At 46.2% G+C, this 46151-nt stretch carries 46 protein-coding genes and 8 tRNA genes; 15 read left to right on the top strand and 39 right to left on the bottom strand.

Annotated elements, in window-relative coordinates:
* Positions 1–185 precede the first annotated feature (185 nt).
* Both GPL15_RS04805 and GPL15_RS04810 read right to left on the bottom strand, forming a co-directional pair.
* Complete coding sequence (locus tag GPL15_RS04805; RefSeq protein ID WP_215696533.1) at positions 186–1364, bottom strand: iron-containing alcohol dehydrogenase; 1179 nt, start codon at positions 1362–1364, stop codon at positions 186–188.
* 210 nt (positions 1365–1574) lie between these two features.
* The gene (locus tag GPL15_RS04810; RefSeq protein WP_215696535.1) at positions 1575–1958 is read right to left on the bottom strand and encodes a hypothetical protein; all 384 of its coding nucleotides are present in this window, start codon (positions 1956–1958) and stop codon (positions 1575–1577) included.
* Positions 1959–2218: 260 nt separating this feature from the next.
* On the opposite strand from GPL15_RS04810, the gene GPL15_RS04815 reads away from it, so the two are divergent.
* Entirely contained in the window at positions 2219–3310 is a 1092-nt protein-coding gene (locus GPL15_RS04815) for a M23 family metallopeptidase (protein WP_215696537.1), read from the top strand.
* A 1-nt stretch (position 3311) separates the two neighbouring features.
* Here the strand turns inward: GPL15_RS04815 and GPL15_RS04820 are convergent, their stop codons facing one another.
* The 6 genes from GPL15_RS04820 to GPL15_RS04845 form a co-directional block, all read right to left on the bottom strand.
* Entirely contained in the window at positions 3312–4520 is a 1209-nt protein-coding gene (locus tag GPL15_RS04820; protein ID WP_252198099.1) for a trypsin-like peptidase domain-containing protein, read from the bottom strand.
* 178 nt (positions 4521–4698) lie between these two features.
* Positions 4699–5082 (bottom strand): type II toxin-antitoxin system PemK/MazF family toxin, encoded by a 384-nt coding sequence (locus GPL15_RS04825; RefSeq protein WP_215696541.1) that lies wholly within the window; start codon positions 5080–5082, stop codon positions 4699–4701.
* Positions 5083–5369: 287 nt separating this feature from the next.
* A complete protein-coding gene (iolC, locus tag GPL15_RS04830; RefSeq protein WP_215696543.1) occupies positions 5370–6404 on the bottom strand; it encodes a 5-dehydro-2-deoxygluconokinase in 1035 nt (344 codons plus the stop codon).
* A gap of 68 nt (positions 6405–6472) precedes the next feature.
* Positions 6473–7786 carry an SLC13 family permease gene (locus tag GPL15_RS04835; RefSeq protein ID WP_215696545.1) on the bottom strand — a complete coding sequence of 438 codons (1314 nt, stop codon included), beginning with the start codon at positions 7784–7786 and terminating at the stop codon, positions 6473–6475.
* 18 nt (positions 7787–7804) lie between these two features.
* On the bottom strand, positions 7805–8653 hold the full coding sequence (locus GPL15_RS04840) for a ketose-bisphosphate aldolase (RefSeq protein ID WP_252198100.1): 849 nt from the start codon (positions 8651–8653) through the stop codon (positions 7805–7807).
* 296 nt (positions 8654–8949) lie between these two features.
* A complete protein-coding gene (locus GPL15_RS04845) occupies positions 8950–10113 on the bottom strand; it encodes an iron-containing alcohol dehydrogenase (protein ID WP_215696547.1) in 1164 nt (387 codons plus the stop codon).
* 202 nt (positions 10114–10315) lie between these two features.
* Here GPL15_RS04845 and GPL15_RS04850 point away from each other — a divergent pair, with 202 nt between their 5' ends.
* Entirely contained in the window at positions 10316–11098 is a 783-nt protein-coding gene (locus GPL15_RS04850) for a DeoR/GlpR family DNA-binding transcription regulator (protein ID WP_215696549.1), read from the top strand.
* Positions 11099–11188: 90 nt separating this feature from the next.
* Here the strand turns inward: GPL15_RS04850 and GPL15_RS04855 are convergent, their stop codons facing one another.
* Genes GPL15_RS04855 through GPL15_RS04870 form a run of 4 tightly spaced genes read right to left on the bottom strand, consistent with a single transcriptional unit; the run spans position 11189 to position 15847 of the window.
* Positions 11189–12643 (bottom strand): 4Fe-4S dicluster domain-containing protein, encoded by a 1455-nt coding sequence (locus GPL15_RS04855; RefSeq protein ID WP_215696551.1) that lies wholly within the window; start codon positions 12641–12643, stop codon positions 11189–11191.
* Positions 12644–12692: 49 nt separating this feature from the next.
* Positions 12693–13871, bottom strand: a complete 1179-nt coding sequence (locus GPL15_RS04860; protein ID WP_215696553.1) for a SpoIIE family protein phosphatase — start codon at positions 13869–13871, stop codon at positions 12693–12695.
* Positions 13872–15605, bottom strand: a complete 1734-nt coding sequence (locus GPL15_RS04865; protein WP_215696555.1) for a [Fe-Fe] hydrogenase large subunit C-terminal domain-containing protein — start codon at positions 15603–15605, stop codon at positions 13872–13874. It abuts the gene before it with no gap.
* Positions 15606–15607: 2 nt separating this feature from the next.
* A complete protein-coding gene (locus GPL15_RS04870; protein WP_215696557.1) occupies positions 15608–15847 on the bottom strand; it encodes an NAD(P)H-dependent oxidoreductase subunit E in 240 nt (79 codons plus the stop codon).
* A 385-nt stretch (positions 15848–16232) separates the two neighbouring features.
* Between GPL15_RS04870 and GPL15_RS04875 the strand changes: the two genes are divergently transcribed.
* The 4 genes from GPL15_RS04875 (at position 16233) to GPL15_RS04890 (ending at position 19120) form a co-directional block, all read left to right on the top strand.
* Positions 16233–17333, top strand: coding sequence for an ABC transporter substrate-binding protein (locus GPL15_RS04875; RefSeq protein ID WP_215696559.1), 1101 nt, complete (start codon positions 16233–16235; stop codon positions 17331–17333).
* 24 nt (positions 17334–17357) lie between these two features.
* Positions 17358–18104: an ABC transporter permease subunit gene (locus tag GPL15_RS04880; RefSeq protein WP_215696561.1), complete on the top strand. Its 747-nt coding sequence runs from the start codon at positions 17358–17360 to the stop codon at positions 18102–18104.
* Positions 18105–18267: 163 nt separating this feature from the next.
* The gene (locus tag GPL15_RS04885; protein WP_215696563.1) at positions 18268–18861 is read left to right on the top strand and encodes an ATP-binding cassette domain-containing protein; all 594 of its coding nucleotides are present in this window, start codon (positions 18268–18270) and stop codon (positions 18859–18861) included.
* Positions 18854–19120 (top strand): hypothetical protein, encoded by a 267-nt coding sequence (locus tag GPL15_RS04890; protein WP_215696565.1) that lies wholly within the window; start codon positions 18854–18856, stop codon positions 19118–19120. Before GPL15_RS04885 ends, GPL15_RS04890 begins: the two co-directional genes overlap by 8 nt.
* A gap of 350 nt (positions 19121–19470) precedes the next feature.
* Here GPL15_RS04890 and GPL15_RS04895 read toward each other — a convergent pair whose 3' ends face one another.
* Complete coding sequence (locus GPL15_RS04895) at positions 19471–21012, bottom strand: flotillin family protein (protein ID WP_252198101.1); 1542 nt, start codon at positions 21010–21012, stop codon at positions 19471–19473.
* Positions 21013–21179: 167 nt separating this feature from the next.
* Between GPL15_RS04895 and GPL15_RS04900 the strand changes: the two genes are divergently transcribed.
* A tRNA-Ala gene (locus tag GPL15_RS04900) sits at positions 21180–21252 on the top strand.
* Between the two features lie 754 nt (positions 21253–22006).
* On the opposite strand, the gene GPL15_RS04905 is transcribed toward GPL15_RS04900, so the two are convergent.
* Genes GPL15_RS04905 through GPL15_RS04925 form a run of 5 tightly spaced genes read right to left on the bottom strand, consistent with a single transcriptional unit; the run spans position 22007 to position 24578 of the window.
* A complete protein-coding gene (locus GPL15_RS04905; RefSeq protein WP_215696569.1) occupies positions 22007–22264 on the bottom strand; it encodes a hypothetical protein in 258 nt (85 codons plus the stop codon).
* A 15-nt stretch (positions 22265–22279) separates the two neighbouring features.
* Positions 22280–22591, bottom strand: coding sequence for a YbjQ family protein (locus tag GPL15_RS04910; protein ID WP_215696571.1), 312 nt, complete (start codon positions 22589–22591; stop codon positions 22280–22282).
* Between the two features lie 12 nt (positions 22592–22603).
* The gene (locus GPL15_RS04915; RefSeq protein WP_215696572.1) at positions 22604–23737 is read right to left on the bottom strand and encodes a Gfo/Idh/MocA family oxidoreductase; all 1134 of its coding nucleotides are present in this window, start codon (positions 23735–23737) and stop codon (positions 22604–22606) included.
* A 39-nt stretch (positions 23738–23776) separates the two neighbouring features.
* Entirely contained in the window at positions 23777–24136 is a 360-nt protein-coding gene (locus GPL15_RS04920) for a YccF domain-containing protein (protein ID WP_215696574.1), read from the bottom strand.
* A 16-nt stretch (positions 24137–24152) separates the two neighbouring features.
* Positions 24153–24578 carry a hypothetical protein gene (locus tag GPL15_RS04925; RefSeq protein WP_215696576.1) on the bottom strand — a complete coding sequence of 142 codons (426 nt, stop codon included), beginning with the start codon at positions 24576–24578 and terminating at the stop codon, positions 24153–24155.
* 369 nt (positions 24579–24947) lie between these two features.
* On the opposite strand from GPL15_RS04925, the gene GPL15_RS04930 reads away from it, so the two are divergent.
* Entirely contained in the window at positions 24948–25889 is a 942-nt protein-coding gene (locus tag GPL15_RS04930) for a DUF4397 domain-containing protein (protein ID WP_215696578.1), read from the top strand.
* A 29-nt stretch (positions 25890–25918) separates the two neighbouring features.
* Here GPL15_RS04930 and GPL15_RS04935 read toward each other — a convergent pair whose 3' ends face one another.
* Positions 25919–26428, bottom strand: a complete 510-nt coding sequence (locus GPL15_RS04935; RefSeq protein ID WP_252198102.1) for a sporulation initiation factor Spo0A C-terminal domain-containing protein — start codon at positions 26426–26428, stop codon at positions 25919–25921.
* Positions 26429–26553: 125 nt separating this feature from the next.
* On the opposite strand from GPL15_RS04935, the gene GPL15_RS04940 reads away from it, so the two are divergent.
* Positions 26554–27270, top strand: a complete 717-nt coding sequence (locus GPL15_RS04940) for a helix-turn-helix domain-containing protein (RefSeq protein WP_215696580.1) — start codon at positions 26554–26556, stop codon at positions 27268–27270.
* 23 nt (positions 27271–27293) lie between these two features.
* On the opposite strand, the gene GPL15_RS04945 is transcribed toward GPL15_RS04940, so the two are convergent.
* A complete protein-coding gene (locus tag GPL15_RS04945) occupies positions 27294–27563 on the bottom strand; it encodes a hypothetical protein (protein WP_215696582.1) in 270 nt (89 codons plus the stop codon).
* 254 nt (positions 27564–27817) lie between these two features.
* Here GPL15_RS04945 and GPL15_RS04950 point away from each other — a divergent pair.
* The 5 genes from GPL15_RS04950 (at position 27818) to GPL15_RS04970 (ending at position 28341) form a co-directional block, all read left to right on the top strand.
* Positions 27818–27891: transfer RNA gene (locus tag GPL15_RS04950), tRNA-Arg, on the top strand.
* Between the two features lie 26 nt (positions 27892–27917).
* Positions 27918–27991, top strand: a tRNA-His gene (locus GPL15_RS04955).
* Positions 27992–28027: 36 nt separating this feature from the next.
* Positions 28028–28100 (top strand) — tRNA-Gln (locus tag GPL15_RS04960).
* Positions 28101–28184: 84 nt separating this feature from the next.
* Positions 28185–28257: transfer RNA gene (locus GPL15_RS04965), tRNA-Lys, on the top strand.
* A gap of 3 nt (positions 28258–28260) precedes the next feature.
* Positions 28261–28341: transfer RNA gene (locus tag GPL15_RS04970), tRNA-Leu, on the top strand.
* A gap of 119 nt (positions 28342–28460) precedes the next feature.
* Here GPL15_RS04970 and GPL15_RS04975 read toward each other — a convergent pair.
* The 7 genes from GPL15_RS04975 to GPL15_RS05005 form a co-directional block, all read right to left on the bottom strand.
* Positions 28461–29225, bottom strand: coding sequence for a GntR family transcriptional regulator (locus GPL15_RS04975; RefSeq protein WP_215696584.1), 765 nt, complete (start codon positions 29223–29225; stop codon positions 28461–28463).
* A gap of 265 nt (positions 29226–29490) precedes the next feature.
* On the bottom strand, positions 29491–30306 hold the full coding sequence (locus GPL15_RS04980) for a PfkB family carbohydrate kinase (RefSeq protein WP_215696586.1): 816 nt from the start codon (positions 30304–30306) through the stop codon (positions 29491–29493).
* Between the two features lie 9 nt (positions 30307–30315).
* Positions 30316–31164 carry a carbohydrate ABC transporter permease gene (locus GPL15_RS04985; protein ID WP_215696588.1) on the bottom strand — a complete coding sequence of 283 codons (849 nt, stop codon included), beginning with the start codon at positions 31162–31164 and terminating at the stop codon, positions 30316–30318.
* Positions 31164–32048: a sugar ABC transporter permease gene (locus GPL15_RS04990; protein ID WP_252198104.1), complete on the bottom strand. Its 885-nt coding sequence runs from the start codon at positions 32046–32048 to the stop codon at positions 31164–31166. Before GPL15_RS04990 ends, GPL15_RS04985 begins: the two co-directional genes overlap by 1 nt.
* A 24-nt stretch (positions 32049–32072) precedes the next feature.
* Positions 32073–33434: an extracellular solute-binding protein gene (locus GPL15_RS04995; protein ID WP_215696592.1), complete on the bottom strand. Its 1362-nt coding sequence runs from the start codon at positions 33432–33434 to the stop codon at positions 32073–32075.
* A 153-nt stretch (positions 33435–33587) separates the two neighbouring features.
* Entirely contained in the window at positions 33588–34565 is a 978-nt protein-coding gene (locus GPL15_RS05000; RefSeq protein ID WP_215696594.1) for an SIS domain-containing protein, read from the bottom strand.
* A gap of 123 nt (positions 34566–34688) precedes the next feature.
* Positions 34689–34847, bottom strand: coding sequence for a hypothetical protein (locus GPL15_RS05005; RefSeq protein WP_215696596.1), 159 nt, complete (start codon positions 34845–34847; stop codon positions 34689–34691).
* 229 nt (positions 34848–35076) lie between these two features.
* Between GPL15_RS05005 and GPL15_RS05010 the strand changes: the two genes are divergently transcribed.
* Positions 35077–35307, top strand: a complete 231-nt coding sequence (locus tag GPL15_RS05010; RefSeq protein WP_215696597.1) for a helix-turn-helix transcriptional regulator — start codon at positions 35077–35079, stop codon at positions 35305–35307.
* 28 nt (positions 35308–35335) lie between these two features.
* Here the strand turns inward: GPL15_RS05010 and GPL15_RS05015 are convergent.
* The 12 genes from GPL15_RS05015 to GPL15_RS05070 all read right to left on the bottom strand — a co-directional run bounded on the left by GPL15_RS05015 (position 35336) and on the right by GPL15_RS05070 (position 45838).
* Positions 35336–35406, bottom strand: a tRNA-Gly gene (locus GPL15_RS05015).
* 22 nt (positions 35407–35428) lie between these two features.
* Positions 35429–35503 (bottom strand) — tRNA-Pro (locus GPL15_RS05020).
* A gap of 117 nt (positions 35504–35620) precedes the next feature.
* Entirely contained in the window at positions 35621–36109 is a 489-nt protein-coding gene (locus GPL15_RS05025) for a metallophosphoesterase (protein ID WP_215696599.1), read from the bottom strand.
* A complete protein-coding gene (rdgB, locus tag GPL15_RS05030) occupies positions 36090–36716 on the bottom strand; it encodes an RdgB/HAM1 family non-canonical purine NTP pyrophosphatase (protein WP_215696601.1) in 627 nt (208 codons plus the stop codon). The genes GPL15_RS05025 and rdgB overlap by 20 nt, the downstream gene beginning before the upstream one ends.
* A gap of 33 nt (positions 36717–36749) precedes the next feature.
* Positions 36750–38411 carry a lectin like domain-containing protein gene (locus GPL15_RS05035; RefSeq protein ID WP_252198105.1) on the bottom strand — a complete coding sequence of 554 codons (1662 nt, stop codon included), beginning with the start codon at positions 38409–38411 and terminating at the stop codon, positions 36750–36752.
* Positions 38395–39567 (bottom strand): class I SAM-dependent RNA methyltransferase, encoded by a 1173-nt coding sequence (locus tag GPL15_RS05040; protein WP_215696603.1) that lies wholly within the window; start codon positions 39565–39567, stop codon positions 38395–38397. The genes GPL15_RS05035 and GPL15_RS05040 overlap by 17 nt, the downstream gene beginning before the upstream one ends.
* Entirely contained in the window at positions 39564–40106 is a 543-nt protein-coding gene (gene yfcE, locus GPL15_RS05045; protein ID WP_215696605.1) for a phosphodiesterase, read from the bottom strand. The genes GPL15_RS05040 and yfcE overlap by 4 nt, the downstream gene beginning before the upstream one ends.
* Positions 40107–40206: 100 nt before the next feature.
* Positions 40207–40518: a rhodanese-like domain-containing protein gene (locus GPL15_RS05050; RefSeq protein ID WP_215696607.1), complete on the bottom strand. Its 312-nt coding sequence runs from the start codon at positions 40516–40518 to the stop codon at positions 40207–40209.
* A gap of 384 nt (positions 40519–40902) precedes the next feature.
* Positions 40903–41145 (bottom strand): hypothetical protein, encoded by a 243-nt coding sequence (locus GPL15_RS05055; protein WP_215696609.1) that lies wholly within the window; start codon positions 41143–41145, stop codon positions 40903–40905.
* A 251-nt stretch (positions 41146–41396) separates the two neighbouring features.
* Positions 41397–43685, bottom strand: coding sequence for a DUF4962 domain-containing protein (locus GPL15_RS05060; protein ID WP_215696611.1), 2289 nt, complete (start codon positions 43683–43685; stop codon positions 41397–41399).
* 126 nt (positions 43686–43811) lie between these two features.
* The gene (locus GPL15_RS05065) at positions 43812–44531 is read right to left on the bottom strand and encodes a retron system putative HNH endonuclease (RefSeq protein WP_215696613.1); all 720 of its coding nucleotides are present in this window, start codon (positions 44529–44531) and stop codon (positions 43812–43814) included.
* Positions 44528–45838 carry an AAA family ATPase gene (locus GPL15_RS05070; protein ID WP_215696615.1) on the bottom strand — a complete coding sequence of 437 codons (1311 nt, stop codon included), beginning with the start codon at positions 45836–45838 and terminating at the stop codon, positions 44528–44530. The genes GPL15_RS05065 and GPL15_RS05070 overlap by 4 nt, the downstream gene beginning before the upstream one ends.
* Positions 45839–46151 lie beyond the last annotated feature (313 nt).

Consider the following 46151-nt stretch of genomic DNA (forward strand, 5'->3'; position numbering starts at 1 on the left):
GCATCGGACCGTCTTTTTTCGTCCCTGGAGCCTTAGTTTCACTTACGGTTGGAAGCCGGTTTTCATCGCCAACGGATTCCCCTCCGCCCGGTGTCAAACCTCCAAGCGGGTCTCCGCCCCCATCCGTCCCCATTCCCTGGATTTACAGCGTAACTTCCTCAACTAAATAAAGCTCCCCCATTATTTTACATAGCCCGTCTATAGACTTCGAGAATCTCCTCTTTTCCAAATTCCTTAATCCCCGGCAGCGTCCTCTTGCCAAAGAACGTACATTTTTCCGCCAGTTCTTCCAGACGATCTTCTTCCACGCCCAGTTCTCCGATTCTGACAGGCATTCCTATGCTCTTGAAGAAATTCTCGAACGCATCGATACCGGCCATAGCCGTCTTCATCGGGTCTTCGAAGTTCATATCGATTCCCCAGACACGGACTGCCAGTTGGGCAAACCGGTTTACATTATAAGGGCATACGTATCTGGCCCAGGTGCAGAATAATGCGGACAGCCCTGCTCCGTGGGATATCTGGGGATACATGCCGGAAAGTTCATGTTCCATCTGATGTACCTGCATGTAGAAATCACGGCCGGTGCTTGTCAGATTGTTGTGGGAAAGGCTGCCGGCCCACATCAGTGTGGCGCGGGCTTCATAGTTGTCCGGTTCCTGATCCGCGATTTTTCCTGCTTCTGCAACGGTCTTTAACAGCCCTTCCGCAATCCGGTCGGTCAGCGGAGTATCCTGATCCGCGCCCAGATAGCGTTCCAGAGTATGCATCATGATATCAACACTGCCGCAGCCTGTCTGGTATTTGTTCACCGTATAGGTGAGCTCCGGGTTGCAGATTGCAAACAGCGGACGGTGGAGCTGGGAGCTGAGCCCGCGCTTCAGGCCTCCGTCCTCATTGGTGATGACGCAGGAATTGCTCATCTCACTGCCGGAAGCCGATAAAGTAAGCACATTGCCCTGGGGAAGCGATTTTTTCAGTTTTTCCTCTCCGGCAAAAAATTTCCATACATCGATATCCGGGTTGGCTGCGCCGTCTGCAATGCATTTTGCAGAATCGATTACGCTTCCGCCGCCTACCGCTAAAATAAAATCAACGCCTTCGTCCAGGCAGAGTTTTATGCCTTCTTTAGCCAGAGACAGTGTAGGATTAGGCTGAACACCGCCCAATGTCACATATTCGATTCCGGCTTCTTTCAGAGAATCCGTCACCTGATCTAATAAACCGGACCGCACCACGCTTCCTCCGCCGTAATGGATTAAAACCTTTTTAAATCCGTATCCTTTAATTAACTTTCCTGCCTTCTTCTGCGTGTCCCTGCCAAATACTACTCTGGTAGGCGTACAAAACTCAAAATTTCTCATCATGACCTCCTCAATGCCAACGTAATTTTAAAGAAATTAAACCTATTATATCAAAAAAGATCCGAGAAATCCACAATGCTTTTCATGTCGATCTCCCGAATCTTTGCTTGCTCATCTACCCATCAAAATGGCGCGGGCTCAAATGGGGCTGACCGCCCAAATCACCTCAAACTTCTCCAGCAGCATTCTGTTTCATTCAAATATCCAGGCTTATTTTAACCGGATTACATGCTGGCAGTATACATATACATTGCGGATTTTCTTCGCCTGCTGCCCCTCATCTCCAAGAATTATGGGCTGGGTCCCGGATGCGGTTACGTAGAATTTAATGGCAATGGCATCCTGTCCCACCATGATTTCATGGGTTTCCTGATATGGGAACGCGGTTTCTTCTACTTTTACATAGTTGCGCAGGGCCATGTCGATTTCCGGATTGATGTAACAGCGGACCACATTTTCCAATCCATTCATCTCGATAATCGCCTTAGCTTCATCAAACTTCAGGTTGGTAAAGCGGAATTCCCCATTTCCCAACACATAAGACAGAGTCTGACTATCCAATAACAGTAACGGTATGTTTTTATTATCTCCCATAGACCGATCCTCCTTCTAAAAATTCGATTCTCCTCTTTTTATCATTATATCATTTTTCTGATTTCAGTCAAGTAATTTGCAATATTTTCTGGTAATTAATATTATTGTTTGTTAATTGTCAAACATTTCTTTTTTTCTATTGCTCCCCACTTCTGTTATATGCATAAATCAGACATGGACAGCATATTTTTTATGTAGGAGAAGTATCTATTAATTTGACAGAATAAAATTGCCGGACACGGCAGAATTGAGAGGAAAAAATGAGCCGGAAAATCATTTACATAGAGTGTCTGCTGCTTCTTATGCTGACCGGATCCCTGTTATGGCACCGGGTTGCCCCTTATCCTTCGGACAGCGCCAATACGAATACAGCCACCTCTTCCGATGCCCCTAAATACATAAAATGGGTGGATTTTGACGTGACTTCAGACGCCATGAAAATGGCCCTTCAACTGGATATGAACAGTTATCAAAAAGAGGTTCATTTGGATTGGATCGATTTGCTGGCCTATCTTGGGGCCAAATACGGCGGGGATTTTTCCAAATACCGTTCCCAGGATATGAAAGATTTCGCGGAAAAACTCCAGAACGGCGAAAGCCTGGAGACGTTAACAAAGGATATGAAATACTTTTCTTATTATAAAGAAGCTTACGGCGCAGTGTTAGGCGGTATGGTCGGGCTTTATGAAATTCAGGTGCCCCCGTCTGAGGTTCCGGCTTCTATGTTAACGGAATCCGCCGATGGAGAGGAAAATGAATCCGAACAAGTATGGCTTACCAAATACGGGCTCAAGGCATTTTCCCCCATCGCCAAAAATTTTCCCTATACTGATTTTGACGACTTCGGAACTTCCCGTTCTTATGGCTACAGAAGGCAGCATCTGGGACATGATCTCATGGGGCAGGTGGGAACCCCTGTTATAGCAGTGGAATCCGGCTATGTGGAGGCAATCGGATGGAACCAGTATGGCGGCTGGCGGCTGGGCATCCGCAGTTTTGATAAGAAACGGTACTATTATTACGCCCATCTGCGCAAAAATTATCCCTATCACAAAAGCCTGAAAGAAGGAAGTATCGTAAAAGCCGGTGATGTGATCGGATATCTGGGCCGCACCGGGTACAGCAGTACGGAAAATACAAACAACATCGACGAACCCCATCTTCATTTCGGCCTTCAGTTGATTTTCGACGAATCACAGAAAGAAGGCAATAATGAAATCTGGGTCGACTGTTATGAGCTTGTTAAATTCCTGTCCATGAACCGGTCCGAAACCATAAAAAATCAGGAAACAAAAGAATATAACAGGGTCTATGATATGAAAGACCCTGTTATAAATACCTATTCACAATGATTTAATTGGAATTCTGCTGTCCTCCCAGCGTGATCTCAACCTCCCGTTCCTGGTATTTTCCATCCGCCAGGGACTGGACGGTCAAAGTCACTTTAGAACCTTTCTCATAATAAGTCAGCATGTTCTGAAGCTGGCCCAGGGTGGTAACCGACTGCCCGTCAAATTTCGTAATGATATCCTTTTCTCTCAAATCTGAACCTGCGGCCGCTCCGTCATCCAGAATCTTATATACAAAGATTCCAACCGGCATATCGTATGCCTGGGAGGCCTGGGCGTCAATGTTGGTTCCTTCAATTCCCAGCCAGCCCCGTTTCTCATCATCCACTTTCACCCTGGTCTGTTTCGTCATGAGCGGATCCAGAATTTCCATGGCTTTGGAAATGGGGATCGCATATCCCATGCCTTCCACTTCTGTGGACGCTGTCTTCGCCGCGTTTATACCGATCAGATTGCCGCCCAAATCCAATAATGCACCGCCGCTGTTGCCGGGATTGATAGCCGCGTCAGTCTGGATAAATGTATGTTCTGTCCCGTCTTCACCTTTCACTTTGCGGTCCAGAGCGCTGACATAACCGACCGTCGCTGACTGGCCTTCACCCAGTGCATTGCCGATTGCCACCACCTGCTGGCCCACTTTTAAACTGTCGGAATCCCCGATATTGGCCGCTTTAATCCTGCTCATGGTATCGGAAGGTATTTTATCCAGCGGTACGGCTATGACGGCCAAATCAGAAGCGGCGTCTGTGCCTTTTATAGCCGCCTCCACCGATGTCTCATCCACAAATGTCACTGTCATATTCTGGGCGCCGTCAACCACGTGGTTGTTGGTGGCAATCAGAAGTTCCTTGTCATTTTCACCGATGATAATACCTGAGCCGCTGCTTTCGGCTTCATAACTCTGGGGGCCGAAAAATGTCATCTGTTCCACGGTCATTTTATCCGTTATGGCAACCACGGACGGCATGGCCTGCTCCACAATTCCTGAAACGTCGGTCACTCCTATGGTCTGAATGGTTCCGCCCATTCCGCCTGTGTCTGTGTTCTGGGCGCTGACCGCCGCCGTTTTCTGAGGAACCGCCCGGCTCTCCTTCACTTCCAGAACTGAACTGCTCCATGCATTTAATCCTGCCATCACACCGCCTGATACCGTACCGAATAAAAGGGCTGCCGCAGTGATCCCTGCAGCTTTCTTCGCTAAATTTTTCATCATAATCATTGCACTCCTTTCTCACATCTATCTATCTGTTAAATCCTCATAACCTCTTTACACTAAATAATATAGCCAGAAATTATGAAGGAATTGTGATGAAAAAAAGGAGTATTTGTGTCTTAAATATCCGCTTGGGGCCTGCGCGTTTTACGCCCTGCGCCGTTCTTTCCCGGGCCATTTACGCCCTGCGCCGTTCCTGTTGTGCATCCGCTCCCCGGATTCCCATGCTGATACAAAGCGCCCTGTCCATCCGGGTCATCCACAAATCATTGAGATGTCCTATGTAACCGTGAAGCCTTTTTTGATCGATTGTCCTTACCTGCTCCATGAGAACGGTGGAATCGCAGGGCAGGCCGCTTGCCATCCTGGGAAGCGTTACATGTGTGGGAAGTTTGGCTTTGGTGCTCTTGCTGGTTAACGCTGCTACGATGACAGTGGGGCTGTGACGGTTTCCCATGTCATTTTGTATAATAAGAACCGGACGGACGCCGCCCTGTTCAGAACCTACGGTTGGGGATAAGTCTGCGTAATAGATGTCGCCTCTGTAAATGTTGTTTTCCATATTAATCTCCATTCCGGAGCGTTTTTTTGCGAAGGCACGCGCTGAGAATTTCAAATTTTCAGCTGCGATACAAATTTGTGGCTCCGGCACAAATTCGGGTGTAAAAAATAAGTCCTCAGGAATATTTTTTGCACATATCTCCGCTTTGTTTCTGTTAGTAAGATTATTGACAAGGAAAACGCGGTCTATACCGGAGGAATATTTTTTTAATTAAAATAACGGGTGTAAAGTAAAGGGTGAAGGCATTTTCGAAAATGCCTTCACCCTTTACTTTACACCCGTTACTTTTATGCTCTCGCCACCATCTCCCCATACTCTTCTTTCTCTTTCCGTATGAATTCCTTCACCTGTTCTACATCAGGCATATCGGCGGAACATCCGTGGCTGGCCACCAGCATGGCCGCCTCTGCGCTTCCCATCTCCAACGCATCCATAATATCCATACCTTCCAGCACACCGTACAGAAAACTTGCCGCATATCCGTCCCCGCCGCCAAAGGATTTCAACGCTTTGACCGGAAACGGTTTAATGGAATAGCTCTTTCCATCACATGTATATGCCGTAGATCCTTCTTTTCCATGTTTTATCACTACAATTTTCGCGTTCTGCTTCTGTGTCCAGTAATCTGCGGAAGTCTGGTCCGCGCCGTCCAGCCCTAAAAACCTCTCCGTCAGATCGTATTCCTCCCGGGATCCCATAATAATATCCGCGTCCTTTGCTGCAGATGAATAGTAAATGGCGATTTCATCCTCACTCTTCCAATTATAAGGCCGGTAATCTATATCGAATACGATTGGAGTATTGGTTTTCTTTGCAAGGGCCGCCGCTTTTAACGCAGCTTCTCTGGATGGGCTCTGGGCCAGGGCAGTACCTGAAATGAGAAGCATTTTCGCAGACGCAACATAGGCTTCATCGATGTCCGCAGGGTCCAGCGACAGATCCGCCGCCTGGTTTCTGTACATTAAAATGCTGCTTTCCGTGGGAGAGAGGATTTCGGTAAATGTTAAACCGATCTTTTCCCCATGTTCACACCGGAAAATATGAGAAGTATCGATTCCTTCATTATTAAAATAGTCAATGGCAAAATCTCCGAACTGGTCATCCGAAACTCGTGAAAAAAAGCCGCATTTCTTACCCAGCCGGGCCAGGCCCACTGCCGTATTGGCAGGCGAACCGCCTATGTATTTTTTGAAACTTTGGCTTTCGCCAAGGGTTTTAAAATAATCGATCGGATTAAAATCAATGGCAACACGCCCTAAAAGGATCATATCATAAATTCTTGTTTCATCAAATGTAATAATATTTTTAATTAAATCTGACATCTCTTTCCCTCCATTTTATAGACCATTATTGAATGCAAATGATATTCAGCCATCCATGCGCCGTATTATCAGCAAAGCCCCAGGCTGTACAGGATAATCGCCAGGACAAGCCCGCACAACGGGATAGCAGCGTTTGTAACAAACATATAGACATAACTGTCTTTCATCTCAGTTTTCGCAACGCTGTTTGCCAGCACAATTCCGGAAGAATGAGGCATCGCATCCAGACCCGAACATGCAATACAAGTGATTCTGTGCATGATCTGCGTATTTAATCCTGTCTGTATCATGTAATCCGCTAATGTATTCCAGAAAATCGTGATACCGCCGGACGCGGATCCGGTAATGGCGCAGATCACGTTAATTGCCACACAGGCGAACAGAATTGGGTTCATCTGCAGGCTTAAAATCCAGTTTGTAAAGGATTCAAATGCCGGCGAAGCAGTTACAACACCGCCAAAGCCCATGATTGCGGAAGTCACCATAAGGGAGTTAAAGCCATTTCCCATGCCGGAAGCGATTGCATTTTTAACATTGAATTTATCATGGAACAGCACGATCCCCACCAGGCAGGCAATCGCCATGGCCGTAACTACCGCGAAGTTCGAAGGATTTAATATCTTCATCAAAGCAAATGCCGCCACCACCAAAACAAGAATCGGCGCAAACGATTTTCCAACCGGCGGAAGCCCGGCGAGCATCTTTTCATCATTGATATCCACAATCACGTCGTCTGCCGCCGGAACAAAATGTTCTCCTTTTTCGGCACATTTTTTAATACAGTGTGTCAGGAACAGATAATCCAGAACAAAAACAAACAATCCGCCGATAATACCAATGACCGGCGCCGCATAGATCGTGGTTCCTAAGTATTCCGTAGGCACCAGGTTCGGTACGGATGGAGAACCCGGGAAAAATGTCATACATGTTGATCCTGCCATACAAATTGACATCGCCGGAAACAGTTTCTTAGGAATATCTGCTTCTTTAAACAACGCCATGCAAAACGGATACATGGTGAACATGATAACAAACACGCTGATTCCACCATATGCCAGAATCGCCGTTGTAATCAGTACGATCAGCACAATCCGTTTCTTTCCCAGTTTACCCACGATATAATTGGAAATGGATGCCGCCGCTCCTGATTCTTCCATAATTTTACCAAATGCCGCACCTAAAATCAGCATTAAAAACCATGTTCCCGCAAAATTTTTAAAGGCCGTAGCATAGGCTTCCGCAAGACCATTCCAAATTCCCATGCCGTTGCACACAATAACTACCAATGCTGCAGCGATTGTTACCAGACCCATATGCCATCCTTTATAGGTCAAATACATAAGCACCGCTAATCCAAGAAATACTCCGATTACCCCTATCATAACATTCTTCCTCCTGGTTTATAATTCGTTTAATGGTTTTTCATTGTTAAATACGTGGATGTGTTTCCGTACATTTTCATAAACTCCCCTGATTCCTGACGAGGATAAGCCAAAATAATCCCCATCCGGGTTCTTTTCCAGATATTTTCTGTCCGCCTCCGTCACCGCGTCAAAACTGGCGGTTGCAATATTGATCTTACGGATGCCATGATCTATGGTTTTGCGGAATTCTTCGAATGAAATCCCGCTTCCGCCATGCAGAACCAATGGCACCCGGATTCTCCGATGAATCTCTTCCAGCACGTCAAACCTGAGTTCCGGAGCGGATATGTAATGACCATGGGCATTGCCGATCGCCACCGCCAGGGCGTCCATTCCCACAGCCTTGAAAAATAATTCCGCATCGTCGGGATTCGTATAAGAAACATCCCGGTCGCCATTTCCTTCATTTCCCCCCACGGCTCCCAGCTCCGCTTCAAGAGAAGCTCCATACAGGTCTGAAACCTTTTTTACCTCTTTCGTTCTTCTGATGTTCTCTTCCAAAGAATATTCCGAACCATCGAACATGACTGAGGAAAATCCAAAATCCAGGGCTTGTTTTATCACCTCCATCGTCAGCCCGTGATCCAAATGGACCGCGACATTTACCTTGGCGTCTTTTGCCGCCTGAACCATCATGGGCGCCATGAGATTGAGCGGAGAAGCTTTAAGCCGCTTCTCTGCGATCTGAAGAATAACCGGGGTGTTTGTCATCTCCGCTGCCTGTACCGCTCCGGCAACCATCTCCATATTACCTACATTGAAACCGCCCACGGCTTTACCGGACCGGGATGCCTCCTCCAACAGTTCTTTCATCGTAACCAGCATATCTTCCACCTCACTTTTGATTATATATTGGATATATTCGAATTATCTTTTGGTTAATTCTTGATTATATATTAGTTCTATTATTATCAAATGTCAATACCTTAATATATTTTTGTTATTTATTTATAATTTTTTGTTCTTCTTTTGTACAAAAATGCCAGACAGCCAATAACAGGTATTGGCCCCTGGCAATGAGGGAATATTGGCAACAAAAAACGGTAAAACAGGATATAACCGCTTCCTGTTTTACCGCTGGTTCATTTCTCAAAAAAACGCATTTTCATTTTCCTGGCGCTTCAGGCATTTTCCTCCCACAAATTCGAGTAAATTTTCAGGATATCATCTTTACCCAAAACCTTTCTGGTATTGGCGGGGCTTCCGGACGCCAGCGCATCATCCGCCATTTTGTCCATGAGACGGTAAAATTCTGTCTGATCAATTCCATAACCTGAAAGCGTCGGTATCTCCAGTTCCCGGCAGAGAGCCACTGTCCGGGCCAGGAACTTTTCCGCTGCCGCCTGATCGGAATCACCGCTTCCGGCCGCGCCGCAGACCCTGCCAAGCTCCGCGAACCGGCCGTAAGCTCCATCCATCACATAGCTGAGGCAGGCTTTTAGCAGCATGGCATTGGAAATGCCATGGGCAACATGGAATAAAGCCCCAATCGGCCGGGACATGCCATGTACTACCGTAACGGAAGAATTGTTAAAAGCGACGCCCGCTTCAAATGCGGCCAATGACATCTCTTCTCTCGCTTTCCGGTTCGTACCGTCATGGTAGCAGACAGGCAGATTCTCAAATATTCTCTTAACAGCGGACAGCGCATATAAATCCGAAAGGGAACCGGCCCTCCTGGAAGTATACGCTTCTATGGCATGAGTCAAGGCATCAAGTCCTGTGGCCGCAGTGATCTTAGGCGGAGCTGTCATAGTAAAAACAGGGTCCACAATTGCCATATCCGGCATCAGTACACCGCCTTTCAACAGCATCTTAATATCCTTTTCCGTATCAGTGATGATCGTAAACTGGGTCGCCTCCGATCCCGTTCCCGCCGTTGTGGGAACCGCCGCCATTGGCGGAACCGCGCCTTTAATTTCTTTTCCCATATAATCGGAAATCTTCCCTCCGCAGCCCGCAACCGCTCCAATTGCTTTCATGGAATCTATAGGGCTTCCTCCGCCCACCGCAATTAAACAATCACACGCCTCTTCCCGGTATACGGATAAACCGCCCTCTATCATCCGGTCTGTTGGTTCACCATTAATATCCTGATACAAAGCATAGCTCACGTTGACTTCATCCAGGAGATCTGTAAGCCTTTTCACATTACCAAGCTGAACCATCACCTGGTCTGTAACAATAAGCGCCTTTTTTCCCAGATTTTGCAGAGCCGCCCGGCTCATTTCCAACGCGCCATCTCCCATAAATACTTGTTTCGGCATTACAAACTGACAAGCCATAGCACTGATACCTCCTCTTACTAATCACTTTTTGGTTATATTATGGTTAAATTATGATTATATCTTAACACATAATTTTACATTGTCAATATTATATATAAAAATTGATGTATTTTTGATTGTATTTTAAATATTTATTGCAGTTTATATTAAAATAATGCTATACTTTAGATAATATTTTTGCCAGAGTTGGAGGATGTTCATGAGAGTACAAAGAATTGATCAGATCGAAGAATATATTATAGAAAATAAAACAGTTACCTTGGAGGACCTGTGTGAAAAGTTCAATATTTCTAAAAATACAATCAGGCGCGATATAAACGAACTGGTAAAACGGGGAAATATTGAGAAAGTCTATGGCGGAGTGACCGCAGTGGAGAAAAAAAACGGAGAATATGCAGGTCTTATTTCTTATAATGAACGCAATATTAAAAACCATGAGATCAAAGACAGGATATCCCGGCTCGCGGCGTCCTATATCGCCAGCGGCGATTCCATTTTCATCGATACGGGAACCACCACCATCAATATCATTGATTACATCGAAGATAAGGAAAATGTAACCATCATAACCAACAGCATTGAAGTGGCCCACAAGGCTCTGTCTTACCCAATGCTGCGGCTGATTGTACTCCCCGGAGTTTTAAACCATAAAACCGCCTCTTTAGTGGGTTCCAGCTGCATCGAATCCCTGAAAAAATTCAATATCAGGAAATCTTTTATGGCTTGTACCTGTATTTCTTTAATCAACGGGGTTTCCAATGCCACTCACGAAGAGTATGAGGTAAAAAAAGAGGTTCTAAAAAGCAGCGGTGAAACTTATCTTTTAGCTGATCATACAAAGTTTAACCAGACCTCGCTCTGTACCTTCGGACAGCTTCAGGATTTTAATTATATACTGACAGACGTGACGCCTTCTGCCGATTATCTGGATGCATTCAAAAAATACGGAATTCATCTGGGAGTTGCCCCTGAGCAGGTCTGAAAGGGGCCCGGGAACCGGACGAACGATACAATGGAAAAAGGCTCCGGAAGAATCATCTTCCGGAGCCCCGCCATATAAAAGCCCCACGTCTTAATGTCTGTGCATGGAAAACTTATCCATCTCATAATTCCCCAGATTCTGATGCACCAGACGGTCGTCCGCAGCGCCGATCAACTGGTCTCTGGCCTTCTTGGCTTCCACTTCTGTCTTATGTTTGCTGGGGCCGCCCACGCAGCCGCCCACACAGGCCATGCCTTCCACAAAGTCGGCAGGCAGTTTTCCTACCTTCAGCATCATCAGCGCCTTTTTACATTCCGCAGCGCCGTTGCATTTCATAACTTCCGGCGTGATGTCTTCGTTCATCTCCTTGAAGCACTCCACAACCGCAGCGGTAACGCCGCCGGAATTTCCGAATCTCTTTCCGAATACGGAACCTTCCTGGTATGTATTGGCTTCCGGTTCCAGCTCAACCCCTTTGGCCCTCATCATAGCGCGGATTTCTCCAAATGTCATGGCATAGTCCGCGTTGCCCTGGATGTTTAAATCCAGAGTTTCACTCTTCTTCGCCATACATGGCCCGATGAATACGGTGATCACTTCCGGATCCTGTGCTTTCAGCATTCTGGAAACACCGCACATCGGAGACACAGTGGTTGACATGTTGTCCAAAAGCATTGGGAAATGCTGTTTGATCATATTTACAAATGCAGGACAGCAGGAGGTGGTCATCTTCTTGCCCTCTTTATACGCTTCCGCCCATTCGACCGCTTCCGCGGCAGCAGTCATATCACCGCCTAACGCCACTTCCACCATATCGGCAAATCCCACTTTTTTAAGAGCGGTCTTCCAGCTCGCCATGGTTATATCGGGCCCGAACTGGCCTTCTGTGGCGGGGGCCACCATGGCAACCACTTTCTTTCCTGCCCGGATCAGGTTGATCACATCCACCATAAATGTCTTGGAACCAATGGCTCCGAAGGGGCAGCTATGAACGCAGGCGCCGCACTGGATGCATTTGCTCTCGTCAATTACCACGATGCCGTTTTCGTCCATGGTGATGGCGTCCACAGGGCAGCTCTTCTTACAGGGCCTCATCAGGTCTGCAATGGCGTTGTACGGACATGCCTGGGAACATTTTCCGCATTCTTTGCATTTATCAGGATCAATATAGGCACGGTCCCGTCCCATGGAGATGGCGCCGAAATGACAGGAATTCTGACATGCCTTTCCCATACACTTCTGACAGTTATCGGTTACAACGTAACGGGAAATCGGACAGCCCTCACAGGCGGAACTGATTACCTGTACCACATTGATGGTGTCTTTTCCGCTGGTTGGACATTTTCCTTCCGCAAGGCGTACCCTTTGGCGGATAATTTCACGCTCTTTATAGATGCAGCAGCGGAACTGAGCCTGTGGCCCCGGAATCATCTTATATGGAATCTCGTCCCTGTGCTGCTCCAGTTCGCCTTCCCAGGCCATCTTTGCCACTTCAAACAGCACTTCATGCTTCAGTTTCAAAATTGTTGCGTCATTCGTTACCATGATTCTTCTCTCCTCCGGTTTCGTGCTACCAGAAACCTAATTATAATAATTAATAGTAAGTTACAATTACCTGTTTGCCCATATCTTCCACCGTATGTTTTAACTGCTCCACAAGGTTCTGTCTGATACCCAGATCAAATGGCAGCCCCGGGTTCTGATATGCGCTGTTAATCGCTTTTCCTACATATAAATGCAGCTCCGTGCAGTCCTCTATGAGCACTTTCGCCACCATAGAAGCGCCGTTTGGCTTATCCAGTTCCAGGAAAAATTCCTCGGAAACGCTTTCATTCTTCACATACCGTTTCAAAAGCTGGATCACACGGTTTAAGGTGAGGACACCTTCTGTTACAAGATCAATGCCGTCCATATAGGCAATGGGCGGAATCTCCGGGTCCACATAATCCAATGATACATCCAGACGCTTTTTCAGCACTCTGGAAACGATGGTGGCGCTTGTGCCTCCGCAGACAATGCGCTTTGCGCCGTCTCCGCCCATAAAGTCAGCCACCATCCGGCTGTCGTCTTCCATCTTCTGAGCCGGTCCGGTCATCAGATGAACCGGCTTGCTGTCGATGATTCTCATGACGGCCACCGTAGTGTCATCCCCTGGCCGGAACTGATAGAGTTCATCGCAGGCGCGGCTGATGGAGCTGGCAAGGCGCATGGCTGAAATGGTGAGGGAATACTGCTTCACCGCATAGGTCGCAATGTCGTCCCAAACCCAGCCGAAATTCAGCAGGCGTCCAACCCCTGCATGAATGGTTCCGTCGCTCATTAAAATCAGGGCATCCCCTTTTTTTACCTTGAAGCGGAACTCATTGATCTTTTTATTCTCAATAACGCGGATGTTCTGAGGAATGGGAACCAGTTTTCCATCCCGGATATAGATGCAGGACGGATTGTCGAATTCCACCAGATAGGCATCCCCATTATTAAATACCTGTAAAATGCTGAATGTAGAATAGGCCACCTGGCGAACCTGGCAGACCGGAAGGGTCTGGACAATCGTCTCCACACACTCCTCCAGCGTGGCGCCGTTTAAAAACATGGTTCCCAGGATTTTGGAAGTCAGGGTGGCAAGGATGTTGGCCTTTACGCCGCTTCCCATACCATCCGCCAGAATCAGAATGTTGGAATCTTCCGTCTGGAGAATCTCCACCTTGTCACCACACAGGACTTCCGTAAATTTATTCAAGCTTTTATAAGCAACGTCTACGGTAACTCCCATTTATTTGACCTCGCTTTCACTTCCTTCTTCCAGAAGGGAACGGCAAAGCTGTGTCAGCGTCGTCTTGGTATCAGCCGTTGTCTCTCCCAAAAGTCCGGCAATCTCCTGAGCGACCATCATCTGTTTATGGATGACTTTCTGCGCCAGGTCAATGGTTTCCAGCTTCCGTTCATAATCCTGCTGGGCCTGTTCCTCTTCCTTCGTGATATCGATGAACGTAGCCAGCACCACATCTTCCTTCTCCACATAAACGATATTCTGAAGGGTGGATAAGCTGTATTCCGTATAGGTCACCTTCTTGCCGTGGATGTTCTGATGTGTGTCATAGACCCACTGGAAATCAACCGGGTCGATAAATTCATACAGATACATATCAAGAGCTTCCGCCCTGGTCTTTCCAAAATACTTCTCACCAACAGCAGAATATTCCATGATCCTCATATCTTTGTCTACGATCAGAACAATATTAGGGGATGTATCCATAACCAGATTGGACAGGGATTCTGCTTTTTCATGCATAAATGGAATGCACATGTTCAGCTCCGCCTTTTTCTGGAATACGGCAATGGCCTTCTCCCGGCAGGTGGGATATCCGCAGGCGCCGCAGTTCAGCTCGTCCTCCGGCTTATTCTTGCCTGTTTTTCGCAGGATTTCCAGAATCTGCGCCTCTGTCGGCATGGGATCTTTCGGTGAATGATCCAGGAATATCTTGCCAAAACGAAGCCCTTCGGTTAAATTCGTCTCCTGATCCGCATCCACCGGCTCCTTTGCGATGGTCTCTTCCATGTCCAGTTTCACTTTAAATCTGGAAATGCTTTCGTCATTGACCGTAGGCCCTTTGATACAGCCGCCGGAACACATATTCATCTCAATAAAACAGCCCTTGATCTCTCCCCTGGACATGCTGGCGCAGAGGTCGATACAGTTCTTTGAGCCGTGGACATAGAACTTGCGGTAGCTGTCCGATTTTCTTTCCGTTGTGAGAACAGAATTCACTACCCCGTTTGTAACCGGATACAGCCGGTTCACCTTGGGATCTATATTGGCAAAAGGAATATCCTCACAGTCCTCCACAACGATATCCTCTTCCCTCAGCCAGCGTTCGATTTCGTTGAAATTGAGCACTGCATCCACATAACTGTCATGGCGCGGATCCCTGGCCTCTTTTTTCTTGGCAATGCACGGCCCTAAGAACACCACTTTGGTCTCCTGGCCGAATTCCTTTTTCAAAAGCTTTCCATGGGCGATCATCGGCGAAACAACCGGAGCCAGATAGGGGATCAACTGAGGATAGTAGATCTCGATCAGGTCATTGGCGCTTGGGCAGCAGGTTGTGATGATATTCTCCATCTTCCCTTCTTCCAAAAGCCCGGCGTATTCCTGGGTGACGATAGCGGCCCCTTCTGATGTCTCCCTCACATCTAAAAAGCCCAGTTTTCTCAGGGCCGCATTCACCTGGCCCAGAGTTTTATATTTTAACAGTCCCATATAGGACGGCGCTATGGAAACGACAGTGGGAATCCCCTGCCTTATGTACCCCTTTACAATTTCCAGATCACTGGTTAAGGTCTTGGCTGACTGAGGACAAATCTGAAGGCAGTGGCCGCATAAAATGCACTTGTCCTCCATGATTTCCGCCCGTTCATCTTTGATCATAATGGCTTTGACTTCGCAGTTCCGCACGCACTTATAACAGTGTTTACACTTTGTAGCTTTGAAATCAATAATCCCCATAATTAAAGCCTCCCGAGAATTTCTTTATCAAAAAACTCCTTTGTGTCTTCCGGCTTTAATGAGAACAGCTTATCGTCAATGGTTACACAAACCCCGTTCACGCAGTTTCCGCTGCAGAAAGAACCGTTTAAATCCACTTTTTCCGTTAAACCGTTTTCCGTAACCAATGTCTGAAGCTGCTGGATAATCTCTCTTGAACCCTTTAAATGACATGCGCTTCCAATACAAATTGTGACTCTCATAAATAATTCCTCCACCTTATTAATTTCATTTGTCAGACTCCAATTTACAGTTATATCTATTATCGCATATTGTGATTTTATTATCAATCCCATTTGATGTATTTTTTCAAAAACTTGCAGGAATGGTGTTTGATGGATTTTTGCACTCCATTGGCAATACAACGGCCGTCAGAAAGAAAGGTAACGGTTTTGAAAGAATTTTGACAAGGGTATCGCGCAATGATATAATAACGGTATTCGTGCTTACCCAAAAGGTTTCACTGATGGAGAAGGCGAGGAAACCGAATTCAAACGGAATTCTCATGCCCTTTGGTATGGGATTTTTTATCGTCCTCAACCTGCACCACACTTAAAATGCCGCATCAGCGGCGGAATGGAGGAAATTATGAAAAAAACACTGTCATTTATGTTAGCCTGCGCCATGTCGGCCATGGCTCTTGCGGGATGCGCTTCCCAGTCAACGGCTGTAGAGACTACGCCTGCCGCCGCAGTCACAACGGAGGAGCCCACCCAGGCGCCCACCGCGGAATCAGTCACCGGTGAAACAACAATCGCTCCCAACACGGCTGCCCAGGCCGAATCCGAAGGAAAGGATCTGGTAAAAGTCGGATCTCTGAAGGGCCCCACATCCATGGGACTGGTATCCCTCATGGATCAGGCTGATAAAGGAGAATCCTTAAATACATACGAATTCACCATGGTAACAGCCGCCGATGAACTGCTCACAAAGGTTGTAAGCGGGGGCCTGGACATCGCGCTGGTGCCGGCCAACGTAGCAAGCGTTCTCTATAATAAGACAGGAGGCAAAGTGACTGCCATCGACATCAACACCCTGGGAGTTCTCTATGTGGTATCCGGCGATGATTCCATCAAAACCATTGCCGATTTAAAGGGTAAAACCGTTTACATGACGGGCAAGGGAACCACCCCGGATTACGTGATCAACTACCTGCTTTCTGAAAACGGCCTTTCCAAAGATGATGTTTCCCTGGAATATAAATCAGAAGCGACGGAAGTAGCAGCCGTGCTGAAAGAGAATTCCGACGCCATCGGACTTCTGCCCCAGCCATTTGTGACCGTTGCCATGGCCCAGAACGAAAATCTGAAACTGGTTCTGGATCTGACAAAGGAATGGGAGGCGGTTCAGGGTGAAAGCGGCAGCCAGCTGGTTACCGGCGTCACCATTGTGCGAAACGAATTTTTAGACAGCAATAAAGAAGCGGTGGAAAACTTCCTGAAAGAACATGAAGCGTCTGCCGGTTTCGCAGTATCTAACCCGGATGAAACCGCCGAGCTGGTAGCTGCCCAGGGCATCATTGAAAAAGCTCCGGTTGCAAAAAAAGCCCTTCCTTACTGCAATATTACCTGCATAACGGGAGAAGAGATGAAATCAGCCCTCAGCGGCTACCTTCAGGTCCTGTTTGATCAGGAACCTGCTTCCGTAGGCGGAACCCTTCCTGCCGATGATTTTTATTACCTTCCTTAAAAGAGATGAACAAGGTGTGTTTCCATGAATAAAAATGCATTGATCCGCAGATTTTTAATCGTCCTGTTCTGGCTGGGGCTCTGGCAGCTCATCAGCCTGGCGGTTCACAATTCAATCTTATTAGTAGGGCCTTTTGATATGATAAAGGCCCTTTTTTCCCAGGCAGCCACTGCTGATTTTTGGAAAAGCATCGCATTTTCCTTCGGAAAAATCAGCCTTGGATTCCTGGGAGCTTTTATATCCGCAATCCTGCTGGCCGGCCTGGCTTACCGGGTTCATTTTCTGGAAGAGCTTCTGGCGCCGTTCATGACCTTGGTCACCTCCATACCTGTGGCCTCCTTTGTCATCCTGGCCCTGATCTGGATCGGATCGGGCATGCTTTCCGTGTTCTGTTCTTTTCTAGTGGTGTTTCCGGTCATTTATGTAAATACGCTTGCCGGGCTCAGGAGTACGGACCGTCAGCTTTTGGAAATGGCCTCCGTATTCGATATGCCGGCCTGGAAACGGATCCATTATATCTATCGTCCGGCCGTTTTTCCCTACCTGGTGAGCAGTTGTAAGATCGCGTTGGGCATGAGCTGGAAATCGGGAATCGCCGCGGAAGTGATCGGGGTTCCCGACTATTCCATCGGCGAGCGGCTGTACATGTCCAAAATCTATCTGGACACGGCCAATCTGTTCGCATGGACATTTGTGATCATTATCATCAGCGCTTTATTTGAACGGTTCTTTCTGATGCTTTTGAAGCGGGCCGTGGGGCGCGGCTGCTGACCTGGCATCCATTTTTGTTGGTGTTCACAGCCCCCGCTGGCGGACCCGCCTGTTATCCGGCGCCGTTTTGCATGGCTCTTCCTTTCGCTGTTTGAACGGTTTTTGTAACAGTTCAGACAGGTCTTAACTGTTACCGATTTTTGAAGGAGAATGAAAAGCAGACATGAAAATACTTGTAAAAGATCTGGTAAAATCATATAATCAAATTAGACTATTTCACCTGCCTGAACTGGAACTGAATTCAGGCGGTATCTATTGTTTGATGGGAGCTTCAGGGAGCGGAAAAACTACATTTATGAGAATTCTTCTCGGGCTGGAAACAGCGGACAGCGGAATGGTGACAATCACCGGAGGAAACCGTTTTACTGCGGTATTTCAGGAAAACCGCCTGTGCGAAACATTTTCGCCTTTGGAGAATGTCATGATGGTGATGCGCAGGCCCGCCGACAGGAACAGGCTGTTAGATGAAATGAGCCAAATTCTCCCGGCGGAATGCCTGGAACGGCCTGTTTCCACGCTGAGCGGCGGTATGAAACGCCGTGTGGCCGTCTGCCGCGCCATGCTTGCGGATTCGGACGCGGTCATTATGGACGAACCATTTACCGGATTGGATACAGAGACAAAACAGGCTGTCATCACTTATATAAAGGATCGTTTAAACAGCCGCATTCTTCTGGTATCCACCCATCAGGCAGAAGATATTGCCTTTTTCAAAGGCAGGATCATTCAACTAACAGGAGGTAATGCCAATGATTAAGATTTACGGAACCAATATCTGCCCGCATTGTGAGACACTGAAAAAACGCCTGATGGCGGAATGTATCCCTTTCGAGTTTTTAGATTTCGGCGTTAATACCCAGAATCTAAAGGATTTTTTGAAAATCCGCGACAACCATGATTATGACAGCCTCTTTGATCCGGTTCGTGAAGAAGGCCGCATTGGAATCCCCTGCATCGTCCTGGAGGACGGCTCCATAACCCTGGATCCTGAAGTTTTATTTACGGACGAAGAATAAATTAACATTAATAATACTTAAATGACTAAGAGCATTGATTCCCTCCGGCCGCTGAAGCTGCGGGCGGAGGGAGGATCAATGCTCTTAGGTTTTATATGATATTTATTTATATGATATTTATGGTGTTTGTATTACTTATGTTTTTTATTACCTATGTTTTTATGCCGCACTTATACTTTTATGCATCATATGTGCTTTTATGTATCACTTACGATTTTATGTATCATTTACACTTTTATGTACCACTTGCACTTTTATGTATCACTTGCACTTTTATGTATCGCTTACACTTTTATGTATCACTTGTACTTTTATGTACCACTTTTATGTTTTAGTTATGCTTTTATTCACTATTTAGCAGCTCCATCTCCCATAACTGCATCATTTCCTGCCGCCTGCTTTAACAGTTCGGCCTGTTCCTGGGTCAGCCCTGTGAGCTCAACCTTACGGTTTACCTTGGCTTCATAGGAATCCGCTTTCATAATATCGGCCAGATCAACGCCTGTGGCTTCCCTCATGGATTCGAAGAGTTTTGCCATCACCACCGGCACATTCCCGGCTACGGTATTCATGCCGCTGTCGTCTCCGCCGCCGCCGATAATTGTGATCTTGTCGATCTTAGCAAGAGGTTCCGCAATCTTCCCTGCAATATCCGGCAATACCTGAATCATCATCTCGGCCATAGCTGCCTTATTGTATTTCTGGTATGCTTCGGCCTTTTTCTCCATACCTTCCGCCTCGGCCAGCGCTTTTGCCTGGATAGCTGCCGCTTCTGCCTCACCTTTCGCCCTGATTCCTTCTGCTTCCTGCTTCATGGAATATACCTGTGCATCCGCCTGAGCCTTCCTGGCTTCCGCTTCTTTTTCAAGTTCAAACTTCTTGGCTTCTGCTTCCTTCTGACGCTTATAGAGATCCGCGTCGGCTCTCTGCTGCTCCGCAAACTTATCGGCTTCCGCCTGTTTCTTAATCTGAGCTTCCAGGGATTTTTCCTTAACATCAACTTCCCTGGCCTTCAGCTCCACTTCCCGCTCCTGACGCGCGATATCGGCGTTAATTGTTGCGGTTTCAATTGTCTTTCTCTGTTCCTGTTTCTGGATATCATAAGCTGCGTCCGCTTCCGCCTGTTTGGTATCTGCGGTTTTCTTCAGTTCCGCCCGTTTGATTTCCAGTTCATTGTTTCTCTTTGCGATCTCAGTCTGGGCATCCACCCTGGCATCATTGGCATCTTTATCGGCTTTGGCCTGAGCGATTGCCACATCTCTGTCCGCCTCTGCTTTGGCGATGCTGGCATCCTTTTTAATCTTAGCCGTGTTATCCATACCCAGGTCTTCAATCAGGCCATTTTTATCCATAACATTCTGGATGTTGCAGGAAAGGATTTCAATTCCCAGCTTCTCCATGTCGACTTTCGCTTTGGACTGTACCTGATTACCGAATTCATCCCGGTTATTATTAATATCTTTCAATGAAATAGTACCGATGATCTCTCTCATGTTGCCCTGTAAGGAATCCTGAAGATCATTGACAATATCCTGAGTTCCTTTATTAAGGAAGTTGGTCATAGCCAGCTTCATCTTCTGGGGCTCTGTGCTCACCCTCACCTTCACAACCGCATCCACCTTAATATTGATGAAATCCAGCGTCGGTATAAAATCATCTGTCTTCACATCGATCGTTACCTGGCGGAGCATCAGTTTATCCATTCTTTCCAGATAAGGAATCATAATCCCCGCCCGTCCAATGAGCACTTTAGGCTCCTTCTTCAAACCAGATATAATATAAGCCACATCCGGCGGCGCCTTCTTATACCCCACAGCCATAATGAGTATAAATAAAAAAACAATAACAACAGCTACAATCATTCCTGCATAACCTGCCAAAACTTCTAACATACCTATACCTCTCTTTCCCCTAATTCTTTTACCTTTTTTATTATATTCCATTTATTTGCATAATTTTTGAATTTTTTCTTACTATTTCTCTAAGCTTTTAAAATATTACAACATTTCAAAAAATGCTTGTATATTTCCCCAACTCCGTTTATAATAGCTTTATTAGCGGGGCATTAGCGCAGCTGGGAGCGCGTTTGAATGGCATTCAAGAGGTCGTGGGTTCGAATCCCATATGCTCCACGATAAAACACAAGGTTGTTGGCCTTGTGTTTTTTTATTGGCGAGAGTAACGCTGTGAAGAAGGGGACGCTGGGGCAGGAGGATGGAGAGGATCGGGCTTGGGGGACGGATTCCGGCCCTAAGAGATACTAGGCATTCAAAGAGAAAAAAAGACAGGGCGGTGCCCATTCGAGGTAAACTTTTTATGAACTTTACCTCTCAGTGGGCACCTCAGAAACTGATTCGGTTTTCAGCTTCTGCCTGTCTTTTTTCCTCTTTGAATGCCAAGTATCTCTAAGGGCCTGCATAGGTCCCCCAAAGCCCGATCCTCTCCATCCTCCTGCCCCAGCGCCCCCTTCTTCACGGCTGTGTACTGGCTGTGCTAATGAAAAAATGGAAACGAGAGTAAAAGTAATAGAATCTTTAAGTAATATGATATTTGACCTTTATATTGAACATAATATGGCCGCTCAAAGCAAATAACGTAGGGAAACATCATCAAGATTAACATCGGGATTTAACATCAACCCTCAAGGCATTTTCGAAAATGCCTTGAGGGTTGATGTTAAATCCCAATGTTAAAAACGAATATCGTATCAATTTCCCCCTTGAGATACCTCCATCCTTCCTATTAAATTGCATTTAATTACCTCAGCCAGAGAAAACCAGCAGGAAAGCGGTGTGAGGCGGCGTCCGGAGGGCAGGATTTTGAGGACCGGGCGGGCGGGGCGGAATCCGGCGGTGATGAAAGCCATCTGGAGACCGTTAGGGAGACTTAGGCTGCAGGCGTGGAAAAAGACGGGCAGAAACTGAAAACCAAATCAGTTTCTGAGATGCCCACTGAACGGTGAAGTCCCATAAAGAGTTCACCGTGAATGGGCATCGGACCGTCTTTTTCCATGTCTGCGGCCTTAGTCTCCCTTACGGTCGGAAGCTGGTTTTCATCACCGCCGGATTCCGCCCCGCCCGTCCGGTCCTCAAAATCCTGCCCTCCGGGCGCCGCCTCGCACCGCTTTCCTGCGTCACCTCTCAAAAATCCCCTGCAATTCTACAAAAATTTCACGGCCGTCCCATAAGCCATCACTTCCGCCGCCCCCTGGGCAACAGAACTGCTGTTATAGCGGACCGTCACAACAGCGTCAGCCCCCAGCGCTTCTGCCTGGCTGATCAGCCTCTCTGTGGCCAGAGCCCTGGCTTTTTCCATCATTTCATTATAAGATGTCAATTCCCCGCCCACCAGAGTCTTAAAGCTGTTCATAATATCTTTTCCGGCATGAACTGTCATAATGCTTGAACCCTTTACCAGGCCCAGCATTTCGAATTCCTTACCATTGATTGTTTCTGTTGTTACAAGCATCATATCCGTGTCCTCCTAATTTATTAATTCTTCTTTCTTCGCCTGTTCCAGATACCGTTCATATTCTCCGGCATCCAGCGGCAGTGTTACCTTTTTTTCTGTCCAGGCTGAGAGATAAGCGGCATTGGCCAGCTCCATGGCCCGTTCCCCCTCTTCCCCCGGAGCAATCAGGTCCGAACGCTCCAGAACCGCCTGTGTAAAATTATTCAGCATGATGATATAAGGTTTCTCCTCATCCATCTCCTCATATTCAGAATAGCGGGTGGTAAATTGAATCTCCTGGCTGCTGGTTACCTGGGCATGATTCGCATAGTCCCTCATATCCTCCTGATAGACGCAGACCTCCAGGCGGGCGCCCGTCAGCACCGCCCTGCCCTTTGTTCCGACGACTTCGATGGTATCTTCCCCTGCCGGTTCCCCGGTGGTCATAAAAAATGATCCCGTCATGCCATTTTTATATTCCATCAGCAAAGAGGCTTCGTCATCCACCTTAAAACCGTTATATTTGCCAAATGGTATGTAAGCATAGATGGTTTCCGGCATGCCGAACAGCCACTGCCAGATATCCAGCGAATGCTGTCCCTGATTGAGCAGCATCCCGCCATTTTCACCATTCCAACTGCTCCTCCAGGAACAGGATTTATGGTAAAAACGGGTGCGGAAAGACGTAATATCCTTTACAGACACCCGGCGCAGTTCCCCCAGCTCTCCGGAATCAATCAGCTCTTTCAGGGCGGTGTACTTAGGATAAGTCCTTCGGTGGAACATCATGAAATAAACGGTCCGGGCTTCATGGGCTGCCGCCCCCATCACTCTGGCCTCTTTAATGGAAATTCCGGCCGGTTTGTCGCACATCACGTGTTTCCCTGCCGCCAGCGATCTGACGGTATATTCCAAATGGCTGGAATGGGGCGACGCAACGATTACAGCATCAAATTCCTCCTGTCTTTGAAACATTTCCTCAATGTCCCCATAGACCGCTGTTTCTTTGCCCAGGTTCTCCCTGATCCAGTCATGGCTCTCACGGCTTCTTGCGCAGACCGCCGTAAGCTCCATGCCCGGAACCAGGCCTTTGTTAATGAAATCCGCATACTTCCTGCCAATCGCTCCAATTCCTACCAATACAGTCCTAACCCTGTTCCCGTTCATTTCATCCTCCTTCTCCTGTTTCGTAATCAATTGCCTTCCCTATACTATAGACGCTCCAAACGGCATGAGCGCAAGTTTCGCGATTTTAAACTGCTGCAGGCCAAATGGAATGCCGACGATTGTAATGCAGAGCAAAATCCCGATCAGCGCCGATTCCAGCGCCAGAGGAATGCCCGACACAATCAGCCATACAATATTCAGCAGCAGAGAAACAGCGCCCCCTCCATATACCACTTCTTTCCCAAAAGGGAAAAAACTGAGCCCTGCAAATTTAAAACACTGCATGCCTACCGGTATACCAACTATTGTAATGCACCAAAGACAGCCGGTCAACAGCCAGCTGAGGCCGCTTAAAAAACCTCCGAAAATAAACCATAATAAATTACCTAAACATCCCATCAATCTACGCTCCCTTCTATGATTCGTTCTGCATCTGCTCCAATGACGCCAGAATGCGTCTCACTTGATCCGCCGCATCCCGCACCTGGCCGGATGCGGCCTGGATCTTACTCTGCACCATCCAGTCCGCAATCAGCCCATCAAAAAAATAGTCGGCGAATGTTAGGAAACTTCCCACTTCAATACCAATTTCATCAGAAATGTCTACGTCGCTCAATTCCCTTCTGAACCTCATCAAATCCGCCTTTGCCTGTTCTATACAGGCCGCGGCATCATTAATTTTGGAATGTTTAATCATCGTGGAAAAAAGTCCTCCTCCGATCATGTCCCAAAGCCCCCAGCTGCTGGCGCCGGACAGATACCGGTCAGCCTCCTCCAGACTGGCAAGGGCTTTCTGTCCTGCCCCTATCGCTTCCCTGATCTCAATTTCATCTCTTTTCATATTGAATCTCCTTTCCGCCCATGGGCATATTTGAAAATTTAAGCCTGTGGCAGCAGATTTTATTGGCGAATCAAAAAAGACTCCTATCATGACATCTCTGCCACAATAAAAGTCTTGCACTTCTCATTTGATACGGATAAGAAAGTTACATGATTTCCCTCTTACCGGCTGACGGTTTCAAACCCACCTTTCGGTGATTGGCTACTCCCTTTTATTTGCTTAATGATATTTTAAAGCTTTTCCTTCCTCCTGTCAAAATCATTTTCCTTACAAATCATTTAATTTTACTGGAAAATCTTCATAGTTTCCACACATGAGGACATAAATGGGAATAGAATCTACTATAAGAACAAATATGAGGTATCAAATATGTATATTGATTCCAACAATCCCGAAATAATAAGGCATACATCAACTGATGAACCAATAGATCCCGGCTTTTCTGTTGACCCTCAGCAGCCGGTCGATCCCGGCTTCTCCGTTGACCCTCAGCAGCCAATCGATCCCGACTTTTCCGTTGACTATCAGCCGCCCATCGATCCCGACTTCTCTGTTGATTATCAGCCGCCCATTGACCCGGATTTCTCCGTTGACTATCAGCCGCCCATCGATCCGGATTTTTCCGTAACTCCGCCCTACTACCCGGTAATCCCGGATACGGGAAGGCCATTCCCGCCGATTATAACCGTTTACCCCAAACCCGTCATCCCCTGCCTGTTCTGCAACGCCGTTCCCAATTCCGCAGCTAACGTAAGGTTTATAAATGCATCCGTGGGCTATAACGCATTCTCCATCTATGTGAATAACCAACTGATCATTACAGATCTGAACGCGGATGAGATCACCCAGTACAGCCAGTATTCTCCTAATTACATGACCATTACGGTTATGGGACCCAACGGCTATATATACATCCAGAAATCCATGCTCTTCCCGGTGGGATGGACCACATTTGCCATCGTGAATACCGCCTCCGGGCTGGATCTGATTTCAATTAACGACGCGCCATGCACCACGCCCAACTTTACATCCTGCATCCGTGTCTGCAACCTGGCCTTTTACACCGGACCGGTTAGTGTGGAAATGAATAACCTGACATTTACCAATGTACAGTTTGCCCAGCCGGCTTCCTTCAGCAAAGTGCGCCCCGGTAATTATCCGATCACCGTATACCGGAACCGCCCTCCTCAAATAGCCCTGGTGACTACCTACGCCAACCTTTTGCCCAACAGGATCTATACCCTCTATGTCCTCAACTGGAACAGAAGCTCTGATGCAGTGCGCACACTCCTTGTCCAGGACAGAAGATAGCATTCCCTTCAAATGCCGCCGGTTTTCTTCTAAGACTGGCGGCATTGTTCTAAAAATCTCAGAGATTCCGTCAAATATGAAATAAAGGCGCTGTTTGTGGGTTTCTCCATACAGACTCCCCGCAGAAGCCAGTAATAGAGCTCCTTATTCCCCCTTTCCCAGATCACGTCGATACAGTGTCGGATCGCCCGCTCAACGCTGGCCACTGTAGTCTGATATTCATAGGCGATTTCCGGATATACCATCTTCGTCACATGGTATAACACTTTGGGATCCCAATAACTCATCTCAATGGCTCTTTTTAAATAAGTGTATCCGCAAAGATTAGGCGACAACCCAAGATTATTTAAAAGAATTATAATTTTGGCCGAAAGCTGGTTCTCTTCATCTAAAAAGAACCGTTCTTTTAATACCGTATACCAGGACTTTTCCGTATTATCTGCCAGGATAATCTCCTTTTTGGGGTCCTGACAGCTCATCAGTGAAACTTCCAGAAGATATTCACTTGATAGAACTAATTGAAATGACTGATAATTCATGTTATACTCCTCGTTATAAATAATTACATACTTTGCTTTTAATAATGTAATTATATATTTTTGTAACCGTCAAAACAAGGAAACCATGTTTCCCAATTTTTCCAAATTTGGAATGGAGAGATGGTATGAATTATCAAAAATTAAAAGAAATCATGAATTACAGGGATTATACGTATGAAGATCTGGCGCTTCTCAGCAAAATTCCGCTCAGTACACTGACCAAGATAGGAAGCGGAATAACAGCAAACCCAGGATATGACACTATGCTTGCCATAGCCAAGGCCTTGAAATGTTCCATGGATGAGTTTTCCGACCGGGAACCGATGATCACGTATGATATGGAGGAGTATGCCCATCGGTTCAACCGCCTTCCTTCCTGCCAGCAGGACTACATCAAATATGTAATCAACACGGAATATGACCGCCAGCTCTATCTTTCTTCAAAGGCGAAAGTCTCACTGCAGTGTTTTGAATTCACTAATTATAACGACGGGCTGGCTGATTACGAGAGCCGGAGAATCGGTTCCGTCACCGTGGACCGCAATTACCTCTCGGAATCCTGTACTTACTGCATCCTGCTGACCAACAACATCCTGAGCCCTAAATTCTTCAAAAATTCCCTGTTAGGCTTCCGCTACGACGACATGATCTATCCCAAACAGGGCGAAATCTGGATCATCCGCCTGAGCAGCGGTTATCTTTATATCGGAAGATATTATAAGAATGGAGACACCGTTATGCTGAAATCCTTAAACGGAACCATCGATGATATAATCCTTACCAACCGGTTAAAATATAAGAGGCTGGGTAAATTCCTGGGCCTGTTAAAAGCGCCGGCATGAGTGGTTCCCCTGTATCCAACCACTCATGCGCCGAAGCTCATATTAGAATTATTCAAGACAAGGTTCCAGATATGATCTTTCGTGTGGAAATCCAACCGAATCTCATGCTGTTCACGATTATTGCTGATAACACACCAGAAAGACAAAACCCCGCTCCAACTGCCGTCATCCTTGCACCGGCAGTCGCAAATCTTATAAACCGGCGCGTCTTCTTCTAATTTCAAACGCAGCCACAAAGGTCTGACCCGGCCGTCTAAATTAAAAGTCGCTATTACATGTACACGCTTTACCATATAAACATCGCCTCTTTTATTCGAACGTGTGTTCGTTTTATATATTTATCATACTACTGATCCGGCAGTTTGTAAATAGGTAATTTCTGTTAATCAGCAAGGCATTTTTCTGCCAACCGGCCTGTTGCAGCGCCGCTTAAATTTTTCAAAAAAATATAAAAAAAGTGCTTGCATAAATAAAAAAAATATGATAGACTATAACACGTTGACACAATAGAAGTGTGCAATAAAACGACAGATTAAGCGTCAGTCGTGAGTCTGTAGCTCAGCTGGATAGAGCAACGGCCTTCTAAGCCGTGGGTCGGGGGTTCGAATCCCTTCAGGCTCGTTTCGTATTCTAATACGATATTTATGGTGGGTATAGCGCAGTTGGTTAGCGCGCCAGATTGTGGCTCTGGAGGCCAAGGGTTCGAATCCCTTTATCCACCCTTATAATTCCCTAATTGGGAATTTTTTTTTAACAATGGGCTATCGCCAAGCGGTAAGGCACAGGACTTTGACTCCTGCATTACGTTGGTTCGAATCCAACTAGCCCAGTTTATCTGCGGCGGAAACCTGCAGATGTAGAAACTGCGGATGAGGGGATGAAAGAACCGCCCATCTTGTACGCAGCGTCTTTATGGGATATTAGCTCAGTCGGTAGAGCACTTGACTTTTAATCAAGTTGTCCGGGGTTCGAATCCCCGATGTCTCATCAGCGGATATGGCGGAATTGGCAGACGCGCTAGACTTAGGATCTAGTGTCCAAGACGTGCAGGTTCAACTCCTGTTATCCGCACGAAATGTGTGCCGCCAGGCACAACGGCAAAAACCGGATCTGACTGCAATCAGGTCCGGTTTTTTATTGGCAGCGCCTTTGGAATTGCCCAATTGTCCGTGAGCAATAAAACGATGTCCCTATACATTCCACCGCATACCGCTATGGCTCATCTGGTCATCCTCGTCGCTGGAAATCACATAAGCGGTATCCTCGCCCTTTAATATGCTGACTGCAATATCCTGGGGCACCCCTGCCCCGTCATATGTGATTTTAAACAGGTCAAATACGGGATCACCGCTGTGGCAGTTGAGATATCCCGCCTCTTCTTTTGTAGCCTTCCTCACTTTCAAAACCTTATAATAACGGTCCAGGCTGGCCCCGTAATCTTCCCTGAGTATCCGGTAAATGGAAAAGTCCCCGGTCAGCTTATCATAAATTCCAGGAAAACGCTTCAGGGGGATATAGCAGGTATCGATCATCACCGGTATATCATCCGCGTACATAATGCGTTTCAGATAGACGATATCGTCCTGGGGAGACATCTGCAGATCCCGGGCATAAGATGGTTTCACCTTCCCGATGGATTTTTCCAGCACCTTCACCTCCACCTTTTTCCCCTGTTCTCCCAGGGAATCGTGGAAACCGGCCAGGCGGTCGATGCGGCTGTGCACCCCGTTATTTAAAACAAATGTGCCCTTTCCCTGCCTCCGTACCAGGATTTCCTCATCACAAAGCTCCTTAACCGCCCTGCGGACCGTGATCCGGCTGACCTGGTATTTTTCCTCCATCTCCGCTTCGCTGGGCATCCGGTCGCCGGGACGGTAAATCTGATTTTTTATATCCTCTTTAATTGCATTCTTCAATTGCTCATACAATGGCGTCAAGGCATTTTGATCCAACATAACAGATTCTCCTTTTCCATGGTTACTATTCACTGCCAGCCGCAGGATCCGCTCAGAATACATAACCTCTTTTAAGTAACATCTTAATACTTTATAATATATCATATAAAACTTGTCTTATCAAATGCAACCTTATTATTTTAATTCCAACAAAAAATGATGCCCTAACCTTTTTTGCTGCCCATCTTTCGATTCCCCTGTTCTCTGACAGGAGGCAGCAGTAAAAATTAAGACATCATCCGGCTGTGGGCCTTTTTAAATACAATTACTCCGCCGCGTGAGGGTGCCCAAACCCTCCCCGGACCGTACAGGTAAGGGCTGACCGTTCTGCCGCATAATCCAGCGCCTCTTCCATGGTCCTGCCGTCCCCATAGGCCGTCAGGAAACCGGCGATGAAGCTGTCCCCGGCGCCCATGGTATCAATGGCCTCCACCTTTTTGATTCCCTGGCGGTAAATCCTGGTTCCGTCATAAAAAACCGCTCCCTTTGATCCTCTGGTGATCCCTACGATCTTTGTGCCCAGTCCGTGTACCTTCTTGGCAAATGCCTCACATTCCTCCTCAGACAGTTCAGAGCCGGAGAAAAACGCAAAGCTCAGGTAAGGACAGGTACGCTCCAGATAAGAGTCCTCTCTTCTGTCCGAAAAATCAAAGGAGACTTTACAAACCTTCTGAAGCTCCGGCAGCTCATATTCTAAGTTCGAATAGCAGCTCGTATGGCAGATATCGTATTCCTCAATCACTTCTATATCTTCTTTTACAATTTTAATGGCGAACAAGTGCTGGCAGCTATCCCGCAGCCCCGGCGCAAATACCCGGTCGCCGTCCTTTAAATAAACTTTAGGCTGGGCTGTATGGGCATAAACCTTTCTGGAACGGTCATAAGTGACCCCTTCCTCCGTAAGGCACTCCTTAATGTAGTCTGCCCGTTCATCATCTCCGAATACGCCGATGTAGTTCACCTTTTCAGCGCCATTTTTCCTGCAGTTCACCGCCACATTGACCGCATTTCCCCCAGGGAAATAAACGCCTTCATCTATGTAGCAGTCCGTCACATTATCTCCTATTGCAATTAACTTCATATCCTCATCCTATCCTTTCACAGCTCCTGCAGTCATGCCCCGCACAAAGCTCTTCTGCATTATAATGAACAACGTAACAATCGGAAGACAGGCGATCACCATTCCGGCCAATACCACGCCCCATTCCGTCATAAGGCCGTCCCTGAAAGTCATAAGGCCAACCGGTATGGTACGCAGCTTCGAACTGTCCACGAATATGGTGGCAAATACGAATTCATTCCACGCATAATAGGCTGTCATAATCACTACCGTTGAAAGTATGGGCTTGGATAACGGAAGGTAAATGTGCCTGTAAATCTGCATCAGGGTGGCCCCGTCAATGGTAGCCGCCTCTTCCAGTTCCTTGGAAATGCCCACAAAGAACGAACGGATCAGCATAATGGATACCGGAAGGCGGAACGCAATGTACGGCAGAATCATCGCCCAAAGGGTATTTTTAATCTTCAAAGACTTTAACAGCATAAACAGCGGAAGCAGGCAGACCTGGGGAGAGAGCAGGATACCGCACATGCAGAAAAGGAACAGGGCGTTGCCCAGCCTGCCTCTCAGCTGGCAGATGCCGAAGGCTGAAAAGCTGGCTACAAACACTACGCCTGCCAGCGTAACCAAAGTTACGATGGTACTGTTGACAAAATACTGGGAAATACCTTTATTCCACGCGGTCGCATAATTTTCAATATGCCAGATATCCGGAAATCCCCATACATCGCCATAGATTCCCTGATAATCTTTAAAAGAAGACATCAGTATCCAGAACATAGGATAGATAATCAATATGGCCAGGCCCAGGAGAATTACCATCCAAAGGATTTCCCATGGCCCATATACTCTTCTTTTTTTAGCAAATCCCTTTTTCATTACCGATCCTCCTTTTCCGTTCCATAGCTGAAGAACTGTACGGAAGACAGCACCGCTGTGATGACAAATATCAGCATTGCAATGGTGGATGCATAGCCCATGTTGTTCTTAACGAATCCGGTCTGGTACATATGTAATGACAATACCATGGTAGCCGTACCCGGCCCTCCGCCGGTCAGGATATAGGGCTCGTTGAATACGGTAAAAGCTCCGACCACCGTTAAAATCATGGTTACAAAAAACATCTGTTTCACCTGCGGCACTGTGATGTAGAAGAAACGCTTGATCTTTCCGGCTCCGTCCACTTCGGCCGCTTCATATAAATCTCTGGGAATTTTCTGGATGGCGACAATGAACAGCATGGTTACGTAACCGGTACTCTGCCATTGGGAAACCGCGATAATCGCATACATCGCCGTCTTTTTACTTCCCAGCCATATCCTCGTCAGATCATCCAAACCAACCGCCTGCAGGAAGCTGTTTAAAAGTCCCATCTGCGGATTGTAAACAAATTCGAACAACAGGCATACTACAGTCATGGAAATCACAGTAGGTATAAAGTAAATGCTGCGCAGCACCGGCGCAAAGCGGTGGAATGCCACATCCTCCAATACCGCAGCCAGCACCAAACCAAATCCAACCTGGATCACAATGGAGATTAACGCATAAAGAATATTGTTCTTCAAACAGGTCAGTATGATTTTATCCGAAAACAGATGTCTGTAGTTCTCCAGGCCCACCCATTCTTTCACTGTGGATGACAGGGTAAAGGACTGGAAGCTGTAAATTATATTCTTAATCAGCGGGAAGTAAACGAATAATCCCAAAATCAGAACACTTGGTATCACGAAAGCCAATGCTTCCATATTTCTTTTCTTTCTCAAAATGAACCATCCCATTCCTTGTGTTTAGTGTAAAGAGGCGGCTGCTTCCTTTACCTGTTCCATTACGCTTTCCGGTGTTTCGTCGCCGGTTGCAATCGCCTGGGCTCCCTGTCCGTATACGGTGTAGACGGATGCGTCACAAGCATTGTCAAACCATGGTACTAAAGTGGAAGCTGATTTAATAATATCCATAGCTTCTAACTGTGAAGGCAGGGCGTTGGTTTCATCCACAGCTCCGTCCACGCTGGAAATATCTCCGCACTGTGTGGTAAGGGCTTCTCCGCCTTTTTTGCTCACAAGCCATTTTAAGAATTTCACGCACTCTTCCGGATTTTTTGCTTTATTACTGATCATAAAGCCTTCCGGCGCTCCGGTCAAGCCATCCGCATCACCTTTTCCTTCTTCAAAAGCAGGGAAATTGAAGAATCCGTATTCAAAATCTTCAGGAATGGATTTTTCAAGCATTGGAATCTCAGCGAACTGAAGGTACATAATCGGAGCTTCACCTGCAGCAAAATATGTATTTCTGGCTGTTTCATGGTCGATAGCCACACAGGTCTCGCCCATGTATGAGGTCAGCTGCTGCCATTTCTTTAGAACTTCCACATATGCAGGATCTGTAAATTCACCGGTTGCCGCGTCATAATCCTTCGCTAACACTTCCGGATCCACCATTCTCTGGTTCATGGTTCCCAGGTAGTGAAGGATTGCCCAGTTGTCTGCCAGCCCTTCCACTACAGGAGTTTCGTATCCTGCTGCCTTTAACTGATCCAAAACAGCGATAAATTCGTTCCATGTCTTAGGGATTGTTATATTGTTATCCGCGAAAATCTTCTTATTATAATAGAATACCTTGCCGTCCTGGGACCACGGAATGCCGTAAGTCTGGCCGTCGAAGGTAAATCCTTCCACGCTGGCCGCAGCGATCTTGGATGCCCATTCACTGTCCTCTTCATAGACTTCATTCAGGGACATGACATTGCCGGAAGCGATCATTTCCTGCGCAAACGTGCCGGACCATGATGAAAATACATCAGGAACCTCATCGGTGCTCACAACCATACGGATCTTCTCTTTATACTGGTCATTTAAAATGCAGTCCATGTTAATGGTCACATTGGGATTTTCCGCCATATATTCTTCCACTAATCCTTTGAACATGGTGTTCTTAGGATCATTCGGCCAACGGTGGAAGAAATTAATTACCACTTTATCACCGCTGCCGCCGTCTTTGGAGGCCGCTGCTTCTGTCTTCTGATCGCTTTTCTGCTCACTTCCCGCCTGGGTCTGGCTCCCGGAACCGGAACCGCCGCCGCAGGCCGCCAGGGAAAGCCCCATCACTGCCGCTATGGATAATGCCGCCATTCTTTTAATGCTGTGTCTCATAATATGTTCCTCCTTTTTCACCACGAATTTCATTTACTGCGCGCTGCCTGCAAAAACTCTTTATTCTCTGGGGCGCGCGATCCAATATAATGCAAAACGACGGAATTCAAGCCCCCACTCTGCCAGAACTCCGTCGTCCCATTCTTATAGAAATTAATATTCCATTCTCCACATATAACGGCGAACGCTTAAATCATGTCCTCTTTCATATGCGAAGGCATCAGCCAGGGATCGAAGGACAGCACCTGCCAAAAGCGGAGCAAAGTACTCTCTTACCTCTTCGTCAATACCGGTCATATCAAATGTTTCCGCATCCACCAGCATGATCTTCTCTGAGTACTTCTGGCAGAAATTATAAGCCCTCTCATCCAACGGTCTGGTTGCGCCGATTCCTTTGATGATAATAAACGGAACGTCAAAATCCGTCACTTCAAATGGTCCGTGGAAGTATTCGCCGGAATGGATCGCGCTTGAATGGATCCACTGCATCTCCATTAACAGGCAGATTGCGAAGGAATAAGCCTCTCCATAGTTAGCGCCGCTTCCCATGGTGTAGATCAGCTCTTCTCTCTTATATTTTCTGCCCCACTCTTTAATGGTATCGGCATACTGAGCTTTTGCTTTTTCAATCACGTCGTTCAAATTAGCTACGGATGCAATTCCCTTTTCATATTTCTCACTTGGGTTAACCGCATTTAAAATGTGGAAAAGAAGGGAATACAGAACTGCTTTGTTCAGGTCGCTGGCATCCGCCTCTTTGCCCCAGTCATAGTGAATCGGGTATTCAGCCGCTTTCCATAATGGAGAATCAACCAGATTGGATAACGCTATTGTGGTAGCTCCCAGTTCTCTTGCAACTTCCGTTGCCTTAACGGTTTCCGGTGTGTTTCCGGAATGGGAACATGTGATTACAACTGAATCAGGGCCAAGAGCCTTAGGCGCCCTATGTACGAACTCGTTTGAAGAATAGATGCTGGCCGGAATCTCGATCTCTCTGTCAAAGATATACTGTGCCGGCATCATAAACGCCTGTGAGCCGCCGCATGCCACAAAATAAAAATGGTTCAGATTCTTTTTTGCTGCTACCGCTGCGACCGCTGTCTTGATCTGGTCAATGTGTTCTTGTCTCATAATTACTCCTCCATTTAGAAATATTATTATATGTTGTTATATAACGTTATATGATGTATTTATATAATAACCTATGACGAGTTATATGTCAACACTTTTTTCATATTTTTACCAACTAAATTATTAAAACAGATAAAAAACTGTATAAAATGCCTTATATTCCTGCAATATTTTAAGCCCTTTTTCATTAAACCATTTAAACATCTTCTCATTGCGGACTTTTATATGTGTTTTCTTAAATTCCTTCCATTCTTTTAGCAAATTTTCATAACTATCTTTCATATTAATTCCTCCATGCCGGAGCAGTTTTTTGCGAAGGCGCGCGCTGAGAATTTCAGATTCTCGGCTTCGATTCACATTTGTGTCTCCCACACAAATTTGGGGATAAAAAATAAGCCATCAGGATTATTTTCACCCTATTTATCTCCATTACAGTTATTTCAGTCCAATATGTTCTAAATCGCAATAGAACAAATTGGGCTGTCATATAATAATTCAATCGAGGTGAGATATGAAATTTATACGGATTGAAGAATTAAGAGAGAACCATGATTTTACGAAAAAGTATGCAGCTTATCAACTCAATATAAGCCAGCGCACCTGCAGCCATTATGAGAATGGCACAAGACAAATCCCTTTGGATACATTATGCCGGCTGGCCGGTTTCTATCATGTATCAACGGATTATATACTCGGACGCACGGACAGCAAAGAACCTTATCCTAAAACAAAAAGCCCTTGAACTATCAAGGACTTTGACCAAAAGAAAAAGCGGGTGATGGGAATCGAACCCACGTATCTAGCTTGGAAGGCTAGTGTTCTACCATTGAACTACACCCGCATAAAGGATATGAAATTGTTAATCGGGGTGACAGGATTCGAACCTGCGACCCCCTGGTCCCAAACCAGGTACTCTAGCCAAACTGAGCCACACCCCGATCTGACGAAAAACATTGCTCACGCTTCGTTTTCCGACACCGTTTCACAACGCATAAATGATTATATACTATAGGTTATGCATTGTCAACTATTTTTTTATTTAATTAGATATTACGTTAATTCAGATAATTAAACGTAAAATGCGCCTCCCCATACCTGTCAATCTCCATCACCGCATAAGAAGGCTTTCTCCCATCCTGCCTCGGATAAGAAAGGCTTCCCGGATTCAATACCGTAATCCCCCCGCGCACCTCCATATAAGGCCTGTGGGTATGCCCGAACATGGCGATATCCATCTTCCGCACCTCGGCCTCTTCAAACAGATGATCCGGCCCCAGAGATACATTATAGTAGTGCCCATGGGTCAGCATCACGTGGTATTTTCCGATTGTAATCTCCTTTTCCCGGTCCAGAGCGGAAAAAAAGTCATTGTTTCCCGCCACCATTTCCAGGAGACAGCCTTCATTCACCCAGCCTGCGATCTTTTCTTCGCTGCCTTCCACATCGCCCAGATGGATCAGCATATCAATCGGAGCTGTCTTTTCAAGCACTGTTTTCAGATTCTCATCCCGCCGGTGCGTATCACTAACAATCAGTATTTTCATCCGCTTCTCCCCCTAACACTGCATTTAAGCGTTCTTTCATGGCTTCCAGGGCTTTTCCCCTGTGGCTGATCTTGTTCTTCTGCTCTATGCTTAACTGGGCGGAGGTCAGACCGAATTCAGGTATGTAAAGAATCGGATCATAACCGAAGCCCTCACTGCCGGCCGGTTCATCGGCGATCAGCCCTTCCATATATTCTTCCGTATGAACCACCTGTCCGTCCGGCAGGACTGCCGCAATGTTACAGACAAAACGGGCGCTCCGCTCCTGCCCTTTGGCATCCGCCAGACGGCTGATGATATTGTTGTTTTTAATATCATAGGAAGTGTCCTCTCCCATGTAGCGGGCCGAATAGATCCCCGGCTCTCCGCCGATGTAATCCACTACCAGGCCGGAATCGTCGGCCAGAACGATGTCCCCGGTCTGCTCCCAGACTGCTTTGGCCTTTATTTCAGCATTTTCCCCAAATGTCATCCCATCTTCCACAATATCAAGATCCACTCCGGCATCTTTCATAGACAGGATCTCCAATCCCAGGTCCGCCAGAATCAAACGGATCTCCCTCATCTTACCTTCATTTCCCGTAGCAAATATAATTCTATGTTTCATCATGTTCCTCCATCCATTTCCATGAACCTCAGGTTATTCCCGGTCCACCGTATATGCTTTCAGGCACAAATTACAGCTCTGTTTCTCTTCGCTCCGCTCCCAAACCGTCCCTTTCAGGCTGATGTATCCTTCGCCGTCGGTTATATCCACCTGGGCCTTATTGTCCTCGGCGTCATATTCGATGGCCACCGGATGAACCGATCCGGGAGTGGTGATCTTCACAATCACAGCATATTCTTCCCCGTCCTCCAGTTCAATATCCCGGTCAAAATCCACCGTATAATATCCGCTGTTTGCAAAGTTTCCCTTTGCTGCCAGAGCCCTTTTAGAAAAATCCCGGCTTTCATCCAGATTCCGTGCAACATAGACTTCATAATCAGTATCAGCGCCCGTGGCATAAAAGCCCGCCGCCCTTAAATTCTCTCCATCTCCGGCCTTATATACATTGGCAAAATAAGCTGTTTCTTCCCCGTATCCCAGTTGGCCGATCCAGCCGCACAGGTCCGTCTGGTAAATGTGGTCGTAATTATCCGTATCTTCAACCCTGGTATAAAGGATATTATGAATACCGATATTGGTGTCATAATAAGATACGTAAAAATATCCTTCATCCCCAAATTCCTGCCCCCAGCTGTTCACACAGATAAACGCCCCGTCCCCTTCCAGATCCATATTGAAATTCTCCTTAGGATAATTATCATCCCAGCCGATTATCACGGAATCGTGATTCGGCTTTTCCGGTCCGATATAACAGTAAGCGTTATTCTCCTGATTGTAATACACAGAACGGCTCTTATAGTTTTTAAGCGAAGTATAAAGCGAACTCTGGACGCCGCCATACAAATAGACGGCTTCTTTAATCTTTTCATAATCCTTGCTGGGCAGAATCTGGATTTCCTGCACATGCTTAACCGGTTCCAAATCATCGGGAGACTTTCCGTCCCCATAGGGGTCGTCCTCTTCCAGCACCGGCCCCTGCCAGGCCAGCAGATAGGCCATGGACATGGTGTACTCCCCTCCGTCATTCTGGGTCAGATGGAAGCTGTTATTGATGGACATGTGATCTTCCGAAAAATCCAAAGGCTCTTCCGGCATCAAAACCGTTTCCAATGCCGTGAGGGACGCGAAAGACCAGCAGGTCCCGAGGGAACCCTGGTTTTTCACTGCCGGAACCCGGCCTTCCTTCCGGTAATCATACGCATAGGGCAGAGTTCTCATGTCCGGATTCTTATTGGTCATAGTCACCGTATTCGCCCCGATATCCCAGTCCATCGTATATCCCAGCCCCTCTTCAATGTCCCTGAGAGGAATATACAGCCTGCCGCCGCGGTCCGCTACCGATTCTTCCAGTTCCACGCGGAAGGCATTCTTTTCCAATACCAGCCTTGAATTATCATAATAATTTTCTGCACAGGAAAATGCCTTTGTCACCATTGACACCGGCATCATAATTTCCATACTATCGGAATCCATATATAGGCGGTCACGTCCTGTATCAACCTGCTTGCCGTCTACCATCAGAATGACCGGCTTGGAATTCACACTATCCGCTACCACCTTTTTCCACTCAACTGGCGGGATGGATTTCGTAAGTCCTTCCACCACCGCCTCAGAATAAAAAAACTCAACTCTCTGGATACAGGTAAGAATCAGCAGCAATCCTATTATAATCAGATATCTAATTTTGCGTTTCAACTGATTCTCCTACTTTTCTTTTCGGGGGTCTTGGCCCCATAAACTGATAAAAATACGTCTTCATCATCCCGTTATAGATCTTACGGTTTCTGTCCGCTTTTCTTCCAATGTACTTCTCAGCATCCTCATAAGCAGTAATCAGGCAGGCAGACCAGGAATCCAACGCCCGAAACCTCTCCCCGATCTCCGAATACAAGGCCGGAAGGTTCTCTTTTTCTTCAATCCGCTCCCCATAAGGCGGGTTTGTAATGATAAATCCATATTTCTTCGGATGGCTCAGGGCGCTGACCGGCCTCTGCTGGAAATGAATCAGATGATCCACCCCTGCCGCCTCCGCATTTGCCCTAGCCGCTTTGATAATATCGCCATCCACATCATATCCCTGGATGTCCACCGAAATATCCATATTCACCGCTTCATTGGCATCATCCATCGCACCATACCAGTATTTCCTCGGCACCAGCTCTTTCCAGTCCTCAGACAAAAAGCTGCGGTTCATGCCCGGCGCAATATTGGCCGCCATCATAGCCGCTTCTATGGGAAATGTCCCGCTTCCGCAGAACGGATCCACTAAAATCCTGTCCTTATTCCAAGGCGTCAGCATAATGAGGGCCGCGGCCAGCGTCTCCGTAATCGGCGCTTTGCTGGTAAGGGTCCTATAGCCTCGTTTGTGAAGGGATTCTCCCGTCGTGTCGATTCCGATGGTAACCTGATCCTTATACAGAAAGACCCTCAGCGGGAAACTGCTTCCATTTTCCGGAAACCAGTCCATCTCATACTCCCGCCTTAACCGTTCCACCATGGCCTTCTTCATGATGGACTGGATATCAGAAGGGCTGAACAGCTTGCTCTGAATGGACGAAGCCTTGGCAACCCAGAATTTACCGTCCTTTGGAATATATTCTTCCCACGGTACCGCCTTGGTCCCCTGGAACAGATCCTCAAATGTCTCCGCACGGAAACTGCCCACTTTTAAAAGCACCCTCTCCGCCGTTCTCAGGAAAATATTAGCCCTGGCGACAGCATCCGCATCCCCTTCAAATGTCACCCTTCCATTTTCCACCTGGGTGATCTCATATCCCAGATCTACAATCTCCTTTTTTAAAACCGCTTCTAATCCGAAATGGCAAGGAGCTATCAACTCAAATTTTCTCATAATGTTATTTCCTTCAGGACTTCGCCTTCAAATGTCAGAATTTTAAACACATTCTCCTCCAGCACCGCATAGCTGTTGGGATTTCCTTCCTTGGGAAGAGAAGTGGAGCCAGGATTCAGGATATAAATCTCTCCCTTTTTCTCAGCAACCGGAAGATGGGTATGTCCGTGAATCAAAATGTCCCCGGCCTGAAGCGGCGGAAGGTTGTCCTCGTGGAACACATGTCCATGGGTGGCATAAAATGTCTTCCCGTTCAATGCCAACAGCGCATAATCCGCCATCATCGGAAATTCCAGCACCATCTGATCCACCTCAGAATCACAGTTGCCCCGGATCGCATAAATCTCATCCTTTAATTCATTGAGCATGGCAAAAACTTCCTTGGGATTATAATCCTTGGGAAGTTCATTGCGGGGGCCATGATAGAGAATATCTCCCAGCAGAATCAGCCGCTGTGCCCCGGAGTTTTTATATACATCCAAAACTTTCTTACAGTAATAAGCGGATCCATGGATATCTGACGCAAATAAATATTTCATAAGTTCTCTCCATTCTATTGCCAGATGCGGATTTACATCCGCATCTGCGTCATTTATAACAGTATTTTAAAGCTTTTGCCTATCATCTGTCAATGAAGTTCTACATCCGTTCCAGATATTTTCCTCTATAATAGGTAATTCCATTGGCCACATTAACGGGCTGATAGCCCATTGTGCTCAAATAACGGCTGGCCCGGAGGCTTTGTCCGCCCCTTGAACAGTATAAAACCAGCATCTTATCCCTGGGTAAACGATCCAGATTGTAATCTATTTCATTAAAGGGAATATTGACCGCCCCTTTAATATGGCCCATTTGATAGGAAGCGCGGTTTCTTAAATCGACCACCGTCATATCTCTTCCCTGGTCAAGATAATATTCCAGCTCATCCAATGTAATTGTAGGAAATGACATATTAATCCTCCATTCCGGAGCATTCTTTACGCAAATATTGCATTACGCATATATTGCATTACGCATATATTGCATTACGCATGTATTGCATTACGAAAATGCTGCACTGCGAAAATGCTGCACTGCAAAAATGCTGCACTGTGAAAATGCTGCACTGTGAAAATGCTGCGTTACGCATATTTTATGCTGCACAGGCACGCGCTTTAAAATCTCAGATTCCAAGCTGCGGTTCAAGTTTGTGGCTCCGACACAAATTTGGATGTGTAAAATAAGCCCCTGGGACTAATTTTCACACGATCACCTGTCCTTTCTAATAATATTATATGTAAAAAGCCGCCACTTGTTAAAGTGACGGCTCCAGCGCTACAGCCTTAAAGGAAATAATTAGCAGTTGGAATTGTTCTGGCTATTGTTTCTGCTGCTGTTCTGGCTGTTATTCTGGCTGTTGTTTCTGCTGCTGTTCTGGCTGTTGTTTCTGCTGCTGTTCTGGCTGTTGTTCTGGCTGTTGTTCTGGCTGTTGTTTCTGCTGCTGTTCTGGCTGTTGTTCTGATTGTTGTTCTGGCTGCTGTTGCTGCTGTAGTTTCTTGAGTTAGAATTGTCCATGTCGCTATAATTTTTGTTTGCCATCGTTACATACCTCCTGGTTTCATATCGATTTATTTTGTTACAGGAGTAGTATGCCTAAAATTTTAAAAAATATTCTTTTTATTTGCTTTTTCAAAAGCGCTATATTATAATTATATTGGAAGAAATCTGGTTTCCCTTAAAACCATTTCTTCAACCTTATTAATTATTTATACTCCCCTCAAGAAAACGTCCGGTAGCTCCCCTACCAGGCGTTTTCTTCCTTTTATATCCAGCTATGTAAATCCGGCATTCTAATACCGTTTATTCCCATCCACTTTCAGCGAAAATGTATTCCCGTCGTGGCCGAAATAGAAATACACATCATGCCCCTGGTCGTCTTTAATGGCATTTACAATCTGCTTCTCCTGCTTCTTCCACGGAACCAGCAGGGTCACGATCATATGGTTCTTCGCTTTCCCGGTTCTCATATCCAGATGCCAGTGGGTTTCCAGCCCTTCCGTTTCCTTAGGATCTACGCCGTCAAATCCCTCTCCCTGGGAAATATCTTCAATTCCGCCGGAACAGTAGACGAATTTTCCGCTGAGCTCCGCTTTTTCACCACAAATGGAAAATTTTTCATTGTGTATCCCAAATTCCCTCAGGCTGTGGATTCTCCAGTCCAGATAAGAAGGATTTTCCGTAACCACAGAATCCACCAGGATGAAATAAGCCCCGTCCACAAAGTAAATTTCCCTCGTATACTGGGTCAAATCCGGCACATGTTCCAGATATGCCTGAGTGGCCTCTTCCTTTATATAGATGCAGTCCGGCCTCTCCTCAACCGCCAAAACCCGGCCGGAAGCCTTTAGCTGAAGGGCTTTGTCCATTCCCGCATACTGTCCCATGCCGTTGATTAAGATATTGTTGTGGGAACGCGTCTGTTTCCTCCAGTCTCTGTGCATTGAAGTATTAAATCCGATATAATGGCCGCTCCGTATGATCAGCGGCTCCCCATAGGCATGAAGCAGGAAGGAATTCTGGTCTCCATGGCTGTGGCTGACACATCCGTAAGGACTGCTTTTAGTCAAAAAGAAAATGTGATTGTCAAAATCCTTTAAATTTTGATTGACCGCGACCCAGCCGATATCCCGGAACCATTTGACCACCGGGGCTTCTTTTTGCTGAATCAGATCCGTATCCCGGTAATCATGGCGGTAAACCATATCGTCGAAATCAAAATCCCACCAGCCGCTGTTGAAAAAGTCCGGGTCAATCTCAGGCTCCCTGGCAAATACCTGTTCATAATACCACTGATAGTCGGCATTTCCCGTGGTTCCGGCAAACTGTCTGATATTGAACGCCGTTTTGTGCCCCGGATATTTCCCCAGATTGGACTGGTCGCTGAAACAGGCCCTTCTGGTGTCCACCGGGTTGCAGTACAGCGGGAAATCCCCGGTCTTCCTGAAAAACGGCCTCTGGTACAGGTCAATTCCCAGAAAACTTTTTATGGTGTTTAACGCTTCGATGACAAAGGCCATTCCCGTGGTCCAGTAAAGGGGCCCTTCCGCCCAGCCTCCGTCCATGCCTCCCCAGGGAGTATAAATCACGCTGAAATACTCAATGGTATAATCCAACCATTCTTTCGCCTCTTCGCACTCGCCCAGCATAGCGATACAGCAGGGCGTCAGCACCGAAGACAGGGAACGGACCGCATGGCTGTCATACAAGGAAAAATGGATCCTGGAATCAGAAATAATATGTTTCGCCACCTCTTTCGTCCTGGCAAACAGGCTGTCGAATACCTTTTTCTTCTCCGCTCCGGTCAGTTCCTCATACAGCCAGTCATAGCCAAATGCCAGGGTATAAGCCACACGGAACGCGCACTCATCATTATAATTCCTGCTGGTGGTGCCCTCCGTATCCCAGCCAGCCAGTTCCAGAAGGCATTCCTTCGCCTGTTTTATCAGCTCCCCATCCTTCAGAATCCGACCCGCTGCAGCCAGTGACCTCACATGGCAGAGGTTCCTCTGGCAGATGGAATAATTCTCCCTCCAGAGAGAAACCACCCTCTTATTCCCCGGATAGGGCGCCGGTTCCTTCTCCAGCGGTTTTCCAATAACCGGCGCCACCGATTTCTCATAAAAGGAACGGAATCCACAATAATCCCGGTTCTCCTTCACTTTATCCCCAAATTCCTCCAGACTGTCCGGCCCCAGCCAGATTCTCGGATGTCCCAGGTCCGCATGTTTATATCGGTCCGCCCGGCTTAATAAAGGCGTCTGCGGTATGTTGTCAGGAACCGTAAATTTTCTGGCCGCACTGTAGCCGTACTCTTCCTCCACATCCAGCGAATATCTCCAATAGTATGTCCCCGGTTCCAGCACATGATCCAGCGTATAGAAATTATACGGTATCTTCCCCACACTGACCGTGTTTTCCGGTTCAAATGTTTCCGTAACCGAAATCTGGATCTTATAAGGAAGATCTTCGTCGCTGGATGGCACCCACATAAAGCGGGGCGGATTCTCCGTCACCGCTCCGCCGTTTGGTTTGTATTTAATTGTCAGCAGAGATTCTTTTACTTCTGGTAATTTATTCATCGTTTTCCCTCATTTTAATTGATGGTGATTTTTAGTTTTACTGCATTTACTACATTAATAATCTGTTCCTCAAATACTCCCTCTAGTTTTATTATTATTAAACGTAAATATTTATGTATATCTTTATTAAGCAGTGATAGCCTTCAGTGCATCTAGCATACTCTGAAGATACCAGATTAAAATCCCCTGATATGGTGTTTTGTTATCAATCTCACTTCGAAAAACACTCAGACGGCTCTTGCAGTAATCAGTCAAATTACTTTCTTCAACGGAATCCATATCTAAAAGTAATTCTGACAGTGATGCTTCTCTCTCAGAAACAAGCGGCGATGATGCACAATTCAAATTAAGCGTATCAATAAGATCTATTTTTACATCAGGATCTGTGGAATCAATTTTTCCATCCATAGTATAAAAGATACTTGTAAGTGTATCAGGGTCACATGGATTAATTTTTCGAAACTCTGTATTTCCACGATGTGCATCACATGTCAAATCAACAAATGAATGCTTCTTTGCTTTTCCAGCTCTATTTCCATTACAAACAGCTAGAAGATTATTATAATCCAGACCTTGACCGACATCTCGTCCGTCTACAGGATTCCGCGCTAAATAATGTTCTATCACAATAGGTGCAATATCTGCATCCACATCGTTACGGGGGATCCTACACATACAATAAGCGCACAATTGTCCCTGCTCATGAAGAAGGCTATTACGTACCTTCTCCTTTTTAGTTCCCTTCAAGGTTTTATATGCATCATCCGGAGAAAGTCCTTTTTCAATTGCATTTTTACGCAATTTTGTTAACTCTGGAGGCTCTGTACTCTTTCTGATAGGAATCATACATTACCTCCACGAATCCTTTCGAGTTTTAACTTGACACGGTTTTTGCTTACTTCCTTGTCATGTCCTCCTCGTCTTTCTTCGATTACGTCTAATTTCTCTTCCGCTTCATTGAATTGCTTTGCAACAAGGAGTTTATCAAATTCCCGAAACAAATCAGCGGTCTCTGGATCGCGTTCTGAAACATCCATAATTTGAGTATAGATCGAATTTGCGTCATTACCAAAAATCTGCGAGTGAACCATCTTAATCTGGTAATTTTTTAAAATGCGTAAATTTTCACTTTTGGCAGAGCTAATAACAGGTACAGCATGCGTAGTAACAATAAACTGTACTTTTGGGAAAATTGCAGTTAAATCTCCTAAAATTCTCTGCTGCCATTCTGGGTGCAAATGCAGATCCACCTCATCAATCAGCACAATACCATCCGTTTCTGCGCAAACACGTTCTAAAAGCTGGGGATTCAAAACAGCCATTCTGTAAGCAATATCCGCTACTAAGCTAATAGTACTCTTATAACCATCACTTAGCTGATTCATCGGAATTCGCATCATGTTTCCATCGTTCTCTTTGTAAATTACATCTAGCTCCTGTGTTCCCATATTATACTGTATTTTCACATAATCGCAATTTTTAATTCTCTTATAGCAGCTTTCCATTGCCGCAAAAACAGCTTCTAATTCAGGAATCGCTCCAAGTCCCAGCTCCTGGTTTTGATATTTTTGAACTGTCATCTTTTTAAACCAGTTCATCATCAGCTTGATATTAGCAGTTCCATCAACGCAGTCTATATAACCATTGGTTCTGCTGCTGGTTCCAAAAATATCATTTTGTTTTTCGCGATGATAGTCCCAAAGACGACTTGTTCCATAATATGCAAGTACTGGTAAGATTAATGTCTTATCACCATTACGCAAACGTTCCATACATTTGTAGGAAAAATCAGTCATTTCCTTGGCTTTACCATAGGTAGTTGTACCTTTTGCAGTATTCAAACTTCGTTCCCAACGAATAATATCCTCGCCCTCAACAGCTTCAGCTATTATATTTACAGGATATTGAGACTGAACATCACTGGTGCTTCCCATAGTAAATGCCTTCAAATGTGCTTGTAATTTGTCAATTGTTTTACTGGCTGCACCATCAATTGACATAAACATTGTGCTGATTGCAATCGCTGCGCCTTCTAAAATAGTTGTTTTTCCTGTACCATTTGAACCGACTATGACAGTCATTTTTTTATCAAAATCTATATCAATATCTTCAAAGCACTTAAAATTGTGCAGAATTAGTTTTTTTAGATACAAACAAATCACCTCCCTACTTTATTTTTGCCAAAGCTTCCTGGAATATTGCATAATTGTTTATCATACCTTCGTTTCCTGTTTCATTGTCAGCCTCCAGCTGCTTTATCTTATTGTACCAAATAGTATGCTGAATGTCTTCCTTTCGGTTCATCATTTTAAAAATATTCGACCTAATATGCAGTAGTTCAGACAACTCATCTTCTCCGTCAAATGCTTGTTTCTATAATCAGCAAAAAAAGGGGCTGTAAAATAACTCCATAATGAAGAATCGCCAGTTCCGGTAAATGCCGGTTCTGGCGATTCTTCATTTTAT

This window comes from Clostridium sp. MCC353 (genome assembly GCF_018785315.1).
GTDB lineage: Bacteria > Bacillota > Clostridia > Lachnospirales > Lachnospiraceae > CHH4-2.

What these genes read in the sequence shown, in the direction of transcription:
- GPL15_RS04805 (WP_215696533.1), bottom strand. Translation starts at nt 1,364, where the DNA reads ATGAGAAATTTTGAGTTTTGTACGCCTACCAGAGTAGTATTTGGCAGG.
- GPL15_RS04810 (WP_215696535.1), bottom strand. Translation starts at nt 1,958, where the DNA reads ATGGGAGATAATAAAAACATACCGTTACTGTTATTGGATAGTCAGACT.
- GPL15_RS04815 (WP_215696537.1), top strand. Translation starts at nt 2,219, where the DNA reads ATGAGCCGGAAAATCATTTACATAGAGTGTCTGCTGCTTCTTATGCTG.
- GPL15_RS04820 (WP_252198099.1), bottom strand. Translation starts at nt 4,520, where the DNA reads ATGATGAAAAATTTAGCGAAGAAAGCTGCAGGGATCACTGCGGCAGCC.
- GPL15_RS04825 (WP_215696541.1), bottom strand. Translation starts at nt 5,082, where the DNA reads ATGGAAAACAACATTTACAGAGGCGACATCTATTACGCAGACTTATCC.
- iolC (WP_215696543.1), bottom strand. Translation starts at nt 6,404, where the DNA reads ATGTCAGATTTAATTAAAAATATTATTACATTTGATGAAACAAGAATT.
- GPL15_RS04835 (WP_215696545.1), bottom strand. Translation starts at nt 7,786, where the DNA reads ATGATAGGGGTAATCGGAGTATTTCTTGGATTAGCGGTGCTTATGTAT.
- GPL15_RS04840 (WP_252198100.1), bottom strand. Translation starts at nt 8,653, where the DNA reads ATGCTGGTTACGATGAAAGAACTGTTGGAGGAGGCATCCCGGTCCGGT.
- GPL15_RS04845 (WP_215696547.1), bottom strand. Translation starts at nt 10,113, where the DNA reads ATGGCTTGTCAGTTTGTAATGCCGAAACAAGTATTTATGGGAGATGGC.
- GPL15_RS04850 (WP_215696549.1), top strand. Translation starts at nt 10,316, where the DNA reads ATGAGAGTACAAAGAATTGATCAGATCGAAGAATATATTATAGAAAAT.
- GPL15_RS04855 (WP_215696551.1), bottom strand. Translation starts at nt 12,643, where the DNA reads ATGGTAACGAATGACGCAACAATTTTGAAACTGAAGCATGAAGTGCTG.
- GPL15_RS04860 (WP_215696553.1), bottom strand. Translation starts at nt 13,871, where the DNA reads ATGGGAGTTACCGTAGACGTTGCTTATAAAAGCTTGAATAAATTTACG.
- GPL15_RS04865 (WP_215696555.1), bottom strand. Translation starts at nt 15,605, where the DNA reads ATGGGGATTATTGATTTCAAAGCTACAAAGTGTAAACACTGTTATAAG.
- GPL15_RS04870 (WP_215696557.1), bottom strand. Translation starts at nt 15,847, where the DNA reads ATGAGAGTCACAATTTGTATTGGAAGCGCATGTCATTTAAAGGGTTCA.
- GPL15_RS04875 (WP_215696559.1), top strand. Translation starts at nt 16,233, where the DNA reads ATGAAAAAAACACTGTCATTTATGTTAGCCTGCGCCATGTCGGCCATG.
- GPL15_RS04880 (WP_215696561.1), top strand. Translation starts at nt 17,358, where the DNA reads ATGAATAAAAATGCATTGATCCGCAGATTTTTAATCGTCCTGTTCTGG.
- GPL15_RS04885 (WP_215696563.1), top strand. Translation starts at nt 18,268, where the DNA reads ATGAAAATACTTGTAAAAGATCTGGTAAAATCATATAATCAAATTAGA.
- GPL15_RS04890 (WP_215696565.1), top strand. Translation starts at nt 18,854, where the DNA reads ATGATTAAGATTTACGGAACCAATATCTGCCCGCATTGTGAGACACTG.
- GPL15_RS04895 (WP_252198101.1), bottom strand. Translation starts at nt 21,012, where the DNA reads ATGTTAGAAGTTTTGGCAGGTTATGCAGGAATGATTGTAGCTGTTGTT.
- GPL15_RS04910 (WP_215696571.1), bottom strand. Translation starts at nt 22,591, where the DNA reads ATGATGCTTGTAACAACAGAAACAATCAATGGTAAGGAATTCGAAATG.
- GPL15_RS04915 (WP_215696572.1), bottom strand. Translation starts at nt 23,737, where the DNA reads ATGAACGGGAACAGGGTTAGGACTGTATTGGTAGGAATTGGAGCGATT.
- GPL15_RS04920 (WP_215696574.1), bottom strand. Translation starts at nt 24,136, where the DNA reads ATGGGATGTTTAGGTAATTTATTATGGTTTATTTTCGGAGGTTTTTTA.
- GPL15_RS04925 (WP_215696576.1), bottom strand. Translation starts at nt 24,578, where the DNA reads ATGAAAAGAGATGAAATTGAGATCAGGGAAGCGATAGGGGCAGGACAG.
- GPL15_RS04930 (WP_215696578.1), top strand. Translation starts at nt 24,948, where the DNA reads ATGTATATTGATTCCAACAATCCCGAAATAATAAGGCATACATCAACT.
- GPL15_RS04935 (WP_252198102.1), bottom strand. Translation starts at nt 26,428, where the DNA reads ATGAATTATCAGTCATTTCAATTAGTTCTATCAAGTGAATATCTTCTG.
- GPL15_RS04940 (WP_215696580.1), top strand. Translation starts at nt 26,554, where the DNA reads ATGAATTATCAAAAATTAAAAGAAATCATGAATTACAGGGATTATACG.
- GPL15_RS04945 (WP_215696582.1), bottom strand. Translation starts at nt 27,563, where the DNA reads ATGGTAAAGCGTGTACATGTAATAGCGACTTTTAATTTAGACGGCCGG.
- GPL15_RS04975 (WP_215696584.1), bottom strand. Translation starts at nt 29,225, where the DNA reads ATGTTGGATCAAAATGCCTTGACGCCATTGTATGAGCAATTGAAGAAT.
- GPL15_RS04980 (WP_215696586.1), bottom strand. Translation starts at nt 30,306, where the DNA reads ATGAAGTTAATTGCAATAGGAGATAATGTGACGGACTGCTACATAGAT.
- GPL15_RS04985 (WP_215696588.1), bottom strand. Translation starts at nt 31,164, where the DNA reads ATGAAAAAGGGATTTGCTAAAAAAAGAAGAGTATATGGGCCATGGGAA.
- GPL15_RS04995 (WP_215696592.1), bottom strand. Translation starts at nt 33,434, where the DNA reads ATGAGACACAGCATTAAAAGAATGGCGGCATTATCCATAGCGGCAGTG.
- GPL15_RS05000 (WP_215696594.1), bottom strand. Translation starts at nt 34,565, where the DNA reads ATGAGACAAGAACACATTGACCAGATCAAGACAGCGGTCGCAGCGGTA.
- GPL15_RS05005 (WP_215696596.1), bottom strand. Translation starts at nt 34,847, where the DNA reads ATGAAAGATAGTTATGAAAATTTGCTAAAAGAATGGAAGGAATTTAAG.
- GPL15_RS05010 (WP_215696597.1), top strand. Translation starts at nt 35,077, where the DNA reads ATGAAATTTATACGGATTGAAGAATTAAGAGAGAACCATGATTTTACG.
- GPL15_RS05025 (WP_215696599.1), bottom strand. Translation starts at nt 36,109, where the DNA reads ATGAAAATACTGATTGTTAGTGATACGCACCGGCGGGATGAGAATCTG.
- rdgB (WP_215696601.1), bottom strand. Translation starts at nt 36,716, where the DNA reads ATGAAACATAGAATTATATTTGCTACGGGAAATGAAGGTAAGATGAGG.
- GPL15_RS05040 (WP_215696603.1), bottom strand. Translation starts at nt 39,567, where the DNA reads ATGAGAAAATTTGAGTTGATAGCTCCTTGCCATTTCGGATTAGAAGCG.
- yfcE (WP_215696605.1), bottom strand. Translation starts at nt 40,106, where the DNA reads ATGAAATATTTATTTGCGTCAGATATCCATGGATCCGCTTATTACTGT.
- GPL15_RS05050 (WP_215696607.1), bottom strand. Translation starts at nt 40,518, where the DNA reads ATGTCATTTCCTACAATTACATTGGATGAGCTGGAATATTATCTTGAC.
- GPL15_RS05055 (WP_215696609.1), bottom strand. Translation starts at nt 41,145, where the DNA reads ATGGCAAACAAAAATTATAGCGACATGGACAATTCTAACTCAAGAAAC.
- GPL15_RS05060 (WP_215696611.1), bottom strand. Translation starts at nt 43,685, where the DNA reads ATGAATAAATTACCAGAAGTAAAAGAATCTCTGCTGACAATTAAATAC.
- GPL15_RS05065 (WP_215696613.1), bottom strand. Translation starts at nt 44,531, where the DNA reads ATGATTCCTATCAGAAAGAGTACAGAGCCTCCAGAGTTAACAAAATTG.